Here is a 54762-nt window from a genome sequence, read left to right as displayed (position 1 = left end):
CTTTTGGGGTGCAGTTCAATACTGCAAGAGAAGCTCTTTTTTAAAGAATTACCTTTTCATAATATTATTGAATATTGAGTTTATTTTTAATGATAAAATGGGTTCCTAGGTAAAATAGTGCAGACGTAATTAGTTGTTCCACGATTGCATATCTTAAAAAGATAGTCATATTTGTTAGATCATTACCAGGAAAGTCTGTCATATCGGTATTTACGTATAAGTTGATAATATTGAGAAGGATAATGATGATAAAATAGGCAGCAAAGGCTTTGAGACCTCTATTATTTGAAAAAAGTTGACCAATAGAGATTGCAAAGTAGATGAGTAAAGTGCCGGAAATAGTCATGAAGACGACATAAGCAAGACCATGGGCATAAATTGATAGGTACTCCATTTTAAATATAGCTGTCATTGCCTTGTGTAAATGCTCGCTATCAATTCTTGGAAGAATGAGGATGGCAATACCAATCATTAAAATAATAATGTTAAAGAAGGTACATAGAACAGAAAAAAATAACTTAGATAAGATAATTTGATGTGACGTCACAGGGAGTGTCAACGTTAAATAGCCTTCACGGCCAAAAATATTTTTATTGAAACGATTGATGATAATAAATAGCGTTGCTACTAAAGAAGTTGATATTAAAACACCAAAAACTAATGACAGTGTTAGTGGCAATAATTCGTTGAAGAAAACACCTGTTAGGCTATTGTTGTCAGGGCTTTCAGATAAGATTGTGAGTGTGAATGATAATATGGCAGCTAAAACAATAACACCTACATTAAGGCCAAGGTACCATTTGCCAATTGACTTGAATTCGTATTTTAGTAATTTTCCAAACATGGTAATCTCCTACATCTTATAAGTATCTCTAAATAGAGAATCAATGGATTGTTGATAGGTTTGTCTCAGATCATCAGCATTACCAGAAAGAGATAATTTGCCGTTTTTTAAGAAAATAACTTCTTCAAGAATAGACTCAATATCAGCAATAAGGTGTGTCGATATGATCACAGACGCGTCTTCACAATAATTATTAATAATGGTTTTCAAGATGTATTCTCTTGCAGCGGGGTCCACCCCTCCAATAGGCTCATCCAGGATATAAAGTTTGGCTTTTCGGCTCATGACAAGAATGAGCTGTGCTTTTTCTTTGTTACCTTTTGATAGATCTTTGAAGTGTGTTTTGGGATCTAGGTCTAATTCTTTAAGCAATGTTTTGGCTTTATCAGAGTCAAAATCATCATAAAAATCACTAAAAAATGCCAATGCATCTTTGATTTTCATGTTATCGTTCAAATATGTGGTGTCTGGCAAATACGAAACGATTTTTTTAGTATTGACAGAAGGGTGATAACCATCAATAATGACTTCTCCCTTAGTTGGTTGCAACAGCCCATTGATGAGTTTGATTAAAGTTGTTTTTCCACTGCCGTTTGGCCCTAGCAATCCCACAATCTTTCCAGGGGGAATAGACAGGGTCAAGTCATCAAGAGCCAAAGTTTTTCCATAGGATTTTGAAACATGGTGTAATTGTAAGAGTTGTGTCATGGTTTTGAAGCCCCTTCTAAAAAGTTACTTAAAATAGGAATGATTTCGGAGTGAGTAAATCCCATTTTTATCATGTTGTCAATAAATGTTTTTATTTCACTAGTCGCCAAATCCTTTCTTTTATTATCAATTAATGTCTGATCATCCGTTACAAATCTCCCAGCAGTGCGCTGCGAGTAGACAATGCCTTGATTTTCTAATTCAGCAAAGGCTCTTTGCATGGTATTAGGGTTAACACCTGCAATCTCAGCATATTCTCGGACAGTTGGCAATTGTTCGCCGGTTTTTATTTCTTGGCTAATAATTTGCATGAGCACATGCTGAGCAATTTGAACATAAATAGGAGATTTTTCGTTAAATTTCCAGGACATATATTCTCCTCTCTCAAAAAAATAATTAGTATTCTCAACAATAGTTATTGTACTAATTAAATGATACAGCTAATCAACGAAATTGTCAACCCCTGTGTTTGGAAATTACGAAGGAAATCGTTAAGGAATGAAAAATGCAAGCAACAACAATGATTTCATAGTATAATAGTTATAATAAGGAAGGAGGAGACTATGTTTGCCCAATTAGATACTAAAACGGTATATTCCTTTATGGACAGTCTTATTGATTTAGAACATTATTTCGAGCAAGCTAAAGCTTTAGGATATAAGGCGATAGGAATGATGGATAGGGATAACCTCTATGCAGCCTATCATTTTATTGTTGGGTGTCACAAACATGGCCTTCAACCAATAGTTGGTCTTGAGCTCGTTCTTAGCGTCCAAGACAGCCAAGTAGCGCTAAAGATTATTGCTAAAAACAATAAAGGCTATCAAAATTTGCTGAAATTATCAACAGAGCAATTATCGGGACGCCTGACCCTGGAAACGTTTAGCGACTACTTAGAGGGATTGGCAGTCATTCTTGCACCTAATCAAGAGATTAACGATAATTGGTTGCCTTTTGATTACTTTATAGGTATTGATGCAACTAGTGATATTTCTAATCATTATCGTAAAGATAAGCTTATTCCTTTAAAAACCGTTCGCTATTTTTCAAACAGCGAGACTGAGACCTTGCAAGTGTTGCATGCCATTAGAGACAATACTAGCCTGTCTGAGACGCCTCTTGTTTTAAAGGATCAGTGTTTAGATTCTTGCCAAGACATAACTGATTGTTTTCAAAAAAAGTGTCCAGAATCCTTGATTAATTTGGCTAATTTGATTGATAGCATTTCTTACCAATTTGATACAGATTTAAAATTACCACGCTTCAATCCTGCCAAAGCAGCTCATCAAGAACTGCGAGAACGAACGCAAGAAGGTCTAAAAGATAAAAACCTGTGGACAGAACCTTATCAAACTAGATTAACACATGAATTAGATACCATCTCAGCCATGGGCTTTGATGATTATTTTTTAATTGTTTGGGACTTGTTGCGATTTGGTCGTAGTAGAGGCTACTACATGGGCATGGGACGAGGCTCTGCTGCAGGAAGCTTGGTGGCTTATGCTTTAGACATCACTGGAATTGATCCTGTCAAAGAAAACTTACTGTTTGAACGCTTTTTAAATACTGAGCGCTATAGCATGCCAGATATTGATATCGATTTGCCTGATATCTACCGTTCAGAGTTTCTTCGCTACGTGCGCAATCGTTACGGCAGTGAGCACTCAGCTCAAATTGTCACGTTTTCAACCTTTGGCCCCAAGCAGGCTATTAGAGACGTTTTCAAACGGTTTGGCGTTCCTGAATACGAATTGACAAACTTGACTAAGAAAATCGGTTTTAAGGATAGTTTAGATTCGGTTTATCACAATAATGTGTCATTTAGGCAATTAATCACTAGTCGCCTTGAGTTTCAAAAAGCTTTTGACATTGCTAAAAGAATCGAGGGAAATCCCAGACAGACATCGATACATGCTGCTGGTATTGTCCTCAGTGATGACGACCTCACGAATCATGTTCCTCTAAAAGCTGGTGAGGATATGATGATCACGCAGTATGACGCCAGTGCTGTAGAAGCTAATGGCCTTTTGAAAATGGATTTTCTAGGTCTTAGAAATCTGACATTTGTTCAAAAAATGCGGGAAAAACTTCTCAAAGAGCAGGGGATTGACGTTGATATTGCTCGTATTGATTTGGAAGATCCTAAAACTATCAAGCTATTTGCGCAAGGAAATACTAGAGGAATTTTCCAATTTGAGCAAAATGGAGCTATCGCTTTGTTGAAACGTATCCAGCCGACATGTTTTGAAGAAATCGTTGCGACTACTAGCTTAAATCGACCAGGTGCTAGTGATTACACTGAAAATTTCATTAAACGTCGAAATGGAAAAGAATCGATTGATTTGATTGACCCAGTCATTGCTCCGATTTTAGAGCCTACCTATGGTATTATGTTGTATCAAGAGCAGGTCATGCAAATTGCACAAGTGTATTCAGGATTTACCTTAGGCAGAGCCGATTTGCTGCGCCGAGCGATGTCTAAAAAGAACCTTGTTGACATGCAAAAAATGGAAAAAGAGTTTATTGATGGTGCAAAACGACTAGGTAGAAATCAAGAAATTGCTCAGAAACTTTTTAGCCGGATGGAAAAATTTGCAGGCTATGGTTTTAATAGAAGCCATGCCTTTGCTTACTCAGCCCTAGCCTTTCAATTAGCTTTTTTCAAGGCACATTATCCAGCTGTTTTTTTTGATGTGATGATGAATTATTCGAGCGGGGACTACATTACAGATGCTCTAGAATCTGATTTTAAAGTCGCTCAAATAACCATCAATACTATCCCGTTTACGGATAAAATTACTCAAGACAACATTTACCTTGGACTAAAAAACCTTAAAGGTTTCCCGAGAGAGTTTGCTTATTGGATTATTGAAAACAGGCCTTTTAACAGTATTGAGGATTTTCTAGCTAGAATACCTGAAAAATATCAAAAAACAGATTATCTTAGCCCATTAATTAAAATAGGGTTGTTTGATAGTTTTGAAAAAAATCGGAAAAAAATCCTTGATAACCTAGATGCTTTACTTGTTTTTACAAATGAATTAGGCACCTTATTTTCAGACTCTTCTTTCAGTTGGAGTGAGAGTGACGATTACACAGATTCAGAAAAATATTATTTTGAACAAGAGCTTATCGGTGTGGGCTTAGGGAAACATCCCCTACTAGAAGTTGCAGCACATAGCCAACTCCCCTTTACCTCTATTGCAAGCTTGGTGGCAGATAGCGAAGCAAGGATATTAATTCAACTAGATGCTATTCGAGTCATTCGAACAAAATCAACTGGTCAACAGATGGCTTTTTTGACGGTTAATGATACCCAAAAAAAGTTGGATGTCACCTTATTTCCTGAGCAGTACGCCAAATATCAAGAAAATCTTAGCGTTGGTCAAATGTACTATCTGACAGGTAAAGTAAAAGAGCGCAATGAACGATTACAGTTGATTTGCCATCAGGTACAAGCCGTTACCAGTCAAAAATACTGGTTGTTAGTGAAAAACCATGAGCATGATGTAGTGATTTCCAAACTCTTAACACAATTTCCAGGTGATGTTCCAGTCATGATTCATTACCAAGAAAGCAAGGAAACACTAGTCCTTAATAACATCTATATTAGAGTGGAAAAAGAGCTAGAAGAAAAGCTAAAACCCTATGTCTTGAAAACGGTTTTTCAATAAAAAAGACAATTTTCAAAGTAATTTTCAAAGTAATATGCTATAATAAGAACGTTAAATTAATTAAAGGAGTACCAAAAAATGAAACGTATTGCTGTTTTAACTAGTGGCGGTGACGCTCCTGGGATGAACGCTGCCATTCGCGCAGTTGTTCGTAAAGCAATTTCAGAAGGAATGGAAGTTTATGGCATTAACCGTGGCTATGCAGGCATGGTTGATGGTGATATTTTCCCAATTAGTTCTAAAAACGTTGGGGACAAAATTTCACGTGGGGGAACTTTCCTATATTCAGCTCGCTATCCTGAGTTTGCTCAACTTGAAGGCCAATTGGCAGGTATTGAACAACTTAAAAAACACGGCATCGAAGGTGTTGTCGTTATCGGTGGTGACGGTTCTTACCATGGAGCTATGCGCTTGACAGAGCATGGTTTCCCAGCAATCGGTATCCCAGGAACGATTGATAATGATATCGCTGGAACAGATTACACAATCGGTTTTGATACAGCTGTTAATACAGCTATTAGTGCGATTGACAAGCTACGCGATACTTCATCAAGTCATGGACGCACTTTTGTTGTTGAAGTGATGGGACGTAACGCTGGAGATATTGCGCTTTGGGCTGGAATTGCTAGTGGTGCTGATCAAATTATTGTTCCTGAAGAGGAATTTAATATTGATAAAGTCACTGCAACTATTAAACATGACTTCGAAAACAAGGGTAAAAATCACCACATCATCGTTCTTGCTGAAGGTGTTATGAGTGGAGAAATGTTTGCTCAAAAAATCAAAGAGGCTGGAGATCAAAGTGATCTTCGCGTAACCAATCTTGGTCACATCCTTCGCGGTGGTTCACCAACAGCACGTGATCGTGTGATTGCTTCTTGGATGGGAGCTCATGCAGTTGAGTTGCTAAAAGAAGGCAAGGGCGGACTTGCTATTGGTATCCATAACGAGGAACTAGTTGAAAGCCCAATCTTGGGAACAGCTGAAGAAGGAGCTTTATTTAGCCTTTCTGATGAAGGAAAAATCATTGTGAACAATCCACACAAAGCTCGTTTAGACTTCGCTGTTTTGAACCGCTCATTGTCACAATAAGCTAGACTAGAAATGTTAAATCGTCGATAATCGACAAAGAAATAAGGGAGTTTCACATTAAAATGAATAAACGCGTAAAAATCGTTGCAACACTTGGTCCTGCGGTAGAAATCCGTGGCGGTAAAAAATTCGGAGATGACGGTTACTGGGGCGAGCCACTTGACGTTGAAAGTTCAGCAAAAAAAATTGCTGAATTAATCGAAGCTGGCGCAAACGTCTTTCGCTTTAACTTCTCTCATGGAGATCATCAAGAGCAAGGTGACCGTATGGCGACTGTTCGCCGTGCTGAAGAAATTGCACGTCAAAAAGTTGGTTTCCTTTTAGATACTAAAGGACCTGAAATGCGTACTGAGCTGTTTGCTGACGGCGCTAAAGAATACAGCTACGAAACTGGCGAACGCATCCGTGTGGCTACTGTACAAGGTGCACAATCAACTCGTGATGTTATTGCTTTGAGCGTTGCAGGTTCACTTGACATTTATGATGAAGTTGAAGTTGGTAACACAATCTTAATCGATGACGGCAAACTTGGTTTGAAAGTTATTGAAAAAGATATTGCAACTCGTGAATTTATCGCTGAAGTTGAAAATGATGGCACTATTGCAAAACAAAAAGGTGTTAACATTCCAAATACGAAAATTCCTTTCCCTGCCCTTGCAGAACGTGATAATGCTGATATTCGCTTTGGTCTTGAACAAGGACTTAACTTTATCGCGATCTCATTTGTTCGTACAGCAAAAGACGTTGAAGAAGTTCGTGCTATCTGTCGTGAAACAGGCAATGACCACGTTCAATTGTTTGCTAAAATTGAAAACCAACAAGGTATTGATAACCTTGATGAAATCATCGAAGCAGCAGACGGTATCATGATTGCCCGTGGAGATATGGGTATTGAAGTGCCATTTGAAATGGTTCCTGTATTCCAAAAAATGATCATCACAAAAGTGAATGCAGCAGGTAAAGCAGTTATCACAGCAACAAACATGCTTGAAACAATGACTGAAAAACCACGTGCAACGCGTTCAGAAGTTTCAGACGTTTTCAATGCTGTTATTGATGGAACAGATGCTACAATGCTTTCTGGTGAATCAGCAAATGGTAAGTACCCAGTTGAATCTGTTCGTACAATGGCTACTATTGATAAAAATGCGCAAACACTCCTTAATGAGTATGGTCGTTTAGATTCATCAACATTCCCACGTACGAACAAAACAGATGTTATTGCTTCAGCTGTTAAGGATGCAACACACTCAATGGACATCAAACTTGTTGTTACAATTACTGAAACAGGTAATACTGCACGTGCGATTTCTAAATTCCGTCCAGACGCAGATATTTTGGCTATCACATTTGATGAAAAAGTACAACGCGCTTTGATGATGTATTGGGGAGTTATTCCAGTACTTGCAGGCAAACCATCATCAACAGATGACATGTTTGAAGTTGCAGAACGTGTAGCACTTGAAAACGGTTTGGTACAATCTGGCGACAACATTGTTATTGTTGCAGGTGTTCCAGTTGGTAAAGGTGGCACAAACACTATGCGTGTGCGTACTGTCAAATAATATAAAAGTTAAGGGAGAGAAACGAAGGTTTCTCTCTTTTGATTTCCCAATTTTCTGATGATAAGGGTGCTTGCTTTTTTTATTAGTCATATCATGATATAATATAACAATAGACTAGGAGTTAATATGGTAAAGCGAGATTTTATAAGAAATATATTATTGTTACTGATTGTGATAGTTGGTGCTGTGCTTCTTAGAACATTTGTTTTTTCAACTTTTCGAATAAAACCAGCAACAGCTAATAGCTACCTAAAAACGGGTGATCTCATTACTATCAAAAAAAATGTTGAGCCTAAATACAAAGATTTTGTTGTTTATACTGTCAATAAAAAAAATTATGTCAGCCGAGTGGTTGCAGCAGCAGGAGACAGTGTGACTTATATGGATGATATTTTTTATTTGAACGATATGGTTGAATCACAATCTTACATTGAAGCAATGAAAAAGAAGCACTTGTCACATGCGCCTCTAGGTACTCTCTACACAGAAGATTTCACAATCTCTACGATTTCTTCTGGGAAATATGATAAAATTCCACAACGAAAGTATCTTTTACTAAATGATAATCGTACCAACATGAACGATAGCCGTCGTTTTGGACTGATTGATGCGTCTCAAATCAAAGGAACCGTCACCTTTAGGGTGCTTCCTTTAAAAGAGTTTGGTTTTGTTGAGGTAGAGTAGTCTTAGGGCTACTCTTTTTACTTGTCAATCTGACTATACCAATAATATAATTGACAAGTATTTGACAAACCTATATACTGTAAACATAGTGTTTTTAAAGAATGAATTGAACTATACCAATTATTAATATTGAAAGAAAGTAGTAGGGAAACCTACTAAGGGAATAAGTTATATGTGTGGAATTGTTGGAGTTGTTGGAAATCGTAATGCAACGGATATCTTGATGCAAGGACTTGAAAAACTAGAATATCGAGGTTATGATTCAGCCGGGATTTTCGTATCTAATGGAAAAAAATCAAGTTTAATCAAATCTGTTGGTCGTATCGCTGATTTGCATGCTAAGCTTGGTATTGATATTGAAGGGACAGCAGGTATTGGACACACGCGCTGGGCCACCCATGGTCAAGCAACAGAAGACAACGCTCATCCTCATACTTCTGCTAGTGGCCGTTTTGTATTGGTCCATAATGGTGTGATTGAAAATTATCTACAGATGCAACAGGATTATCTCGCTGACCACAACTTTAAAGGACAAACAGATACAGAAATTGCAGTACATTTAATTGGAAAATTTGTGGATGATGATAAGCTTTCTGTTTTGGATGCATTTAAAAAAGCTCTTTCTATTATTGAAGGATCTTACGCATTTGCCCTTATGGATACAGAAAATCCTGAGACAATCTATGTCGCTAAAAATAAATCACCGTTATTAGTTGGTTTAGGCGAAGGATATCATATGGTGTGTTCAGATGCCATGGCTATGATTCGTGAGACTAGTGAATTTATGGAGATTCATGATAAAGAGCTAGTGGTTTTAACCAAGGATTCTGTGACAATAACTGACTATGAAGGGCAAGTCATTGAACGTAGCTCTTATACAGCTGAATTAGATTTATCTGATATCGGAAAAGGCACTTATCCATTTTACATGCTTAAAGAGATTGACGAGCAACCTACCGTTATGCGTCGTTTAATTTCGACTTATTCAAATGGTCAAGGAGAATTAACTGTTGATCCAGCGATTATCAAGGCTGTTCAAGAATCAGACCGTATTTATATTTTAGCTGCGGGAACATCTTACAATGCTGGTTTTGCGTCAAAATCGATGCTTGAAAAATTAACAGATACGCCAGTTGAGCTAGGAGTTGCCTCTGAGTGGGGCTACCACATGCCCCTTCTTAGCAAAAAACCAATGATTATTTTGCTAAGTCAATCAGGTGAAACAGCAGATAGCCGTCAGGTTTTGGTTAAGGCCAATGAAATGGGAATACCGAGCTTAACCGTAACAAATGTTCCAGGGTCAACACTTTCTCGTGAGGCGACCTTTACCATGTTGCTACATGCTGGACCAGAAATCGCAGTTGCTTCGACAAAAGCCTATACAGCTCAGATAGCAACGCTAGCTTTTCTTGCTAAGGCAGTTGGAGAGGCAAATCAAAACAAATTGGCACAAGACTTTGATTTGCTCCACGAATTGTCTATCGTTGCACAATCTATAGAAGCTACTTTGTCAGAAACAGATATCATTGCATCTAAAGTAGAAAGTTTATTAGCAACTACGCGTAACGCCTTTTACATTGGACGCGGCAATGATTATTATGTTGCGATGGAAGCTGCCTTGAAACTTAAAGAAATTTCTTATATTCAATGTGAAGGCTTTGCAGCAGGTGAGTTAAAACATGGAACCATTTCCCTTATTGAAGATGGGACACCTGTAATTGCTTTGATTTCTTCTCATGGCTTCGTCGCATCACACACGCGCGGAAACATTCAAGAAGTGGCTGCACGTGGTGCTAAAGTGTTAACCATTGTCGAAGAAGGTTTAGAGCGTGATAATGATGATATCATTGTCAATAAAGTCCATTCGTTCTTAGCACCAATTGCCATGGTGATTCCGACTCAGTTGATTGCTTATTACGCGTCATTGCAACGTGGGCTAGATGTTGACAAACCGCGTAATTTAGCAAAAGCGGTAACCGTTGAGTAGTTCACTTTTGTAGACAAGGTAATAACACGCTCTCCACCATACTTGCGGGTGTTGAAAAGCACTTGTAAGCAGTTGGTAGCGTGTTCATCTTGTCAAACCGCTGATTCTAAAGTAAAATATTACCATTAACAATGTTTAGGAGAATACAATGTCATTACCAAATTGTTTGCAATGCAATTCAGAATATGTTTATGAGGATGGATTGTTGCTAGTTTGTCCAATGTGTGCTTTTGAATGGACACCAGGACAAGAAGCCACTGAAGAAGAAGGACTAGTTGTTCTTGATAGCAATGGTGTCAAGTTGTCAGATGGTGACACCATCACAGTAATCAAGGATTTAAAAGTTAAAGGGGCACCAAAAGACCTCAAACAAGGAACTCGGGTAAAAAATATCCGTCTGGTTGAAGGCGATCATAACATCGATTGTAAAATTGATGGCTTTGGAGCTATGAAATTGAAATCAGAATTTGTCAAAAAAATATGATAATCATACGCAACCAGTTATCTGGTTGTATTTTTATAAAAGAAATAACTCCCAAAATAGCAGAAAATTTGATATAATATAGGAACGATTTATATCTAGGAGACGACATGACATATATTCTGCAAGTTTTACCCAGTTTATTAGATGGTGCCTTAGTCACATTACAAGTGTTTTTTATTGTGATTGCATTGTCCATTCCATTAGGTGCTACGCTGGCCTTTTTAATGAAAGTGAATTTTAAACCGTTGCAGTGGTTTTTGACACTTTACGTTTGGATCATGCGAGGGACACCATTACTATTACAATTAATCTTTTTTTATTACGTATTGCCTAGTGTAGGCATTACTTTTGATCGCATGCCAGCAGCTATCTTAGCATTTAGCTTAAATTATGCTGCTTATTTTGCAGAAATTTTCCGTGGAGGTATTGAAGCAATCCCTAGCGGTCAGTACGAAGCTTCAAAAGTTCTCAAATTAACCTCTTTGCAAACCATTCGTCACGTGATTCTGCCTCAAGTATTCAAGGTGGTATTGCCAAGCGTCTTTAACGAAGTGATTAATTTGGTTAAGGATTCTTCCTTGGTCTATGTTTTAGGTGTGGGTGATTTGCTATTGGCTAGTAAAACAGCTGCCAACAGAGACGCTAGTCTAGCTCCAATGTTTGTTGCAGGTGCTATTTACCTGTTGCTAATTGGTGTTGTTACGATTTTATCGAAACGAGTTGAAAAAAGATTTAATTACTACAGGTAAGGAGACCATATGTTAGAACTTAAAAATATCTCAAAACAATTTGGTCAAAAACAAATCTTTGATCGCTTTAACCTCACTGTTGAAGATGGTGAGATTTTATCTTTAGTTGGGCCGTCTGGTGGTGGAAAAACCACCTTGCTCAGAATGTTAGCAGGCTTAGAAGCTATTGATTCTGGTGATATCATTTACCATGGTGAGTCTGTTCCGATTGATCATTTGGAAAATCGAAATTTACTTGGTTTTGTCTTTCAAGATTTCCAATTGTTTCCACATTTGACTGTTCTTGATAATCTGACGCTATCTCCCACTATTACCATGGGCATGTCAAAAACGGCTGCCAATCAAAAAGCATTGGAATTATTGGAGCGCTTGGGGTTAAAAGAACATAGCCAAGCCTATCCGTTTTCATTGTCGGGCGGTCAAAAACAAAGGGTCGCTCTGGCGAGGGCGATGATGATAGATCCTCAAATTATTGGTTATGATGAGCCAACAAGTGCCTTGGACCCAGAATTGCGACAAGAAGTTGAAAAGTTGATTTTGCAAAATAGAGGTATGGGAATCACACAGATTATTGTGACCCATGACTTGCAGTTTGCAGAAACCATCTCTGATCGCATCATCAAAATTAATCCAAAATAGGAATTGAGGTGTTTACATATTATGAAAAAATTACAGATGCCTATTTTGTTATTGCTAGCTAGTATCTTTTTGGTGGCTTGCAGCGCTAACAACAAAGCAAATCAGTCAGATCAGTGGGAACAATATCAAAAATCAAAAACCATTATAGTGGGATTTGATAATACTTTTGTGCCAATGGGATACAAAAATGAGTCGGGTAAAAATACTGGTTTTGACATTGATTTGGCTAAGGCTGTTTTTAAACAATACGATATTGCTGTTAAGTTTCAACCCATCAACTGGGATTTAAAAGAAACAGAGCTTAATAATGGAAAAATTGATTTGATTTGGAATGGTTATTCCATGACCAAAGAACGACAAGAGAAGGTTTCCTTTTCAAAACCTTACATGAAAAATGAACAAGTCATTGTGGTGAAACAGTCCTCGAAAGTCAAGGCAGTTTCAGACATGGCAGGAAAAGTATTAGGAGCACAGTCTGGTTCATCTGGCTATGATGCCTTTTTAAAGCATCCTAAGCGTTTGAAAGAAGTCGTCAAGGATAAGGATGCTCGTCAATATGAGACCTTTACACAAGCTTTTATTGACTTAAAAAGCGACCGTATCGATGCTTTACTGATTGATAGGGTTTATGCTAACTACTATCTCAAACAAGAAGGCCAATTAGATCATTATCGTATCATTCCTGGTGCATTTAAAGGTGAAAACTTTGCAGTTGGAATGAGAAAATCAGATAAAATACTTGAGAAGAAAATTAATAAAGCTTTTTCAACCTTGTATCAAAATGGGACTTTCCAAACGATCTCTAATAAATGGTTCGGCGAAGACGTCGCTACTGATTTCATTAAATAAAAAAACAGGTTTCCATGTGGAGACCTGTTTTTTAGAAGGATTCTACGCTTTGCGATGAATCTGATAATGTTTTTTAAAGCGATAAGGGTTTTCTTTAGGTGTGATTTGATGGAAAACTAAATACCAAAGCTCATTTCGTCTCCAGATACTAGTGTGATGGCTACCACTCAAATCATAAGTGACCATTTTTGTTTGCTGACTGATGGAGTAAATCTTAAAATTGCTTAAATCACTTGGGTAGTAGCGTTGGTGGGTGACGATATCTTGGTAATGAGATACTTGTCCTAAACCATCAATCCAAGTGATTTCTTTGGAAAGGAGTCTCTCGAAATCAGGAATCTTACTTAGGATTATTTTCTCATTACGATAAAGTTTTTTAGCCACATTATCAAGAATTTCATCATCGGGTAACAAAGAGGGTTCAACGTGAATATCAATATCGTAAACGGCAAATTTCTCACTCAGTAGTTTTTCGACCCGCTCAGTAATGGCGTGGCTCTCGTAAACAGATAAATCAGGATTCATTTCTAAAACAATATCTAAATAGACGTTACTACCATAGGTACGTCCCCTTTGTGATTTGACAGCAGTTATTTTAGGAATTTCCAAGATGGCCTTTTTATATTTTTTCAGTTGGCGATTATCAAAACCATCCGATAAGCTAAAGGCGCTTTCCATAAAGATTCCAAAAGCTGTTTTAAGAATCAATAGGCCTATAATGATAGCAACAATTTTATCAATAATTGGCAGCTTTAATGCAGCAGTTATAATGGCTATTGACGTTGCGATAGAGGTTAGAGCATCAGATAGGTTGTCTTTTGATGCTGCGACTAGGGCGCTGGATTTAACTTTTTTAGATAGTCTTTTGTTAAAGAGATAAACCCCTAGCATAATCAAGGCTGAGATGGCCCCTACTAAAGCTCCTAGTGGGTCAATGCTAGCTTGCTGTCCAATAATAATGGCTTGAACCGTTTGAATAAGCACTTGAAAGCCAACCATAAACATGATAAATGATGTAATTAAACTCGACAGGTCTTCAAATTTCCAGTGTCCAAACCGATGATTAGCATCTGCAGGCTGACTAGCCATATGTAGACCAACTAATAAAGCGACATTTCCTACAATATCTGATAGATTGTTAAACCCATCAGCAATTAATGAGTTGGCATTTAAAAGGTATCCAGCTATCAATTTGCTAATGCTAAGCACCAAGTAAGCAACGATGCTTACAATAGGGCCTTTTTTGGCAAGTCTTAGATTATCTATTGGGTTTGTTGTCATAGGGGCTCCTTTAATGTCAATTCTATTATTATACCATAAACATCAAGAGAATTTAAAATCTCAGGAACTTTCAAGTTCCTGAGATTGTTTGGTTAGAATGTTCAGTCTTGCTTAAAATATTTTTTGGTTTCATAGACAACAACAGGAGATAGAGCTAACAGCGCAATCAGGTTAGGTATGGCCATCAAGCCATTAACAATATCTGCAATGATCCAAATCAGGTCTAATTTTAAAAAGCCTCCTAGACCAACCATGACAATAAAAACGAGACGGAAGTAATTGATATGCTTAATGCCAAATAAGAACTCAAAACACCGCTCTCCGTAATAGCTCCAGCCTAAAATTGTTGTAAAGGCAAATAAAACTAAAGAGAATGTCAGTCCATAGTGACCAAAATCACCAAACACAGAAGAAAATGCAGCCTGAGTTAAAGGTGCCCCTTGGAGCTTACCGGTCCATTGATTGGTTACTAAAATAGAAAGACCAGTTAGAGTACAGATAATCAGCGTGTCAATAAATGTACCAGTCATTGATATCAAACCTTGCTCGACCGGTTGGTTTGTTTTTGCGGCTGCCGCTGCGATGGGAGCAGAACCTAATCCTGACTCGTTTGAAAAAACACCACGCGCAACCCCTTTTTGAATGGCATCCTTGACCAAGCTACCTGTAAACCCTCCTATGGCAGCGGTGGGCGTGAAGGCTGATTTAAAGACTAACAAAATGGTAGGCCAAATGAGCTCATAATGCATTAAGATGATGATTAAGCTGGCTAAAATATAAAAGATAGCCATAAAAGGAACCACTCTTTCAGCCACTTTTGAAATGGATTTGATACCACCAAAAATAATTGTTGCAACAAAAATCGCTAAAAGAAGACTGATTGGTTTAGGTGAAAAGCCAAAACTATGATTCAATGAAGAAGTGATGGCATTAACCTGAGCAAATGTTCCAATCCCAAACAATGCAACCAATATTCCAGAAACTGCAAACAATATTGCTAGGGGTTTCCATTTTTGTCCCATACCATTAACAATGTAGTACATCGGACCGCCAGAAATATTGCCATTGGCATTCTTAGTGCGGTATTTGATGGCTAAGAGCCCTTCGGCGTATTTAGTTGCCATGCCAAAGAAAGCGGCAACCCACATCCAAAAAAGGGCACCAGGACCACCAGATTTAATAGCAGTAGCGACCCCGACGATGTTTCCTGTACCAACAGTAGCAGCTAGGGCAGTTGCTAGAGCTGCAAACGATGAAATATCTCCATTTCCAGTATCATCAGAAAAAATGAGCTTGAACGCTTTTGGTAATCGTAACAGTTGCAATAGGCCTAATCTGATTGTAAGGTAAATTCCCGTTCCGACTAATAAAACTAGTAGAGGTGGTCCCCAAACCAAATCGTCAATCATTTTTGCAATAGCTATCATATTCTCTCCTTTATCAATACCTGAACGATGTCAAAAAGAAAAAGCTATCTTTGTGAGATAACTTCTGAAGGTTCGATAAAATAGCATGCACAAAAAAGCTTTTTTGTGCAAAATATTATTTTATCTTCTGTCCTTTTGCCTGAGAGATTGAGCAGATTGCCTTGCCCCTTCGGCGCCTAATAAGGTCTCTCCAGAAGTCCGTCCATCAACCAGTCCTGTTCACAAGTGAACACCTGAGAGTATAACTCCTTCGGCGAAAATGAATTTCTTCTCCTGGATGACATCATTCGGTTTATTAAATTAGCTCTATCATACTTTAAAAACAAAATGATGTCAATGCTTTTTTTAAAAAGAATCGTTTTTGCAAAGCGAGTATCATCCCTCAAAGCATTCAAGCTTATCCTGCTTTTTTCTTTTTTGATTGAAACATGGTATAATCGTAACATTGACAAACAGATACTACTGTAAGATATTGAGGAGTAAAAATGAATCCTTTACTAAATGGAATGAATGCAAAGCAGGCCGAAGCCGTTCAAACAACGGAAGGGCCTTTATTGATTATGGCAGGTGCTGGATCGGGTAAAACCAGAGTACTAACGCACCGTATTGCTTATCTCATTGACGAGAAATGCATCAACCCTTGGAACATCCTAGCCATTACTTTTACGAATAAAGCTGCGCGAGAAATGCGAGATAGAGCGCAAGCTTTAAATCCTGCCACTCAGGACACTCTCATTGCAACGTTTCATTCGATGTGTGTCCGTATTTTACGACGCGAAGCTGACCATATTGGTTACAATAGGAATTTTACCATTGTAGACCCCGGAGAGCAGCGCACGTTAATGAAGCGTATTTTGAAAACATTAAACCTTGATCCTAAAAAATGGAATGAGCGCTCTATTCTGGGCAGCATCTCTAATGCTAAGAATGATTTGTTGGATGAAAAAGCCCATGAAGCTCAGGCTGCCGATATGTACAGTCAGATTGTGTCCCGTTGTTACAAAGCTTATCAAGAAGAGCTCAGACGTAGTGAGGCGCTTGATTTTGATGATCTCATTATGCAAACCTTGAAGCTTTTTGATCAACATCCCGATGTCTTAGCCTACTATCAACAGCGCTACCAATATATACACGTTGATGAGTACCAAGATACCAACCATGCTCAATATCAATTGGTGAAATTACTAGCATCTCGGTTTAAAAATATTTGTGTGGTTGGTGATGCGGACCAGTCAATTTATGGCTGGCGTGGCGCGGATATGCAAAATATTCTGGACTTTGAAAAAGATTATCCTCAAGCCAAGGTTGTTTTATTAGAAGAAAACTACCGCTCAACACAAAAAATTCTCCAGGCAGCTAATGATGTGATTACCAATAATCGCAACAGACGTCCCAAAAAGCTATGGACGCAAAATGCCGAAGGTGAGTTGCTAACTTATTACAGAGCTCATGACGAGCACGACGAGGCAGTTTTTGTCGCTTCATCTATCAGCAATATGTGCCTTGACTCAGAAAGAACCTTTAAAGATTTTGCGGTATTATACCGGACAAATGCGCAGTCTCGTACTATTGAAGAAGCTTTGCTAAAGTCAAACATTCCTTATACTATGGTGGGCGGAACAAAGTTCTACAGTCGAAAAGAAATTAGAGACCTTATTGCTTATTTAACCATTGTTGCTAATCCATCTGACAACATCTCATTTGAACGTATTGTGAATGAGCCTAAACGAGGTGTTGGACCAGGAACCTTAGATAAGTTACGTCAATTTGCTTATAGCAATAACATGTCACTTTTAGAAGCTTCAACTCAGTTGTTGCTATCTCCTCTAAAAGGAAAAGCAGCTCAAGCTATTACAGATTTAGCGGATTTTCTAACGACGATACGTCAAGACCTAGACCAGTTAACCATCACTGATTTGGCACAGCGGTTACTTGAAAAATCTGGATATTTAGAAGCTTTACGCATTCAAAATACCTTAGAGAGCCAAGCAAGAATCGAAAATATCGAAGAGTTTCTATCAGTTACTAAGAACTTTGATGAACAGCCAAACGATCAATCAGATGGTGAGCAAGGCATTGATAGATTAGGAAGGTTTTTAAATGATCTTGCCTTGATTGCTGATACTGATGATGGCAGCTCGAATGTTGCAGAAGTCACTTTGATGACCCTCCATGCAGCAAAGGGACTAGAGTTTCCGGTTGTTTTCCTCATTGGTATGGAAGAAGGTGTTTTTCCATTATCAAGAGCATCTGAAGATCCTGATGATTTGGAAGAAGAAAGACGTCTTGCATATGTTGGAATCACTAGGGCAGAAGAACAGTTATTCCTGACAAATGCCAATACACGGACCTTGTTTGGTAAAAGTAACTATAATCGCCCAACCCGATTTTTAAGAGAAATTTCAGAAGAACTCTTAAACTATCAAGGATTAGCAAGACCTGCCCACTCATCTTTTGGGGTTCGAGTGTCTTCGGACAATCAGACCAAATTTGGAAAAGGGATGAGCTTATCCCAAGCCATTCAGTCTCGCAAGTCCTCTGTACAGATCGCTCAACCCGTATCTGCATTTACCTTAGCCAAGGACAACGCAGACACCCACTGGGAGATTGGTGACATCGCCCAACATAAAAAATGGGGTGATGGCATTGTTTTAGAAGTCACAGGAACTGGTAAGACAATGGAGTTAAAAATTAAGTTTCCAGAAGTTGGTCTTAAGAAATTGCTAGCCAGCGTTGCACCGATTGTTAAAAAATAGAAATTTACCCACTTGCTAGTATCTTAGCAAGTGGTTTTTTGCTGTCTTAAAAGATGAATAGCAAAAAAGAAAAGATAAACGAGCAAAATTCTTGCAAAAAAAAAATAATGTTGTATAATAACATTATAAAATAAAAAATGAGTGGTCACTTTTAAAACACTTGTTTTAAAGGATTTATATAGGTTTTCAAATAAATTTTGAAACTTATCGCTGAACATGACAGCTCTTTGTTTGTTTTGGGTAGTCACTTTTAAAGTGATTATTTCTGGTAAGTATGAAAAATGAAAAAATTCATTTTTCAAAAATAAAAAAGATACAAACGTATCGAAATAGAAAGAGGAGAACTATTATGGGACTTATTTGGACATTGATTGTTGGAGCATTGATCGGTATGATTGCTGGAGCATTGACTAAAAAAGGTGGCTCTATGGGCTGGATTGCAAACATTGCAGCTGGTTTAGTTGGATCATATGTTGGTCACTCACTATTTGGATCATTTGGAATTTCATTGGCCGGTATGGCATTGATTCCATCAATTATTGGAGCGGTTATTGTCGTTCTCATCACTTCTTTTGTTCTTAGCAAAATGAAATAATCAACTTTTGTAAAGAACTACTAGGGAAGTAAAAAAGGGGGACGGTATGTCAAAGTTTTTAAAAATGACCTATAGTTTTATTGGGATAGTGCTATTATCCATCCTAGGATGGGTAATAGGAATTACGGCGCCATATGTTAGCTTGCCTGCTGCCTATAACTGGCTAGAGTGGGATATTGCTAACGTTCCTAGCCTGTTGGATCCGATTGTGTACCATTATTATTTCTGGGGAGCGATTATTCTTTTCGTGATAACCTTAGCCGTGATTTTAGTAATCATGTTTTACCCACGTCTATACACAGAAATAAAACTGGACAAGGGTAACGGAAGTTTACTTTTGAAAAAATCTGCTATCGAATCATACGTTGCAACAGCTGTTCAATCTGCTGGCTTAATGACAAATCCAAACGTTACAGCCAAACTTTATAAGCATCGCTTTCATATTGATGTTACAGGGCGTCTAGCGTCACGTGTCGGTGTAGAAGATCAAGTTAGCGGCCTTAAAAAAGGCATCGAAAAAGGCTTGTCTGAATTCTTTGGAATTGATAAACCGGTTCATTTTAAGGTTTTTGTCAAAGACATCACAGATGCTGAATACAAACGCGCAGCCAAACAACGTGTAGAATAGGAGATGACTATGACATTTTATGAAAAATTTAAATACCCTATTATTGGTGGGGTTGTAGGATTAGTATTTGCTATTATTTTAATGACTTTTGGGTTATTTAAAACCTTATTAGCTGTTATTTTTGTCCTACTTGGAGCTTATGGTGGCCTGTATGCCAAAAAAACAGGACTTATTGATCAATTCACTAAACGCAGATAAAGGAGATTACAATGACTGAAACTTATATCAAAAACACAAAACCAGAACTAGCACCTGTTATCCGTGGAGAGTTAACCTACGAAGATAAAGTAATTGAAAAAATTGTTGGCTTGGCATTAGAAAGCGTTGATGGCTTGCTTGGTGTTAGCGGAGGCTTCTTCTCAAACTTAAAAGACAAACTTGTTAACACGGATTCTGTTCGCGATGGCGTTAATGTAGAAGTTGGTAAAAAACAAGTTGCGATTGACTTAGACATTGTTGCAGAGTACCAAAAACACGTTCCTACTATCTATGATGCGATTAAAGCGGTTGTCGAAGAAGAAGTGAAAAAAATGACAGACTTAGACGTTATCGAAGTCAATGTTAAAGTGGTTGATATCAAAACAAGACAACAATTTGAAGCTGAAAAAGTTAGCCTACAAGACAAGATGACAGAAGTTGCCAAATCAACATCTGATTTTACAAGTCAGCAAGTAGATAACGTGAAGTCATCAGTTGGTGCTGGCGTTGAGAAAATCCAAGACCAACAAGCTGAGCCACGTGTTAAGTAACTAATAAGAGAATATTAAAGTTAGGGAGAGTATGATTATGTCAGAAGAAAAAGTAAATTCAAAACTAGAACAAGCTGGTGGGACGCTTAAAGAAGGTGTTGGTAAAGTTACTGGCGACAAATCACTTGAAACAGAAGGAAAAGTGGATAAAGTGGTTGGTAAAGTTAAAGAAGTCGCTGCTGATGCCAAAGACTCGCTCAAAGGTCTAGCAAAAGGTTTAGACAAGGATAAATAAAGGAGACAACATGGACACAAATAACATTAAAAGTACCCTTACATATGATGATAAAGTCATTGAAAAAATTGTTGGCCACGCACTTGAAAATGTAGGTGGATTACTGGCAGTAACAGGAGGATTTTTCTCAAATATTAAAAATAATTTAGTAAACTCTGATTCTGTTACAGATGGTGTGTCTGTCGAAGTTGGCTCCAAAGAAGTTGCTGTTGACTTGGCAATTATTGTTGAATATGGTAAAGATATTCCGGCGATCGCTGAATCAATCAAAGCCATCGTGTCACAAAACGTTGACACAATGACACATTTAAAGGTTGTTGAAGTAAATATCAATGTTGTTGATATTAGAACCAAGGAAGAGCACGAAGCGGCTAGTGTGACTGTGCAAGATAAGGTGACTAGTGCAGCCTCTTCAACCTCACAATTTGTATCAGAACAAGCTGGAAAGCTAAAAGAGACAGTCTCTGACGCAACAAGCAATGCTTAATCAACGCAATAATTAAAGACAACTCTAATCGGTGCTGATTAGACCAATGAGCTGGTGTATTACCGGCTCTTTTTGTCAGCATTTAGAGAATGATTCCTGTATTGTAATCTCTAGGAAAATGTGATTTAATAGGAATGTTATAGTCTTAAGTAAGGAGTGATATAAATGACTGGTAATAAGAGGGAAATTACGAACTCGAAATATCAAAAAATCGCCATTTCAGTGGCTGAAAGGATTGCAAATGGTGAATATGAGGTTGGTGATAAGCTAAAATCTCGAACGACTATTGCATCCACCTTTAATGTATCACCTGAAACAGCACGAAAAGGATTGAATATTCTGGCTGATTTAAAAATTTTGACATTAAAGCACGGCAGTGGGGCCATTGTTCTATCAAAGGAAAAAGCGATTGATTTCATCAATCAGTATGAGTCTACTCACTCAATCGCTGTTATCAAGGAAAACATCCGCGATAACATCCGTGAGCAACAGGCAGCTATGGAAGATTTAGCTGTTTTGGTTAATGACTTCTTGATGCAAAGCCAATCTATCAGCAAACAATATCCTTTGGCGCCTTATGAAATTATTTGTAGCCAGGATTCGGAACATTTCGGCAAGTCTATTGGTGCTTTGAACATCTGGCATCAAACAGGTGCGACGATTGTCGCCATTGAACACGACGGTAAATTTACAGTATCGCCTGGACCATACTCTGTTATTGAAAAGGGTGACCATATTTACTTTGTTGGGGATGATTCAGTTATCTCTAGGATGAAAACCTTTTTCAACCTAAGGCAAGGCCTATAAAAATAGGTTTTCTTAAATTTATAAAAAAAATCAGCTGACAAAATCTAGCTGGTTTTTTTCTTGAAAAAGCAGTTTTTTTGTGATAGTATCTTAATACTATATTGTAATAAAGGGATACTTTTATGAGTGACATGATTCAGCATTATTTAAATGACCATAGGAAAAAGGTAGCACTTGGAACAGTTGTTGATTGTTTCAAAGGAAAGGCTGTTCCTAAAAAAGTTGATGATGGTGAATTTGGATTGATAAATTTGTCCGACATGAGGGAACTAGGGATTGAGTATTCACAGGTTCGCACGTTTCAAATGGATCGTAGACAGCTATTGCGCTATCTTTTAGAGGATGGCGATGTCTTGATAGCGTCGAAAGGAACCCTTAAGAAGGTCTGTGTCTTTCATAAGCAAGATCGAGAAATGGTAGCTTCCTCTAATATTACAGTCTTAAGACCCTTAAAATTGTTAAGAGGCTATTATATTAAATTCTTCTTGGACTCTCCTGTCGGACAGGCACTGTTAGAAGCAGCAGACCACGGGAAAGATGTGATTAATTTATCGACCAAAGAATTACTAGAGATTCCAGTGCCACTGATACCTCTTGTCAAGCAAGATTATCTTATTAATAATTATTTGCGTGGTTTGAACGATTATCATCGAAAAGTGAAAAGGGCTGAGCAGGAGTGGCACTTTATTAAAAATGAAATTCAAAAAAGTTTAGATTAGGAGTATACTGTGGGCTTAGCCGAAAGAACCGTAAAAATGTTTTTAGCGACCGTTGTTGCAACACTACTGGCTTCGCAATTAAATTTGTCATATGCGATATCAGCTGGAGTTATAGCATTATTGAGCGTGCTAGATACTCGAAAATCAAGTTTAATCGTTGCGAGAAATCGCCTGCTATCGTTTTTTCTAGCTTTTGCGATTGCCGTGATGTTATTCAAGGTAATTGGTTTTAACCTGGTGGCTTTTTCTTTGTATTTAGTAGCTACCATTCCTGTGCTTTACCATTTTAAAATAGAGGCGGGTTTGGTTCCGATTACGGTGCTTGTCACCCATCTCATTACAGAGAAAAGTATCAGTCCCTCGGTTCTTTTAAATGAGTTTCTGATTTTTTTCATAGGAATAGGGATTGCCCTCTTATCCAACACCTACATGGGCTCACAAGCACAAAAACTACGCGACTATCACAAGCAAGTCGAGGATAGTTTGAAGTCTATTTTGTATTGCTTTGAGCAGTTTCTTTTAGAGGGAAAAGGCTCTAATGCGTCAGACATGATTGAGACCTTAGATGGAATCCTAGAAGATGCTTTACAATTAGTCTACCGAGAAAGGCATAATACCCTTTTTCAACAGACAAACTATCAAGTGCATTATTTTGAAATGCGTCGCAATCAAAATAGACTGCTCAACCAAATAGCGGTCAATGTGGAGAAAATTACTAGCCAGAGTCGAGAGAGTATTCTCTTGTCGCATTTATTTCATGCCACTGCTAGACAGTTGAGCGAAACCAATTCAGCTCTAATGCTGATTGATGATATTGAGCAGCTCCTTGACACCTTTAGGCAAAGAGAATTGCCCAAAACCAGAGAAGAATTTGAAAGAAGGGCTGTGTTATTTCAAATTCTCCAAGATTTAGAGCGCTTAATTTTGTTAAAAGTCTCCTTTTACCGTGATTACAAAGGAGATGATTCTGATAAATTGTAGCATGAACTGTTGCTAAAGCTTAGTCAATATTGAGCGGGACCACTAAGGACTCACTCAACACTGCTAAGCTTTTTTTGGTATAATAACGTCATGACCTATCAGAATGGAGAAACGATGAAAGAAATCAAATGCCCCAAATGCGAAACCGTGTTTACAATTAATGAATCTCAGTATACTCAGTTACTAGACCAAGTCAGAGGAAATGAATTTGATAAAGAAGTGCACCTGCGCTTGAAAAAAGAAATGGCACTCCACGATCAAAAAGCTCAAAACAAACTTCAAGAATTACTTGGACAAAAAGAACAAACCATTCAAGGGCTAACCAATCAGCTGGAGCAAGTCGAAAAAGAGCAGAGCTATTTAAGACAAGAAGAGCTATCTAAAAAAGATCAAGAACTCCTTTCTTTACAAGCAAAATTAGATAACCTAGCATCAGAAAAGGCTTTAGAGCTATCTACAAATATGGCTAAAAAAGATAAGGAATTAGCAGAACTCCAGAATCAGTTAGACAAAATAGAGCTAGAGCATCAAGCAAAATTACAACATGCGACTAGCACGATGGAAAAAGAAAGAGATGCTCTAAAAAATCAGCTCCTATTGCAAAAAAAAGAAGAAGAGCTATCTTTAGCATCGTTGAAACGTGATTTTGAAGCCCAACTAACAGCCGCTAATGAGCAAGTTGCTTTTTATAAAGACTTTAAAGCACAGCAATCAACCAAAGCTATTGGAGAAAGTCTAGAAGTCTATGCTGAGACAGAGTTTAATAAAGTTCGCAGCTATGCCTTTCCAAATGCAACGTTCATCAAGGACAATCAACTCTCTAGCCGTGGTTCTAAAGGAGATTTTATTTTCCGAGAAACAGATACTAATGGCGTAGAGCTCTTGTCCATCATGTTTGAGATGAAAAACGAAGCTGATACAACTAAAACCAAACATAAAAATAGCGACTTTTTCAAAGAGTTGGACAAAGATCGGCAGGAAAAAAACTGTGAATATGCCGTATTGGTGTCCATGTTAGAGGCTGACAACGATTACTACAATACTGGTATTGTGGATGTCAGTCATGAATATGACAAAATGTACGTGGTTCGTCCTCAACTATTTATTCAGCTCATCGGTATTTTGCGAAATGCTGCTCTCAACAGTTTGCACTATAAGCAAGAACTAGCCCTTGTCAAGGAGCAACATATTGATATTACCCATTTCGAAGAAGATTTGGAACAATTTAAAAATGCTTTTTCTAAAAATTACCACTCGGCTAGTAATAATTTCAAAAAAGCTATTGATGAAATTGACAAATCGATAAAACGGATGGAAGAAGTGAAACGCTTTTTAACAACTAGTGAAAACCAGCTGCGCTTAGCGAATAACAAATTAGATGACGTGTCGGTTAAGAAATTGACCCGAAACAATCCTACCATGCGTGATAAATTCCAAGATTTGAGTGATCAATAAGACTAAGGAGAAAATACCTGATGGCAAACGACCTAAAGATATTTTGTAAACCCTATGAGCCAAGCGACACCTTGGCACTTTTACCACTTTATCAAGAGCTTGGTTATCCGACAACCCTAGAGGCTTTGCAAAAACGATTGACCAAGCTCCTTTCTAATAAGGATTATCAGCTATTGCTTGCTCTTAGTGATGGACATATTTGTGGGTTTGTGGCGTTTGCCAAGCTCCATTTTTTTGAGAAAGATGGTTCTTATCTTAGAATTTTGGGTTTGGTTGTTGGTAGTCGTTTTAGACGCCAAGGAGTTGGAAAAGCTCTGTTGGACGAAGTGAAAAGAGTAGCTAAAACAGAGTCTTGCAAAGCCATTGCACTAAATAGCGGTAATAAAGCATCACGACAAGCTGCTCACCATTTTTACCAAGCAAATGGGTTTTTAGCTAGCAGTACAGGTTTTACGTTTGAGATGTCGTTTTAAAACACTCTATCCAAGTACTATTTCTTGTCAAAGGCCTTTGCAAATGGGTATAATAATGACAGAACACTTACAAATAAATGATGAAAGATAACAGATGATAAACGGAATAATTAACTTAAAAAAAGAAGCGGGCATGACGTCTCATGATGCAGTCTTTAAGCTGAGGAAAATACTACACGAAAAAAAAATTGGACATGGTGGTACGCTTGATCCAGATGTGGTAGGCGTTTTGCCAATTGCAGTAGGTAAGGCTACTCGTGTGATTGAGTATATGACAGAATCAGGAAAACAGTATGAGGGTGAAATCACTCTGGGTTATTCTACCACTACCGAAGATGCCAGTGGTGAGGTGGTTGAAATCAGTCGTATACCAGCTGACCTAACAGAAGATAGCGTTGATCAAGCGATGGCCACTTTTCTTGGAACAATAACTCAAATCCCCCCGATGTTTTCAGCGGTAAAAGTGAACGGCCGAAAACTTTATGAGTACGCTCGTGCTAACGAAACTGTCGAGAGACCGCAGAGACAAGTCAGCATTGCACAGTTTCAGCGCACTAGCCCATTAACTTTCACAGACACTACCTGTCGCTTTCGTTTTAAAGTGACTTGTAGCAAGGGGACTTATGTCAGAACTTTAGCAGTTGACCTTGGAAAATCTCTAGGGCTAGCTAGTCACATGTCGAGTTTGGTACGAACAGCTTCTGCAGGGCTTACTCTAGAAAAAGCTTACCGTTTATCAGATATCGCTGAGATGGTGTCAGAAGAAGACATGAGTTTTTTGCTGCCGATAAAATACGGGGTAGCCGATTTACCACAGGTCAAGCTCACCATGGAGGATAAAACGGAAATCTCTTTTGGGCGAAAAATCACATTACCTACACAAGACCTCTTAGTGGCAGCTTTTTATGAGGATGACCTTGTTGCTATTTTGGAAGCTCGAGGCGATAGCTACAAGCCTAGAAAAGTTCTTATTGATAAGTAGATTGGAAACAGATGGAAATAAAACATATTCAAGACTATCAAGAGATTTTTGAGTCGCAGGAAACAGTTTTGGTTTTAGGCTATTTTGATGCGCTACATAGGGGCCATCAGGCCTTATTTGAGCACGCGCGAAGCATTGCAAAAATAGAACAGTTAAAGATTGTCTCTTTGACCTTTAAAGAATCTCCAAAATTAGCGTTCTCACGATTCACACCTGACTTACTAAAGCACATCACCTATCCTGAACAACGTTATCGCAAGTTTGCTGAATTTGGCGTGGATAGCTTGTATTTAGTTGACTTTACGTCGGCATTTGCCCAAGTATCATCGGATGATTTTATCACGCATTATATTAGTCGGTTAAAAGCCAAGCACATTGTTGTGGGATTTGACTATAAGTTTGGTCACAATCGCACAAATAGTGATTACCTAGCTAGAAATTATAGTGGACAGGTTCATGTTATCGATGAGGTTACCGAAGATAGCGAAAAAATCTCTTCTACACGAATCAGAAACCTTATTAAAAAAGGTGATGTGGCTAAGGTGAATCAACTATTGGGTTACGAGCTATCAACTAGAGGAATTGTTGTCCACGGCGATGCGCGTGGGCGTACCATCGGATTTCCGACTGCCAACCTGGCACCAACGGATAGGACCTTTCTTCCTGCCAACGGCGTGTACATTACTGATGTGATTGTTAGAGGAAATAGATACCGCTCTATGACTAGCGTTGGGAAAAATTCTACTTTTGGTGGAAAAGAGCTCCGCTTAGAGGTCAACATTTTTGATTTCGAAGGAGACATATACGGTGAGACGATTGAAATTATTTGGTTGGATAGGATCAGAGAAATGACCAAATTTGGTGGAATCGAAGATTTGGTAGAGCGCTTAGCAATTGACAAAGAAACTGCATTAAATTGGAAAAAAGATAGCCAACTCTATTAAATTTTTGTATAATAAGGTAAGTATAAATGATAGAGGAAAAGTATGGTTACCTTATTTTTATCGCCGAGTTGTACCAGTTGCCGTAAGGCAAGGGCATGGCTCATGAAGCACGAAGTCGCATTTCAAGAACACAATATCATAACAAGTCCGCTTAGCCGTGAGGAATTAATGTCTATTTTATCTTTTACAGAAAATGGGACAGAAGACATTATCTCAACGCGCTCAAAGGTTTTCCAAAAACTAGATATCGATGTCGAAGAACTATCTATTTTAGATCTGATTGATTTAATAGCTAAAAATCCGAGTCTTCTTCGCCGTCCTATTATTATGGATAAAAAACGGATGCAAATTGGTTTCAACGAAGATGAGATTCGAGCTTTTCTACCAAGAGACTATCGCAAGCAAGAATTACGGCAAGCGACTATAAAAGCAGAGATTGAGGGATAAGATGGCAGATAATTATCATTATCCACTTGACTTAAGTTGGAGCACTGAAGAAATTTCCTCAGTGCTTCATTTTTTGAATCAAGTGGAATTAGCATATGAATCGAAAGTAAAAGCAGAAGACTTGCTCAGTAGCTACGTTACCTATAAGCAAATTGTTAAAAGCAAAGCCCAAGAAAAGCAAATTGATCGGGATTTCCAAAAAGCAAGTGGATATTCGACCTATCAAGCTCTTAAAACAGCAAAAGAAAAAGAGAAAGGATTCTTTTCCCTTGGAAGATAAATATTCATTCGCGCAAAAAATAATCAAGGACGTTGGTACTTTTATCAAGGAGAGGATGCGGGAACATCTGGCGATACAGGTCAAAACGCAATTTGATGATTTAGTGACCAATGTCGATCAAGAGGCTCAAGATTTCTTAATTAGTCAGATCAAAACATCCTATCCTACAGACTATATTATTGCAGAAGAAGATAATGTCCGACACCCCATATCTGATGGTAATGTATGGGTTTTAGATCCTATTGATGGCACGGTTAATTTTATTGTGCAAGGGGCTAATTTTGCGGTGATGATAGCTTATTACGAAGAAGGAATTGGGAAATTTGGTCTTATTTATGACGTTATGGAGGACCAATTATTTGCTGGTGGTGGTCCCTTTGAGGTGACTATGAATGGTCAAGCACTAGAAGCCTACCAAGAAACCCCTCTAGAGCGAAGCCTTATCGGATGTAATGCAGGCATGTTTGCTAGCAATGACTACAATGTGCGTGAGTTGATTCATCACACCTTAGGTGTTAGGGTATATGGTGGCGCAGGCATTTGCATGACTAAGGTTATGAATCGGCAACTGTTAGCTTATTTTTCACATATTCAGCCTTGGGACTACGCGGCAGCTAGCATTATGGGAGAAAAACTAGGTTATGTTTTGTTGACTATGGACGGCAAGCAACCTGATTTTCAATCACGACAAAAAATTATGTTTGTGCCCAAGGCGAAGCTTTCCTTGATTCAAACAGTACTGACGAAAGGTTTCTCATAAAGATAATTAATTAACAATGATACAATTACCAGATGATTTTATAGATAAATACCAAGCCCTTCTGGGAGATGACGCAGACGCTTTTTTTGCCAGTTTCACAGAAGAGGCAGTTTCTGCTTACAGGGTCAACCCTCTCAAAAAGCAGCCTCCAGTCGGTGATAATCCCATTCCAAATACGCCGTGGGGCTACTACGGCAAAATATCAGGCAAGCACTCAGATCATGTGTCAGGATTGGTTTACTCACAAGAGCCAGCAGCTCAAATGGTAGCCCAAGTGGCCGCACCTGCTAAAGGTAGTAAGGTTTTAGATCTGGCGGCAGCACCTGGCGGAAAAACGACCCACTTGCTATCTTATTTGGGGAATACAGGACTTTTGGTGAGTAATGAGATCTCGAAAAAGCGCAGCAAAATTCTTGTTGAAAACAGTGAGCGCTTTGGTGCAAGGAATACTTTAATAACTAACGAAACGGCTGAAAAATTAGCTGCTGTTTTTCCAGAATACTTTGATCTGATTGTCTTTGATGGCCCGTGTTCTGGTGAGGGCATGTTTCGAAAAGACCCCGATGCGATAAAATACTGGCATAAAGATTATCCCAGTCAATGTGCCTTGCTGCAAAAAGCGGTTTTAGAGGATGCGATGACCATGCTTAGACCAGGTGGGGAGTTGGTTTATTCGACATGCACCTGGTCCCCTGAAGAAAATGAAGGCGTTGTGTCCTGGCTACTAGAGACTTATAGTTATCTCGAATTAGTAGATATTCCCAAAATAAACGGCATGTCAGAAGGTATTAATATGCCTCAAGCCGCTCGCATGTATCCTCATCGCTTTAAAGGAGAAGGTCAGTTTGTAGCAAAATTAAAAGACACTCGAGTAGGTAAAAGGTGTCACTTCAAAAAAACAGCCAAACCGACAGTAACAAAAGAACAACTGCAACTATGGAAAGCCTTTGAAAAAGAACATTTAACAATTTCCTTATCAGGGGATTTACAGACCTTTGGCAATTACCTGTACTTGTTACCAGAATCGTTACCGTCGCTCCACAACCTAAAAATTGCCAGGAATGGTTTGCAACTTGGTGTCTTTAAAAAGAATCGGTTTGAGCCTTCATATGCTTTGGGGGTCGCGTTATCTGCCGATGAGGTTAAAACTTCTATTAGTTTAACTGATCAAGAGTTTGCACGATATGTTTCTGGAAACACCATTCAGTTACCGACCCCTTACCCTAATGGGTGGTATCAGATTTTGGTAAATGGCAATGGCCTTGGCTTTGCCAAAATTGTTGGTAATACAGTAAAAAATCATTTTCCAAAAGGCTTACGTTTTCAATAATATTTTGACCATGCTTTTTATGACTTTAAAGAACAATTTCTTTTAAAGCCTTACTAGATATGTTACTATAAGGAATATACGTAGGGTAATTATTCTACTATAAACCTTTATTTTTATGATAGGAAATACGACAATGAAACTAAAAAAGAAATTCTTTTTGTTAAGTCTTTTAGCCTTATCCTCACTCTGTTTATCTGCTTGTTCGAGTTGGATTGAAAAAGGGGAATCGATAACGGCAGTTGGCTCTACAGCCCTACAACCACTTGTAGAAGCTGCCGCAGATGAGTTTGCTAGCAACAATCTAGGAAAATCAGTCAATGTTCAAGGTGGTGGATCCGGAACAGGTCTTTCACAAGTACAATCAGGAGCTGTCCAAATCGGCAACAGTGACCTTTTTGCAGAAGAAAAAAATGGTATTGATGCCAGTAAACTGGTCGATCATCAAGTGGCGGTTGCAGGATTGGCTGTGATTGTCAATCCTAAGGTCAAGGTATCAAACTTGACGAGCGAGCAACTCCAAAAAATATTTTCAGGTGAGTATCAAAACTGGAAACAAGTTGGTGGGCAAAATCTCAAGATTTCAGTGATTAATCGTGCAGCAAGCTCAGGATCACGTGCTACTTTTGACAACGTGATTATGAAAGGCGTTAACGCCAAACAAAGCCAAGAACAAGATTCTAATGGTATGGTCAAATCAATTGTTTCTCAAACGCCAGGAGCTATTTCTTACTTATCTTTTGCCTATGTTGACTCATCGGTTAAATCACTCAATTTAAATGGATTTGAAGCTAATGCTAAAAACGTCTCAACCAATAACTGGCCAATTTGGTCGTATGAACACATGTATACCAAAGGCAAACCTGATAAACTGACGCAAGAATTTTTGGATTACATGTTGTCAGACGAAGTACAAAAGAATATTGTGACACGCATGGGATATATTTCTACAACTGATATGACAGTTGTTAAATCTTATGACGGAAGCGTTACAGATAAATAATGGGGGAATTATGAAAAATCAGGAATTGGCTAAAACTTTAGCATCACCGTCCAAAAATTCACGGCTTGAAAAATTTGGTCGCACGATTACTTTTCTTTGCCTCGCTTTAATCGTCTTCATTGTCGCAATGATTTTGCTATTTGTAGCGCAAAAAGGATTATCGACATTTTTTGTTAACAAAGTAAATGTTTTTGATTTCTTATTTGGCACTCAGTGGCAACCAAGTGTCAAAAATGCAGCAGGCATTCCCTATTTGGGAGCACTGCCTATGATTACAGGATCTTTCTTGGTCACTATTTTATCTGCCTTAGTCGCGACTCCTTTTGCCATTGGCGCAGCAGTGTTTATGACAGAAGTGTCACCCAAATATGGTGCTAAACTATTGCAACCAGCAGTTGAGTTGCTAGTGGGGATCCCATCAGTTGTTTATGGCTTTATCGGCTTGCAAGTGATTGTTCCCTTTATGCGTTCGATCTTTGGTGGAACAGGTTTTGGTATTTTATCAGGTGTCTGTGTCTTGTTTGTCATGATTTTGCCAACAGTTACTTTCATGACCACAGATAGTCTACGAGCCGTTCCAAGGCATTACCGCGAAGCCTCTATGGCAATGGGAGCAACGCGCTGGCAAACCATCTGGCGTGTTGTCTTAAATGCCGCTAGACCAGGAATTTTTACTGCTGTTATCTTTGGCATGGCTAGAGCGTTTGGTGAAGCTTTAGCGATTCAAATGGTTGTCGGAAACTCAGCTGTTATGCCAACCTCATTAACAACACCAGCGGCTACCTTAACCTCTGTCTTAACCATGGGGATTGGTAATACTGTTATGGGAACGGTCCAAAACAATGTGCTTTGGTCATTGGCTCTTGTTTTATTAGTGATGAGCCTTGCCTTTAACACCCTTGTAAAACTCATCACCAAGGAAAGAAGGAGAAATTATGAACGCTAAAAAAGTTGATAAAATCGCCACTGGCATCCTATATGCCATTGCAGGAATTATTGTAGCTATTTTAGCTTCGCTGATTCTTTTTATTCTGGTTAGAGGGGTTCCTCATATTAGTTGGTCATTTTTGACAGGAAAATCCTCTTCTTATGAAGCAGGAGGAGGAATTGGTATCCAGTTGTATAACTCCTTTTTCTTGCTCATTATCACGTTATTGATTTCAGTACCACTGTCTACTGGAGCTGGCATTTACCTAGCTGAATACGCTAAAAAAGGTCCAGTGACAAATTTCATTAGAACCTGTATTGAAATCTTGTCTTCTCTACCATCTGTTGTTGTAGGGCTCTTTGGTTATCTGATTTTTGTGGTTCAGTTTGAATACGGCTTTTCCATTATTTCAGGTGCCTTAGCCTTGACTGTGTTTAACCTGCCACAGATGACACGCAATGTCGAAGATAGTTTGTTGCATGTCCATCATACTCAAAGAGAAGCAGGACTAGCTCTAGGCTTATCACGTTGGGAGACTGTTTTTCATGTGGTTATTCCGGAGGCTTTGCCAGGAATTGTCACTGGAATAGTGCTTGCTTCAGGACGTATTTTTGGTGAAGCAGCAGCGTTGATTTACACGGCTGGCCAGTCAGCCCCAGCCCTTGATTGGTCAAATTGGAACCCATTAAGTGTCACTAGCCCTATTTCTATCTTCCGTCAATCCGAGACCCTAGCCGTTCATATTTGGAAGGTTAATAGTGAAGGAACAATTCCTGATGCCACACTGGTTTCGGCAGGTAGTGCGGCTGTATTATTACTCTTTATCCTCATTTTTAACTTATCAGCCCGCTTTATCGGTAAAAGCCTTCACTCAAGACTGACTGCGGCAAAATAAGACATTGGAGAAATCATGACAGAATATAATTGGAATGAACGCCATATCATCACCTTCCCTGAAGATATCGTTGCCTTAGAAACAAAAGATTTGCATGTTTATTATGGCAACAAAGAAGCCATCAAGGGAATTGATATGCAATTTGAAAAAAATAAAATTACAGCCCTGATAGGACCTTCCGGATGTGGGAAATCAACTTACTTAAGAAGCCTTAATCGCATGAATGATACCATTGATTTAGCAAAAGTAACTGGACAAATTCTCTATCAAGGTATCGACGTCAATCGTCAAGACATGAACGTCTATGAAATTCGCAAGCATCTAGGCATGGTTTTTCAACGCCCTAATCCATTTGCTAAATCAATCTATAACAACATTACTTTTGCTCACGAACGAGCAGGCATCAAAGATAAAAAGGTTTTGGATGAGATTGTTGAAACTTCACTAAAGCAAGCAGCCCTCTGGGACCAAGTCAAAGATGACTTGCATAAATCAGCCTTTACTCTATCTGGAGGTCAACAACAACGCTTGTGCATAGCAAGAGCCATCTCTGTAAAACCAGATATTTTATTAATGGATGAGCCTGCCTCTGCTTTAGATCCGATTGCGACCATGCAGCTTGAAGAGACAATGTTTGAATTGAAAAAAGATTACACCATCATTATTGTCACCCATAACATGCAACAAGCCGCAAGAGCCAGTGACTACACCGCCTTTTTCTATTTAGGAAATGTTATTGAGTACGACAAAACACGCAAAATTTTCCAAAATGCTAAATGCCAGTCGACCAATGACTATGTCTCAGGACATTTTGGTTAGAAAGGGATATTATGACCCAACCTATTTTAAAAATAAGAGACCTTTCTGTTTACTATAACAAAAAGAAAACCTTGAAAAATGTCTCGTTAGAGTTTTATCCAAATGAAATAACTGCCTTAATCGGCCCATCTGGCTCTGGGAAATCTACTCTATTACGCTCAATCAATCGGATGAATGATTTAAATCCAGAAGTCACGACAACAGGATCAATTGTATATAATGGTCACAATATTTATAGCCCAAGAACAGACACTGTCGATTTGAGAAAAGAAATCGGAATGGTCTTTCAGCAGCCTAACCCATTTCCAATGTCCATTTACGAAAATGTGGTCTACGGGTTGCGACTAAAAGGAATTAAGGATAAGAAGATTTTAGACGAGGCTGTCGAAAGTTCTCTTAAAGGGGCCTCGATCTGGGAAGAAGTCAAAGACAGGCTACATGATTCAGCTCTTGGATTATCCGGCGGTCAACAGCAGCGTATTTGTGTTGCCAGAGTTTTGGCAACAAGTCCTAAGATTATACTTTTGGATGAACCAACCTCTGCTTTAGATCCTATTTCAGCTGGTAAAATCGAAGAAACCTTATTTGCTCTTAAAAAAGATTACACAATGGTTATTGTCACTAGATCAATGCAGCAGGCTTCACGATTGTCAGATCGCACAGGCTTCTTCTTAGCAGGCGACCTCCTTGAGTTTGGACACACAAAGACTATGTTTATGAATCCTAAACGACAAGAAACAGAAGACTATATTTCAGGAAAATTTGGATAAGCACAAAAGACATGGCTGATTGTTAGCTTAGATATCGTTGTTCAAAAGATAATAAAAATAGAGAAGGAAAAAATGATGTTAAGAACTAAATTCGAAGAAGAGTTAGATAAATTGCATAATCAGTTTTACTCGATGGGAACAGAAGTATTGGCTCAAATTAATAAAACTGTTCGTGCTTTTGTGAGTCATGACCGTGAGCTAGCAAAAGAAATCATCGAAGAAGATGATACCATCAACGGTTTTGAAACTAAGCTTGAAAAAAAATCGCTTGAAATCATTGCCTTGCAGCAGCCTGTCTCAAATGATTTGAGAAGGGTTATTACGGTATTGAAGGCTTCCAGTGATATTGAACGTATGGGGGACCATGCTGTATCGATTGCGAAAGCAACAATTCGCATGAAGGGTGAAGAGCGTATCCCCGTGGTTGAAGAACAAATCAATGTGATGGGAAAAGCTGTTAAACACATGGTTGAAGAAGCCCTAAATGCCTATATTAATGCAGATGACGCCAAAGCTTATGAAATTGCAGCATCAGATGAAATCATCGATAACTACTTTAGAGAAATTCAATCTCTAGCTGTCGAAGAAATCAGAAAAACTCCAGATGCAGTATTTGCTGGGAAAGAATATTTCCAAGTGTTGATGTATTTGGAACGCATTGGTGACTACGCCCGTAACATTTGTGAGTGGATTGTCTACCTCAAAACTGGTAAAATTATTGAATTATAAGAAAATATGATATAATAGTGATTGGAATTTTCTAATCACTATTTTTATTACATATTAAGGAGTCGTATGAAGACAGTAGAACATCTTATCGAAAAATTTGTTCCCGAAAATTATAATATCTTCTTAGATATTAACCGTACAACAAAAACCTTTTCAGGAAATGTAGCCATTAATGGTGAAGCGTTAGATAATAATATTTCATTTCATCAAAAAGATTTGACCATCAGCTCAATCTTACTTGATAACGAAGCGGTAAACTATCAAGTAGATGATAGTCAAGAAGCAGTGCATGTTGAATTGCCTGAGACAGGAATGATGACCTTGGTCATTGAGTTTTCTGGAAATATCACAGATAACATGACTGGTATTTACCCTTCTTATTACACGATTAACGGGCAGAAAAAAGAAATTATTTCAACACAGTTTGAAAGTCATTTTGCCCGCGAAGCTTTTCCTTGTATTGATGAGCCAGAAGCCAAGGCAACTTTTGACCTAAGTCTCAAGTTCGATCAAGAAGCAGGAGAGATCGCCTTATCTAACATGCCGGAAATCAATGTTGAACTGCGTCAGGAGACTGGTCTTTGGACATTTGACACAACTCCTAGAATGTCATCGTATTTGCTTGCATTTGCTTTTGGGCATTTACACGGTAAAACTGCCAAGAGTAAGAACGGGACAACTGTCGGTGCATTTTCGACAATAGCGCATCCATTGAGTTCTTTAGATTTCTCACTTGATATTGCTCTTCGTGTTATCAATTTTTATGAGGAGTACTTTGGGGTTCCATACCCGATTCCACAATCGCTAAACGTTGCTCTGCCAGACTTTTCATCTGGCGCTATGGAGAACTGGGGATTGATTACCTATCGCGAGATTTACCTCTTAGTAGATGACAATTCGACAGTTGCTAGCAGGCAGCAAGTTGCACTTGTGATTGCTCACGAAATTGCCCACCAATGGTTTGGTAATCTAGTGACCATGACTTGGTGGGACGACTTATGGCTAAACGAAAGTTTTGCAAACATGATGGAATACGTCGCAATTGATGCTATTGAACCATCTTGGAACATTTTTGAAGAGTTCCAAACATCAGGCGTGCCATTAGCTCTCAAGCGTGATGCTACTGATGGTGTGCAATCTGTTCATGTGGCTGTCAACCATCCTGATGAGATTAACACCCTCTTTGACCCAGCTATTGTTTACGCTAAAGGAAGTCGCTTGATGCACATGTTGCGTCGCTGGATTGGTGATAGCGATTTTGCTAAGGGACTAGGCGCTTACTTTGAAAAGCATCAGTATCGCAATACTGTTGGCCGTGATTTGTGGGATGCTTTATCAGAAAGCTCTGGAAAAGATGTCGCTACCTTTATGGACGCTTGGCTAGAGCAACCTGGTTATCCTGTTTTATCAGCTAAAGTTGAAAATGACCAGCTAATCCTTAGCCAAAAACAATTCTTTATTGGACAAGCGACAGATCAGCAAAGGGTTTGGCCAATTCCTCTAAATGCTAATTGGAAAGGACTACCTGAGACACTGACAGAAGCAGTTATGGTGATTCCAAACTTCAGTCAGTTGGCCTTAGAAAACCAAGGGGCTCTTCGTTTCAATACCGAAAACACAGCTCACTACATTACAAACTATCAAGGGCAATTGCTAGAGGCTGTGGTGAATGATTTGAGCGAACTTGACAATACCTCTGCGCTTCAGATCATTCAAGAGCGTCGCTTGCTTGCAGATAGTGGCATGATTTCTTATGCTGAATTAGTTGATTTGCTTGCACAGTTAGATGATCGCAAATCTTATATGGTTGCATCTGCAGTACAGCAGCTTATTTCAGGCTTGCACCGCTTTATTGACAAAGACACATTGCCAGAAAAATCATTCAAGCGTTTGATTGCTACTCTCTTCCAAGAAGACTACTGCCAATTGGGATTCGAAAAGAGAAGTGACGAGTCTGACGAAGATGAAATGGTACGTCAAATCACTCTATCAGAACTACTCTACACAGGACATTTAGAAGTGGTCAATCAGGCTAAAGCCATTTTTGAGGCACATGCAACTGACATTTCAAAAATCCCAGCAGCCATTCGTCGTTCAGTGTTGACAAACCAAATAAAACGGTTTGAGAGTGATGAGTTAGTCAATGCTTACTTTGATACTTATGTTTCTACGACGGACAATAACTTGCGTCAAGATTTGACGGTTGCCTTATCAAGAACAACCAACCCATCTACCTTGAGAAGGATTCAGTATAGCCTTAAAGATAAAGATATCATCAAACCGCAAGACCTTGCTTTTTGGTACAATAATCTCTTATCACAAGAAGCTACTCAAGAGAGCATTTGGACTTGGGCACGTGAAGATTGGGATTGGATTACCTCAACCCTTGGTGGAGATATGAGTTTTGATAAATTTGTGATTTATCCTGCAGCTCATTTCAAAACTCAAGAACGATTAGACGAGTATAAAGCTTTCTTTGAACCAAAACTTGATGATATGGCAATTAGCCGTAACATCAAGATGGGAATTAATGAAATTTCAGCTCGCCTAGCTCTACTGGAACAAGAAAAATCAGCGGTTCATGCGGCTTTAAGCCAATATTAATCTGCTATAGGACAAAAGAGTTGGGACAAAGTCCCAGCTTTTTTGCCAATTATTTAGCGAATCTTAAGCTTTCTATGATATAGTCAAACTATAGATGAGTTAAGCAAAGAAATGAGGATACCCAGAGTGATAAAATTATTACTAGTAGAAGATGATTTAAGCCTATCCAATTCCATTTTTGATTTTTTAGATGATTTTGCAGATGTGGTACAAGTTTTTGATGGTGAAGAAGGTCTCTATGAGGCAGAAAGTGGCATTTATGACCTTGTTTTATTGGATTTGATGCTACCTGAAAAAAATGGCTTCCAGGTCTTAAAAGAGCTCCGAGAAAAAAACATCAAGATACCAGTGCTTATCATGACTGCTAAAGAGAGCTTAGATGACAAGGGACATGGTTTTGAATTAGGTGCAGATGATTATTTGACCAAACCTTTTTATCTGGAAGAGCTAAAAATGCGCATCCAAGCCTTATTGAAACGAACAGGAAAGCTTGCTGATAATAATTTAAGCTTTGGCAATTTGGTTGTGGATCTCGGGCGCAAAGAAGTTAAGATTGATAACCAAAGCATTGAGTTATTAGGAAAAGAGTTTGATTTGCTAGTCTATATCCTTCAAAACCAAAATGTGATTTTGCCCAAGGCCCAAATTTTTGACCGCATTTGGGGGTTTGATAGCGATACGACCATATCTGTTGTTGAAGTCTATGTTTCTAAAATTAGAAAAAAGCTCAAAGGAACAGATTTTGTAGAGAACTTGCAAACACTAAGAAGTGTTGGCTATATTTTAAAAACCAATGACTAAATTTAATAAAGAGCTGTTATCAGAACAGTACACTCATTTTTGCCATTTTTTTGCTGTCTTTACAGGAATATTTGTGGTCATGACGACTATTATTTTGCAAATCATGCGATTTGGCGTGTACTCGTCTGTTGATAGCAGCCTCATTGCGATTGGAAATAATGCCACTAGCTATGTTGATCGAACCATGGCGAGGCTATCATCCTTTTACTTTGATGTTGAAAATAATGTCATTAAAGCCATCCCTGAATCAGAGAATTCAAAACTAATCCATTCACCAGCAGCTAACACAGATATTATTTTATTTAGTGCTAATGGCGCCATATTAAATTCTTTGGATGCTTTTTCAAATTATCGGCAGTTTTATTTAGATAAAAGCAAACTGAATAAAATCGCAACAACTAGCTTGATCAATTTCTACGGACAAGAAGAAAAATACCATACCATTACCGTTAAGGTCCATAGCAAGAACTATCCTGCAATTGCTTATATGATGGCTGTTGTCAATGTTCAACAGTTAGACAGTGCTAATGAACGCTATGAGCAGATTGTCATTATGGTCATGATTATTTTTTGGCTGATTTCGATTTTAGCCAGCATTTATTTGGCGGATTGGACCAGAAAACCCATTTTAGAAAGTTATGAAAAACAAACCATGTTTGTTGAAAATGCGAGTCATGAATTACGAACACCTTTAGCAGTGTTACAAAATCGGCTAGAAACCCTATTTAGAAAACCAAATGAGACCATTTTAGAAAATAGCGAACACATCGCGTCAAGTTTAGACGAAGTGCGAAACATGAGGATATTAACAACCAATTTGTTGAATCTAGCCAGACGAGATGATGGTTTAAAACCACAACTGGTTTCGATTGACGCAACATTTTTTGACATGGTTTTTGAAAATTACCTCCTAGTTGCTAAAGAGTATGGCAAAGAATTTAGTGCAACTAACCAAGTGACGCATCCAGTAAAGGGAGATAAATCGTTGCTGAAGCAACTCATGACAATTTTATTTGACAATGCCTTGAAATATACAGATGCTGATGGTGTGATTTTATTTACCGTTAAAACAACGGAAAAACACTTGCTGATTTCGGTTATGGATAACGGTCCTGGCATCAAAGATCAGGACAAGAAAAAAATATTTGACCGTTTTTACCGTGTCGACAAGGCCAGAACACGTCAAAATGGAGGTTTTGGACTTGGGCTAGCTCTAGCACAACAAATCGTGACCTCATTAAAAGGAACGATTAGTGTCAAAGACAACACCCCTAAAGGCACTATTTTTGAAGTGAAGCTATAAGCCTATCGAGCAAAAATACTTTTTCTTGAGTACACGAACAAAAAAAGGAGTCTCTGATTGAGAACTCCTTTTTTCATGACTACTGTTGGAAAAAACAAAAAAACTCCTTTTGGAGTTTTCATTGGATATAATTAGCCAAGTTTTGTAGCAAGACGTGCTTTATCGCGACTAGCTTTGTTTTTATGAATCAAACCTTTTGATTCGGCTCTATCGATGCTAGAAGAAGCAACGCGGAAAAGCTCTTCAGTTGGGTTAGCTTCAAATGCTTTGATAGCAGTACGCATAGCTGATTTTTGTGCTGAATTTTTTTCGTTACTCTTAACGTTAAGTTCAGCACGCTTAATAGCTGATTTAATATTTGCCAATGTTTTCACCTCCATATTAATCTAACTACACTATTATATAGAAAATATAAGTGTTTGGCAAGCTTTAATCACTTTTTGAGATAAATTTCATCAATTTTATGATCCTTAGCCTTGTGAAGAATTAATTCGGCGCGGTTTCTAGTCGGTTCGATGAATTTTTCCAGGTTAACCAGATTGACTGTTTTCCAGACATTTCTAGCAAAATCAATGGCTTGACTTTGTGATAGGTCACTATATCTAGCATAGTAATTTTTAGAATCTTTCTTAGCTAACTCAATGATGCTTAAAAAGCGTTCCAGGTACCAATTCTCAATGTGTTGACTATCTGCATCAATATAAATGGAAAAATCAAAGTAATCACTCATGTACAGCCGATTATTTTGTTGATTTTGAAAAACATTAATGCCTTCGATAATTAAAAAATCGGGACTGTCGAAAGTTTGTTTTTGCCCTGGCACGATATCATAAATATCATGAGAATAAACTGGTATAGAGGCAGCTTGCCCATTTTTAACCGTGTCTAAGAAATTGAGCAACAATTCCATGTTATAAGATTCTGGGAAGCCTTTTTTATTAAGGATACCGTTAGCAATTAATGTTTGGTTGGGGTACAAAAAGCCATCTGTGGTTACTAGCTCAACACGGCTAGTTTGATAAGTCCGAGATAACAAGAGCTGCAAGAGTCGACTGGTCGTCGATTTTCCAACGGCCACAGAACCTGAGACGCCAATGATAAAGGGTCTGTGGTGGGTGTTTTTTTTGAGAAAGAGGCTTTTTGAAAACAGCAAGTTTTCTTGAGCGATTTTATAAATTTGGATTAGGTTAATCAGCGGAAGATAGATATCAATAACATCGGTAATGTTGATATCATCATTCAAACTGGTAATGTTTTCTAATTCAGTCTGAGTTAACAGTGGTTTATTTTTTTGATTTAATATTTTCCAAGATTCACGAGAAATCTTTTCGAAATTGATCAATTCGTTTGACATATAGACTCCTAATCATTTTGGCAGTGCTTACATTATAACATGACATTGGTAAAATGGAAAATTTTTCTAAATGACATGCTAGGTGATAAGACGCAAAAATCGAACAAAAGAAGAGAAATTGTCAAAATATTATCAGAAAAAATAAAGGTTCGTTTTTAATCGTGATTTTAAGTGAAAATGATAGGAAACAAGCGTCTTGTAAACCATTTCAAAGTGTGATAGAATGAAAAAACATCTTAAAAAGATAGGAAAAATTATGGCAAATATGTATTACGATGAGAATCCTGATAGTGCTCATGACATTCATGAATTAAAGGTCACTTTACTAGATAAGCCATTTGTGTTTTTGACAGATTCGGGTGTCTTTTCGAAAAAAATGATTGACTTCGGGAGTCAAGTCTTATTAAAATCGTTGCATTTTAAAGAAGGTGATAGCTTATTAGACCTTGGGTGTGGCTATGGGCCTTTAGGAATTAGTCTAGCCAAGGTCCAACAAGTGGAAGCAACTTTGGTTGATATTAATAACAGAGCTGTTGATTTAGCGCTCAAAAATGCAGCTAAAAACCAGGTTGAGGTTAATGTGTTTCAATCTAACATCTACGAAAATGTTAGCGGTTATTTTGATCACGTCATCAGTAACCCGCCTATTCGAGCAGGAAAAAAGGTTGTTCACGAAATTATTGAAAAAAGCATTGAATTTCTGCATCCTAAAGGTGACTTGACTATTGTGATTCAAAAGAAACAAGGGGCACCAAGTGCCATAGAAAAAATGAATGCCATTTTTGGAAATGTCGATATTATCGCAAAAGACAAAGGTTATTATATTCTAAGGAGTGTTAAAGATGAGAACAGTTGATTTAATTCAAAAAAAGCGAGATGGTAAGGAACTTTCTACTGAGGAAATTAACTGGTTAGTGACAGGCTACGCTAACGGAAGTGTTCCGGATTATCAGATGTCTGCATTTGCCATGGCTGTTTATTTCAAAGGCATGACAACGCGTGAAACCCGTGATTTGACAATGGCGATGGTGGAAACAGGAGAGCAGATTGATTTATCAGCTATTGCAGGAATCAAAACTGATAAACACTCTACTGGTGGTGTGGGAGATAAAGTAACCCTCATACTAGCACCTCTTGTGGCAAGTTTTGGCGTACCAGTTGCAAAAATGAGTGGAAGAGGGTTAGGCCATACTGGAGGCACCTTGGATAAGCTAGAGTCTATCAAAGGGTTCCAAATAGACCGTACCCAGGAAGAATTTATCAACCAAGTACAAGAAATAGGGCTTTCTGTTATTGGGCAATCAGATAAACTCGTTAAAGCCGATAAACTTCTCTATGCCCTTCGTGATGTAACAGCTACAGTCGATATCATCCCACTCATTGCAAGTTCAGTTATGAGTAAAAAAATAGCTGCTGGAGCAGATAGTATTTTGCTGGATGTGACAGTGGGTGATGGCGCCTTTATGAAAACGATTGAGGATGCTGAAAAGCTATCGAGATTGATGGTTGATCTGGGCAAAGAAGTCGGGCGTAAAACAGTCGCTGTGATTACCAACATGAGCCAACCATTAGGGCGTGCTATCGGTAATCGTCTAGAAGTGTTGGAAGCCATCGACATCATGCAAGGTAAAGGACGAGAAGACATCACGCACTTTATCTGTGAATTGGCACAGCTGATGCTCGATTTAGCTGGTGTTAAACAATCACTTGAAGACATTTACGAACAATTGACTAAAGGTCCAGCCTTAGCAAAATTCGAAGAAATGATTGCATACCAAGGCGGCGATATCAGTGATCTTTATCGTGAATCACAAGCTTTAGTGAAAACAGAAATTATTGCATCTGAAGATGGTTACATCACAGAATTACCAGCCTTGGATTTTGGCTTATTTGCTATGAGATTAGGTGCAGGTCGAGCGGTCAAAACAGATCCTTTGGACTACGAAACAGGTATTGTGTTTGATAAAAAAGTTGGAGACCCTGTTGCTAAGGGAGACCGCATTGCGATAATATTTTCACAAGAAGTTTTAGAGGAAAAACTGCTTACAGAATTTGAAAAAAATGTTAAAATAGGTGTAACACAATTTGTACCTAAAGAGATTATCAAAGTTGTTTCCTAAGGAGGAATATTGAGAATGACCATTAATAAATATATTGACCACACCTTGCTGAAGGCAGACAGTGTTAAATCACAGTTTGACCAATTGCTTGACGAAGCAAAAACATATGACTTTGCGAGCGTTTGTGTGAATCCTAGCTGGGTAGCGTATGCTGCAGAAGCTTTGAAAGATTCAGATGTCAAAGTTTGTACCGTTGTAGGCTTCCCACTTGGTGCAACCACATCAGCGACAAAAGCTTTTGAAACAAAAGACGCTATTGAAAAAGGTGCCGATGAAATTGATATGGTTATCAATATTGGTCTTTTAAAACAAGGTGATTATCAAGCTGTTGAAGACGATGTTCGTGCTGTTGTCGAAGCTAGTGGCGATCATTTAGTCAAAGTGATTATCGAAACAGCTTTGTTGACAGATGACGAAAAAGTCAAAGCGTGTCAGTTAGCTGTTAAAGCAGGTGCTGACTTTGTGAAAACATCTACTGGCTTCTCAACTGGAGGTGCGACGGTATCAGATGTTAAATTGATGCGCCAGACAGTTGGACCTGATGTCGGTGTCAAAGCTGCAGGAGGAGCACGTTCGTTAGAAGATGCACTAGCCTTTATTGAAGCAGGTGCTACTCGTATTGGAACGTCTGCAGGAGTAACCATCATGAAAGGTGAAACAGCAAATGGTGGCTACTGATTTAATTTCTTTGGCAATTGCTGCAAGTAAAAATGCTTACGTCCCTTATTCTCATTTTCCGGTAGGTGCAGCACTAAAAACAAAAGATGGTCATATTTACACGGGATGCAATGTTGAAAATGCCAGCTTTGGATTAAGCAATTGTGCGGAAAGAACGGCTATTTTTAAGGCAGTTTCGGAAGGCCATCAACAGTTTTCTGAAATTGCCATCTATGGTGAAACCCAGTCGCCGATTTCGCCTTGTGGAGCTTGTCGTCAAGTGATGTCAGAGTTTTGTGATGCAACAACTCCGGTAACCTTGATTGCTAAGGATGGTCGCACTGAAACACGAACTGTGGGTGACTTACTGCCTTATTCCTTTACAGATTTGTCATAATCTGACTTTATTTCGTTATCTAGCCATAAGGCTTTATATATTCTTTCAGCAGTTTACTTGCTAGAAACATTTTTAGGAGGGTTCATATTCATGAACAAGAAATTTATTGGTATTGGTTTGGCTTCTGTCGCTTTATTAAGTTTGGCAGCTTGTGGTAATCGTGGTGCTTCAAAAGATGCGCACAAAGGCAAAACTGATTTGAAAATTGCTATGGTTACTGATACTGGCGGTGTTGATGATAAATCATTTAACCAATCAGCTTGGGAAGGATTACAAGCTTGGGGTAAAGAAAACGGTCTTAAAAAAGGTGCTGGTTTTGATTACTTCCAATCAACAAGTGAATCTGAGTATGCAACAAATCTTGATACTGCCGTTTCAAGTGGTTACAAAGCCATTTATGGTATTGGATTTGCCTTGAAAGATGCTATCAGTAAAGCAGCTTCTGATAATAGCGATGTAAACTTTATTATTATTGACGAAGTCATTGATAACAAAGATAACGTTGCGAGCGTGACGTTTGCTGATCATGAAGCAGCTTATCTAGCAGGTGTCGCTGCAGCTAAAACTACTAAAACTAAAACCGTTGGTTTTGTTGGTGGTATGGAAGGCACAGTTATCACACGTTTTGAAAAAGGATTTGAAGCAGGGGTTAAATCTGTAGACAAATCAATCAATATTAAAGTTGACTATGCTGGCTCATTTGGCGATGCGGCTAAAGGGAAAACAATTGCTGCCGCACAATATGCAGCAGGTGCAGACGTTGTTTATCAAGCAGCAGGCGGAACTGGAGCAGGTGTTTTCAACGAAGCAAAAGCTATTAACGAAAAACGCGATGAAGACAACAAAGTTTGGGTAATCGGTGTTGACCGTGACCAAAAAGGTGAAGGAAATTACACTTCTAAAGATGGTAAGTCTTCAAACTTTGTCCTAGTATCTTCTATCAAAAAGGTTGGTAAATCAGTTCAGTTGATTAATGCTCAAATCGCAAAAGGGAAATTCCCAGGTGGTAAAACAACAATCTACGGTCTAAAAGACGGTGGAGTTGATATTGCAACAACAAACCTTTCTAAAGAAGGCATCAAAGCTGTTAAAGAAGCTAAAGACAAAATCAAATCTGGTGACATTAAAGTTCCTGAGAAATAATTACAAGAAAAGGGCGACCTTTGTCGGTCGCTTTTTTTGAACTGAGATAACTTTTATCTCAGTAAAGCTTGTGACACATGACAAGCTTTACTGAAGTAAAAGATTGATATTGAAAGGAAAATTACCTTATGACACAGCATGTCATTGAAATGAAAGAAATCACGAAAAAATTTGGTGATTTTATTGCAAATGACCATATTAATTTAAATGTCAAAAAAGGCGAAATCCATGCACTATTGGGAGAAAATGGTGCTGGTAAGTCGACGTTGATGAACATGCTAGCGGGTCTTTTAGAGCCGACTAGTGGGGAAATTGTTATTAATGGGAAATCTGTTGCGATTGATTCTCCGTCAAAATCTGCACGATTAGGTATTGGGATGGTTCACCAACATTTTATGTTGGTTGAAGCATTTACTGTTGCCGAAAATATTATTTTGGGAAATGAAGTCGTTAAAAATGGTTGCCTTGACTTAAAACAAGCAAGTCAAGATATTAAAGAGCTTTCTGAAAAATATGGCTTGTTTGTAGACCCTTCTGCAAAAGTAGCTGATATTTCAGTTGGAGCACAACAGCGGGTTGAAATCTTAAAGACCCTTTATCGTGGTGCGGATATCCTGATTTTTGATGAGCCAACAGCAGTGTTGACACCGTCAGAAATTCAAGAGTTAATGAATATTATGCGCAACCTTGTCAAAGAAGGTAAATCGATCATTTTAATCACTCACAAACTGGATGAAATCAGAGCAGTAGCTGATAGAGTGACCGTTATCCGTCGCGGTAAGAGCATCGAAACTGTTGATGTTGCAGGAGCAAGCTCGCAAGACTTGGCTGAAATGATGGTGGGACGTTCAGTATCCTTTACCACTGCTAAAAAAGCGGCTGAGCCAAAAGAAGTTGTTCTCTCTATAAAAGATTTAGAAGTAGCAGAGAATCGTGGTGTCTTAGCCGTTAAAAACTTATCTCTTGATGTTAGAGCTGGTGAAATTGTCGGCATCGCTGGTATTGATGGTAATGGGCAATCAGAACTGATCCAAGCCATTACTGGTTTGCGTAAAGTCAAATCAGGTTCCATTAATATCAAAGGCAAGGAAGTGACCCCTCTAACCTCTCGTAAAATCACAGAATTATCTGTTGGACACGTGCCTGAGGATAGACACAGGGATGGTTTAGTTCTCGATTTGTCCTTAGCAGAGAACATTGCGCTACAAACCTATTATAAAGAACCACTGAGCAAAAATGGGATTTTAAACTATAGCAATATCAATGACTATGCTCGTCAACTGATGACGGAATTTGATGTGCGTGGCGCAAATGAACTGGTTCCCGCTCGAGGTTTTTCAGGTGGTAACCAGCAAAAAGCAATTATTGCTCGAGAAGTTGATCGTAACCCAGACCTACTGATTGTTAGCCAACCGACTCGTGGATTGGATGTTGGTGCTATCGAGTACATCCATAGACGCTTGATTGAAGAACGTGACAAAGGCAAGGCAATTCTTGTTGTGAGCTTTGAGCTTGATGAAATCTTGAATTTATCTGATCGTATAGCAGTTATCCATGATGGTAAGATTCAAGGAATCGTTTTACCAGAAAATACCAATAAGCAAGAATTGGGTATTTTGATGGCAGGTGGCTCAGTGGACAAGGAGGAAAGTCATGTCTAAAAAAGCACAAAAAATTGCAGTGCCAGTAATTTCGGTTCTACTAGGATTTTTACTAGGCGCTCTTATCATGTTTATCTTTGGTTATGACCCAATTTGGGGATACGAAGGTTTATTCCAAATTGCTTTTGGAAGCATCAAAAATATTGGTGAAATTTTTAGAGCCATGGGACCACTTATTCTAATTGCCCTTGGCTTTACAGTTGCCAGTCGAGCAGGTTTCTTTAACATCGGATTATCTGGTCAAGCGTTAGCGGGTTGGATTGCTGCAGGTTGGTTTGCACTTATCAACCCTGATATGCCTCGTCCAATGATGATTATTATGACTATTTTGATTGGTATGATCGCAGGCGGTATCGTGGGAGCTGTTCCGGGAATCCTTAGAGCTTATCTAGGGACAAGTGAAGTTATTGTCACCATCATGATGAACTATATCATCTTATACATTGGTAATGCCATTATTCAAAAAGGCTATCCTGATCATGTGAAACAAAGTATTGACTCAACAATACAAGTTGGTGATAATGCGACTTATCAGAGTCAATGGTTATCTGATCTGACGAATAATTCACGTTTAAATATCGGCATTTTCTTTGCCATTATTGCCATTGCAGCTATCTGGTTCTTATTAAACAAAACAACATTAGGTTTTGAGATTCGATCAGTAGGTTTGAACCCTCATGCTTCAGAATATGCGGGGATGTCATCTAAACGTACCATTATTTTATCAATGATTATTTCAGGAGCTTTAGCAGGTCTTGGAGGTGTGGTTGAAGGACTCGGGACATTTGAAAATGTCTTTGTACAGGGAAGTTCACTAGCTGTTGGTTTTGATGGGATGGCTGTTAGTTTATTAGCTGCTAATTCACCTATCGGCATTTTCTTTTCATCATTCCTATTTGGAGTCTTAAACATTGGTGCTCCAGGAATGAATATTGCTGGTATTCCACCTGAGTTGGTTAAAGTCGTGACTGCTTCTATTATTTTCTTTGTAGGTTCTCATTACCTTATTGAACGTTACATGATTAAACCTAAAAAGCTTACGAAAGGTGGTAAATAAGATGAGTTTAGTAACTATTTTTGGATTATTGGTTTCTTCAATGCTTATTTATGCCACTCCATTGATCTTCACAAGTATTGGTGGTACCTTTTCTGAACGTTCAGGAGTTGTTAACGTTGGTCTAGAAGGTATTATGGTAATGGGAGCTTTTTCAGGGATTGTCTTTAACTTGGAATTTGCAGAAACCTTTGGAAAAGCAACTCCTTGGATTGCTGTTCTAGTCGGTGGGATTGTTGGTTTACTCTTTTCTTTGATTCATGCTGTAGCGACAATCAATTTTAGAGCTGACCATATTGTTAGTGGAACGGTTCTTAACCTTTTGGCTCCATCTTTAGCTGTGTTCTTAGTTAAAGTTATCTATGCTAAAGGTCAGACAGACAATATCCAACAGTCTTTTGGTAAATTTGATTTTCCGATTTTGTCAAAAATTCCAATTATTGGAGACATCTTCTTTAGAAATACCACATTAATTGGATACTTAGCTGTGGCTTTCTCTTTCTTAGCTTGGTTCATTCTATATAAGACAAGATTTGGCTTGCGTTTGCGCTCTGTCGGCGAACACCCACAAGCAGCAGATACGCTTGGTATTAATGTTTACTTGATGAAATATTATGGGGTTATGATTTCAGGTCTCCTAGGTGGGATTGGTGGTGCCATTTATGCACAATCAATTTCTGTTAACTTTGCCGTTACCACTATATTAGGACCAGGATTCATCGCCTTGGCAGCAATGATTTTCGGAAAATGGAATCCAGTTGGTGCGATGCTATCAAGCTTATTCTTTGGCTTGTCACAAAGTTTAGCAGTTATTGGCGGTCAGCTACCGTTATTGGAAAAAATTCCTACTGTTTATTTGCAGATTGCACCATATCTGTTTACTATTATGATTTTAGCAGCCTTCTTTGGAAAAGCCGTTGCTCCTAAGGCTGATGGTATTAATTACATCAAATCAAAATAAGACACATTAACAAAGCAGCGAATCTACTCTCCAAAAAGGAGAGAGGTGAATATTTTTATTTCGCCTGTCTATGGAAGATACAAAAATTAGATAGTTTAAAGTAAACGAGAACATTTTGATATGTGTTCTCGTTTTTTATTTTCAGAAGGTCATTATGCAAAGAGAAGGACAATTAGAGAGAGGTGTAGAGCCATTTAAACAGGAAAAAAACTAAATGATAGTATGAACTAGAATAATTTAACAAAAAAATCTATAGTATTTTTTCTTTTTTGAGTTTTTATATAATATTAGAAAATTCCCCAAATATTTGGTGTATAAATGCTTGACGTGTGCTTATTATAATATTATAATTTGTTTAAAAATGAGGTTTTAATTATTGTTGATTTTTCGAACAGTTTTAAATAAAGTTCTACTTATTTCAAGTTCTCAAACAAATGTTAAATATTATAAATAGGTATTTTTTATATAAGAAAAGAAATATCCGATGTTAAAAATTAAAATAATAATTGGAACAACTCTTGCTATCTTAGTATTTTCTATAGCGCTTCCTGTCTTAGCTGTATCTCATCGTGGCGCTGAGTGGACTTATGGCGGTCACCATGATCCAAATAATTGGGTAACAATTTCAAATTATTACCACCGTTCAAAAAATCATTGGTCTTATGTCGGAAGTACAACACGAAACAGACAACAAACTGCTTTTACTGTCGCAGCCAGAACATCTTATGCTTTTATTAATACAGCTTTAGGTGAAAATGTTGTATTTGATGCAGGATGATAAAACCCTAGTAAGTTATCGTAGTACTATTAAATAAAGAAAAGTATATAAAAAGTGGGCGGGCTTGGTCCCGCCCGCTTTCAGAATGAGAGGACTTTATGAAAAGAGTTTTTATCCTTTTATCTAATTTACTTGTTAGTCTCTTTTTAGTGTGGGTCATTACCATCTGGTCGGATACTTATGTTTCTTATTATTATCCTAGTGTTGCGGTAATGGATGCTTCATCTGATGTTACTTTTGATGAGGTTGCTGAACGTTTAGAAAGACTGGCACAAGAAACAGATAGTCTTATTGCTATTCAGCATCAAGAAACTGGACCAGACGGAAAAGCAGTCTTTTCTTATACAAAATTTGGGACTGGAAAATTACCAAGAGGGCTTACTGAAAAATCACTGGGAGATTCTAAAAATAGTAGTACTTTGACTAACTATTTTATCTTTAATGGTCATTTGGACTTGGATTTGTTAAGAACAGAATTAAATGATGTAGGATTGACGAGAATTTATTTGACTAATCCCTCTTTTTTCACTCGGTTAGCTTCTACACTAGGTAATGGTTTTCAACTAATCGGATTATTGATTTTCTTCTTAACCTTTGGAGCACTTAGTTTAATTAGTCAAATTCGTGCGTTAAGGACAGCTGGTATTCGTTTGATTTCTGGTGAAAGATGCTGGCGAATTTTTGTGAGACCATTTGGTCAAGACCTGATTAATGCCTTGATAGGTCTAGTAGCTAGTTTTATTTTAGTCATTAGCCTAAAAATAGTGGTTTCAATTCCTTTGATTGTCTTTTATAGTATTGGCGCTAGTCTAGTTCTCTATAATCTGCTATTGCTGGCTATTTCCTTGTTTTTCACCAGTTTATTTGCTGTCGGGATTAAAAAAGTCCACTTGATGCAGGTTATCAAGGGACAAATTCCGGTCAGAGGGATTATAAGCCTGATTTTAATCGGTCAACTTTTAGCGGTCATCATTGTTTCTATTGGTGTTAGTCGAACACTGATTTATTCACAAGCTTTTCAACAACAAGATAAAGGACATGAGATTTGGCAAAAAGAAAATCAGTTAGTCGCCTTGAGTTTTGGGCGTCAGGCAGCTTCGATAAGCTATGACGAAGAAACGGTTGAAAAAAAGAAAACTTGGTTCCAAGTGATTGATCAAGCAGTTGAAGAACAAAGCGCCATTCTTTCCAGACACTATCTCGTTGAACAAGGAATGCAAAGTAGTCACGCCGTTTCATCCTTTCATGAGAATTATGAACCTGAAGGCAATGTCGTGATTGTTACTCCCAACTATTTAAAACGGCAAGATATCCCAGTGGCGCCTGAAATTGAAAAGAAAATCAATCAATTAGATGTTGGTGAGTTTGTCCTTTTATTACCTGATAAGCTTCGTCCAGATGAAACTCATTATAAAACAGTCTTTGAAGACCAAATCACTAATTTGATGGCTAGTGAGGATAGTCGTCAAGAAATGCAAGCAACAGTTTCTTATGTGGAAAGTGGACATCAGCGATTCGTCTATAACACAACTCCTCTATCGTACCAACAGTTTCTTAGTGATCCGATTATCATTGTTTTAACACCTCATTCAACCGGTCAACAATCTTACTCTTTCTGGGAGGAATCACTACAGTCCTATTTCTTTTTTGATAATTTAGGAGACACTAAATCTTTGATTGCAGAACATGGACTTAAAAACTGGATTTCTGAACTTCAGACAGGTTATCATATCCATCAAACCTTATTAGATAATATGCAAAGAGAGGTTTGGTTAATGACTGCTGGAGCAATATTAGGCATTTTAACATCTATTTTGCTCTTTCATACAATGAATCAACTGTATTTTGAAGAATTTAGACGAGATATCTTGATTAAACGTATAGCAGGCCTTCGTTTCTTAGAAATTCATAAAAACTATCTATTAGCACAAATAGTTGTTTTCTTGCTTGGTTTTCTTGGAAGTGTTTTTCTAGCAACGAATATCATGATTGCTTTCTTGGTACTGTTATTGTTTGTTGGCATTTCTGTGATACAACTCTCTCTACAAATGAAGAAGGAAAATCAAATGTCAATGCTTATTTTGAAAGGAGCCTAAGATGATTCGATTAGAAAAGGTTGGCAAACAGTTTGGTGAACGTGTCTTATTTTCAAATCTTTCCATGACTTTTGAAACTGGTAAGGTCTATGCCTTGATAGGTTCAAGTGGTAGTGGCAAAACAACGCTTATGAACATGATGGGTAAACTTGAAAGTTATGATGGCACTATCTTTTTTCGTGATAAGGATTTGAGCAAATATAAACCTGGTGACTTTTTCCGTCATGAGTTGGGTTATTTGTTTCAAAATTTTGGTCTGATGGAAAGTCAGACCATAGAAGAAAATCTAAAGCTAGGTCTCATTGGTCACAAACTAAGTAAGGCTGAACAGCACAAGAAAGAGAAAGAAGCCCTAGAGCGTGTTGGCTTGTCTTATCTCAGTCTGAACAAGAAAATTTTTGAGTTATCTGGAGGTGAATCACAGCGTGTTGCCTTGGCTAAGGTTATTCTCAAGGATCCTTCGTTTATCTTAGCAGATGAACCGACAGCATCAATTGACCCTGAGACTGCTAAAGTTATTATGGACATTCTTCTCTCATTGAGAAATGAAAATAGACTCATTATTATTGCCACTCATAATCCATCCATTTGGGTAATGGCAGATGAGATTATTACCATGGATAACTTGTGAATGGCAGTAGATACTATTACATGTTTAACAATAAGAATATGATTATTGTTGCATTAGTGAAAGGATTTTAAAAGGTTTCAACCGTTCATGAATTATCGTGGTCAGTTTTTAGCTTTTTAGGTTCATTGTCAATTGTAGTGGGTAATAATGTTACAATAAAAACAGATAAAGAAACATAAAAATTTAATTTTTATGAGTTGTTAAAACTCAGATCGTTTTATACTGTCTAAAATTCACTTTAGTTGATAAAAAAATAGTAAGAACATGATAACCATTCATAGAATTGAACAAAGGAAATTTCAAGGAAATAGCTATATTGTTGATGATTAGAAAAGGAATAGAAAACATGAGTCTAAAAACTGATATCTTGGAATCTTGGATTATGGTAGAACATATTTCAGAAGGTAATATAAATATAAATGATAAAAAAATAATATCCTTTACAGAACTTGAGAATGACAACTATTATAAATTATTAAATAATGAAATAAAAAAATGTGGTCATTGTGTTAAAAATAATGAGAATAAAAAGAAGGAAAAAGAAGGAATTGTTATTTATTTTGACATTTTTAATTTTAACGAGATCCTTGATTTATTTAGAAAAAAACATCGATTACAAAAAGCAGACCAGAATATAGTGGTAAGCAATAAATTTTCCTTTGCCCTATACTTCGATAAGAATCTTCAACTAATTAGCGATAAAACATTCTTATCAGCAAGCTATTATATTAGACATTTTGAAAAAATTCCAAGGGAATTAGACTTTCATCAATTTGAAGAAGAATTTAAAAAGAGTGTAGATGAGTTATTTCGATTTCCTGAGAGTGATGAAACTGATATTATCACTCAATTTAATGAAGCCATGTCAAAGTTTTTGATAAGAAATGATATTAGTATAGACAAATGTTACATGAAAGTATTGGAAAATTTGGAAACGGATGCTACTAATTTACATTCTTTTTTTATTAATGATTTAGAAACAGCTAAAAAAATAGAAACCGAAAATTTAAATCATTATATCTTGGGGGCATCACGAAATCGTATTGATTTGAACAGTAGAAAAGAATCAAGTGAATTTAATCCGAAAGTATTTGATGCAATCTTGCAACCTCGTAATTATCCCTCTGGTAGGTATCCCAGTAAAACAAAATATAATCTTTCATTAATGCAACAAGTAGCGGTGAATTTGGCAAATGGATATGACGATCAACAAATGAGAAGCGTCAATGGACCACCTGGAACAGGAAAAACAACCTTATTACGCGATATTTTTGCTCAATTGATTGTAGAACAGGCACTTGATATCTCTGTTTTGCCAAATAAGTATCTCCAAGGAACACATAAAACAAAATATTGGGATAATGCTTCAATTGGGATAATGCCTGACGCGATAGCAAAAAATGGAATAGTAATTACTAGTTCAAATAATGGAGCAATTCAAAATATTGTG

Annotated in this window: 55 protein-coding genes and 1 riboswitch (1 of these 56 cut by a window edge); of the genes, 48 read left to right on the top strand and 7 right to left on the bottom strand. The window is 37.9% G+C overall.

Annotation, left to right across the window (positions count from 1 at the left end; all coding sequences use genetic code 11):
• Window positions 1–64: 64 nt before the first annotated feature.
• From AKK44_RS01125 to AKK44_RS01115, 3 genes are read right to left on the bottom strand one after another with little or no spacing between them, the layout of a single operon-like run.
• Window positions 65–844: a hypothetical protein gene (locus tag AKK44_RS01125; protein WP_054278147.1), complete on the bottom strand. Its 780-nt coding sequence runs from the start codon at window positions 842–844 to the stop codon at window positions 65–67.
• A gap of 9 nt (window positions 845–853) precedes the next feature.
• On the bottom strand, window positions 854–1552 hold the full coding sequence (locus AKK44_RS01120; RefSeq protein WP_054278146.1) for an ABC transporter ATP-binding protein: 699 nt from the start codon (window positions 1550–1552) through the stop codon (window positions 854–856).
• On the bottom strand, window positions 1549–1923 hold the full coding sequence (locus AKK44_RS01115) for a GntR family transcriptional regulator (RefSeq protein ID WP_054278145.1): 375 nt from the start codon (window positions 1921–1923) through the stop codon (window positions 1549–1551). The genes AKK44_RS01120 and AKK44_RS01115 overlap by 4 nt, the downstream gene beginning before the upstream one ends.
• 192 nt (window positions 1924–2115) lie before the next feature.
• On the opposite strand from AKK44_RS01115, the gene AKK44_RS01110 reads away from it, so the two are divergent.
• The 9 genes from AKK44_RS01110 to AKK44_RS01070 all read left to right on the top strand — a co-directional run bounded on the left by AKK44_RS01110 (window position 2116) and on the right by AKK44_RS01070 (window position 13275).
• On the top strand, window positions 2116–5226 hold the full coding sequence (locus AKK44_RS01110; protein ID WP_054278144.1) for a DNA polymerase III subunit alpha: 3111 nt from the start codon (window positions 2116–2118) through the stop codon (window positions 5224–5226).
• Window positions 5227–5304: 78 nt separating this feature from the next.
• Entirely contained in the window at window positions 5305–6318 is a 1014-nt protein-coding gene (gene pfkA / locus AKK44_RS01105; protein ID WP_037596554.1) for a 6-phosphofructokinase, read from the top strand.
• A gap of 62 nt (window positions 6319–6380) precedes the next feature.
• Complete coding sequence (pyk, locus tag AKK44_RS01100; RefSeq protein WP_054278143.1) at window positions 6381–7883, top strand: pyruvate kinase; 1503 nt, start codon at window positions 6381–6383, stop codon at window positions 7881–7883.
• 126 nt (window positions 7884–8009) lie between these two features.
• Entirely contained in the window at window positions 8010–8567 is a 558-nt protein-coding gene (gene lepB, locus AKK44_RS01095; protein ID WP_054278142.1) for a signal peptidase I, read from the top strand.
• A 172-nt stretch (window positions 8568–8739) separates the two neighbouring features.
• Window positions 8740–10554: a glutamine--fructose-6-phosphate transaminase (isomerizing) gene (gene glmS, locus AKK44_RS01090; protein ID WP_054278141.1), complete on the top strand. Its 1815-nt coding sequence runs from the start codon at window positions 8740–8742 to the stop codon at window positions 10552–10554.
• Window positions 10555–10702: 148 nt separating this feature from the next.
• Window positions 10703–11038, top strand: a complete 336-nt coding sequence (locus tag AKK44_RS01085) for a zinc ribbon domain-containing protein YjdM (RefSeq protein WP_037596540.1) — start codon at window positions 10703–10705, stop codon at window positions 11036–11038.
• A gap of 107 nt (window positions 11039–11145) precedes the next feature.
• Window positions 11146–11787, top strand: coding sequence for an amino acid ABC transporter permease (locus tag AKK44_RS01080; RefSeq protein WP_054278140.1), 642 nt, complete (start codon window positions 11146–11148; stop codon window positions 11785–11787).
• A 9-nt stretch (window positions 11788–11796) separates the two neighbouring features.
• Entirely contained in the window at window positions 11797–12426 is a 630-nt protein-coding gene (locus AKK44_RS01075) for an amino acid ABC transporter ATP-binding protein (protein WP_054278139.1), read from the top strand.
• A gap of 21 nt (window positions 12427–12447) precedes the next feature.
• Complete coding sequence (locus AKK44_RS01070) at window positions 12448–13275, top strand: amino acid ABC transporter substrate-binding protein (RefSeq protein WP_054278138.1); 828 nt, start codon at window positions 12448–12450, stop codon at window positions 13273–13275.
• Between the two features lie 42 nt (window positions 13276–13317).
• Here AKK44_RS01070 and AKK44_RS01065 read toward each other — a convergent pair whose 3' ends face one another.
• Window positions 13318–14556 carry a cation diffusion facilitator family transporter gene (locus AKK44_RS01065; RefSeq protein ID WP_054278137.1) on the bottom strand — a complete coding sequence of 413 codons (1239 nt, stop codon included), beginning with the start codon at window positions 14554–14556 and terminating at the stop codon, window positions 13318–13320.
• 101 nt (window positions 14557–14657) lie between these two features.
• A complete protein-coding gene (locus AKK44_RS01060) occupies window positions 14658–15983 on the bottom strand; it encodes an alanine/glycine:cation symporter family protein (RefSeq protein ID WP_054278136.1) in 1326 nt (441 codons plus the stop codon).
• Window positions 15984–16100: 117 nt separating this feature from the next.
• A riboswitch (glycine riboswitch) is annotated at window positions 16101–16187 on the bottom strand.
• Between the two features lie 281 nt (window positions 16188–16468).
• Here AKK44_RS01060 and pcrA point away from each other — a divergent pair.
• From pcrA to AKK44_RS00920, 27 genes are all read left to right on the top strand, one after another.
• Window positions 16469–18739 carry a DNA helicase PcrA gene (gene pcrA, locus AKK44_RS01055; protein WP_054278135.1) on the top strand — a complete coding sequence of 757 codons (2271 nt, stop codon included), beginning with the start codon at window positions 16469–16471 and terminating at the stop codon, window positions 18737–18739.
• A 349-nt stretch (window positions 18740–19088) separates the two neighbouring features.
• Complete coding sequence (locus AKK44_RS01045) at window positions 19089–19334, top strand: GlsB/YeaQ/YmgE family stress response membrane protein (protein WP_037594912.1); 246 nt, start codon at window positions 19089–19091, stop codon at window positions 19332–19334.
• 46 nt (window positions 19335–19380) lie between these two features.
• Window positions 19381–19962, top strand: coding sequence for an alkaline shock response membrane anchor protein AmaP (gene amaP, locus AKK44_RS01040; protein WP_054278133.1), 582 nt, complete (start codon window positions 19381–19383; stop codon window positions 19960–19962).
• Window positions 19963–19971: 9 nt separating this feature from the next.
• Window positions 19972–20160, top strand: a complete 189-nt coding sequence (locus AKK44_RS01035; RefSeq protein ID WP_037594914.1) for a DUF2273 domain-containing protein — start codon at window positions 19972–19974, stop codon at window positions 20158–20160.
• 11 nt (window positions 20161–20171) lie between these two features.
• Window positions 20172–20711, top strand: a complete 540-nt coding sequence (locus AKK44_RS01030; RefSeq protein WP_037594916.1) for an Asp23/Gls24 family envelope stress response protein — start codon at window positions 20172–20174, stop codon at window positions 20709–20711.
• Window positions 20712–20748: 37 nt separating this feature from the next.
• Entirely contained in the window at window positions 20749–20946 is a 198-nt protein-coding gene (locus tag AKK44_RS01025) for a CsbD family protein (protein WP_037594918.1), read from the top strand.
• A 10-nt stretch (window positions 20947–20956) separates the two neighbouring features.
• The gene (locus tag AKK44_RS01020) at window positions 20957–21433 is read left to right on the top strand and encodes an Asp23/Gls24 family envelope stress response protein (RefSeq protein ID WP_037594920.1); all 477 of its coding nucleotides are present in this window, start codon (window positions 20957–20959) and stop codon (window positions 21431–21433) included.
• Window positions 21434–21598: 165 nt separating this feature from the next.
• Complete coding sequence (locus tag AKK44_RS01015; protein WP_037594922.1) at window positions 21599–22240, top strand: TrkA C-terminal domain-containing protein; 642 nt, start codon at window positions 21599–21601, stop codon at window positions 22238–22240.
• A 122-nt stretch (window positions 22241–22362) separates the two neighbouring features.
• Window positions 22363–22959 carry a restriction endonuclease subunit S domain-containing protein gene (locus tag AKK44_RS01010; protein WP_054278132.1) on the top strand — a complete coding sequence of 199 codons (597 nt, stop codon included), beginning with the start codon at window positions 22363–22365 and terminating at the stop codon, window positions 22957–22959.
• Between the two features lie 9 nt (window positions 22960–22968).
• The gene (locus tag AKK44_RS01005) at window positions 22969–23940 is read left to right on the top strand and encodes an aromatic acid exporter family protein (protein ID WP_054278131.1); all 972 of its coding nucleotides are present in this window, start codon (window positions 22969–22971) and stop codon (window positions 23938–23940) included.
• A 114-nt stretch (window positions 23941–24054) separates the two neighbouring features.
• Window positions 24055–25395 carry a DUF2130 domain-containing protein gene (locus tag AKK44_RS01000; protein WP_054278130.1) on the top strand — a complete coding sequence of 447 codons (1341 nt, stop codon included), beginning with the start codon at window positions 24055–24057 and terminating at the stop codon, window positions 25393–25395.
• A 20-nt stretch (window positions 25396–25415) separates the two neighbouring features.
• Complete coding sequence (locus AKK44_RS00995; protein WP_054278129.1) at window positions 25416–25868, top strand: GNAT family N-acetyltransferase; 453 nt, start codon at window positions 25416–25418, stop codon at window positions 25866–25868.
• Window positions 25869–25962: 94 nt separating this feature from the next.
• Complete coding sequence (gene truB / locus AKK44_RS00990) at window positions 25963–26850, top strand: tRNA pseudouridine(55) synthase TruB (protein ID WP_054278128.1); 888 nt, start codon at window positions 25963–25965, stop codon at window positions 26848–26850.
• 11 nt (window positions 26851–26861) lie between these two features.
• Window positions 26862–27794: a bifunctional riboflavin kinase/FAD synthetase gene (locus AKK44_RS00985; protein ID WP_054278127.1), complete on the top strand. Its 933-nt coding sequence runs from the start codon at window positions 26862–26864 to the stop codon at window positions 27792–27794.
• Between the two features lie 42 nt (window positions 27795–27836).
• Window positions 27837–28241, top strand: a complete 405-nt coding sequence (locus AKK44_RS00980) for a Spx/MgsR family RNA polymerase-binding regulatory protein (RefSeq protein WP_037594931.1) — start codon at window positions 27837–27839, stop codon at window positions 28239–28241.
• Between the two features lies 1 nt (window position 28242).
• On the top strand, window positions 28243–28521 hold the full coding sequence (locus tag AKK44_RS00975) for a UPF0223 family protein (protein WP_037594932.1): 279 nt from the start codon (window positions 28243–28245) through the stop codon (window positions 28519–28521).
• On the top strand, window positions 28511–29281 hold the full coding sequence (locus AKK44_RS00970) for an inositol monophosphatase family protein (RefSeq protein WP_054278126.1): 771 nt from the start codon (window positions 28511–28513) through the stop codon (window positions 29279–29281). Before AKK44_RS00975 ends, AKK44_RS00970 begins: the two co-directional genes overlap by 11 nt.
• A gap of 19 nt (window positions 29282–29300) precedes the next feature.
• On the top strand, window positions 29301–30611 hold the full coding sequence (locus AKK44_RS00965; RefSeq protein WP_330218222.1) for an RsmF rRNA methyltransferase first C-terminal domain-containing protein: 1311 nt from the start codon (window positions 29301–29303) through the stop codon (window positions 30609–30611).
• Window positions 30612–30744: 133 nt separating this feature from the next.
• On the top strand, window positions 30745–31611 hold the full coding sequence (locus tag AKK44_RS00960; protein WP_054278124.1) for a phosphate ABC transporter substrate-binding protein PstS family protein: 867 nt from the start codon (window positions 30745–30747) through the stop codon (window positions 31609–31611).
• A 10-nt stretch (window positions 31612–31621) separates the two neighbouring features.
• Complete coding sequence (gene pstC, locus AKK44_RS00955; RefSeq protein ID WP_037596601.1) at window positions 31622–32557, top strand: phosphate ABC transporter permease subunit PstC; 936 nt, start codon at window positions 31622–31624, stop codon at window positions 32555–32557.
• Window positions 32547–33434, top strand: coding sequence for a phosphate ABC transporter permease PstA (gene pstA / locus AKK44_RS00950; protein ID WP_037596604.1), 888 nt, complete (start codon window positions 32547–32549; stop codon window positions 33432–33434). The genes pstC and pstA overlap by 11 nt, the downstream gene beginning before the upstream one ends.
• Window positions 33435–33449: 15 nt before the next feature.
• Window positions 33450–34253, top strand: coding sequence for a phosphate ABC transporter ATP-binding protein PstB (pstB, locus tag AKK44_RS00945; RefSeq protein ID WP_054278123.1), 804 nt, complete (start codon window positions 33450–33452; stop codon window positions 34251–34253).
• Between the two features lie 11 nt (window positions 34254–34264).
• On the top strand, window positions 34265–35023 hold the full coding sequence (pstB, locus tag AKK44_RS00940; protein WP_037596608.1) for a phosphate ABC transporter ATP-binding protein PstB: 759 nt from the start codon (window positions 34265–34267) through the stop codon (window positions 35021–35023).
• Between the two features lie 75 nt (window positions 35024–35098).
• Window positions 35099–35752 carry a phosphate signaling complex protein PhoU gene (gene phoU, locus AKK44_RS00935; protein ID WP_037596610.1) on the top strand — a complete coding sequence of 218 codons (654 nt, stop codon included), beginning with the start codon at window positions 35099–35101 and terminating at the stop codon, window positions 35750–35752.
• 66 nt (window positions 35753–35818) lie between these two features.
• Window positions 35819–38356 carry a M1 family metallopeptidase gene (locus AKK44_RS00930; RefSeq protein ID WP_054278122.1) on the top strand — a complete coding sequence of 846 codons (2538 nt, stop codon included), beginning with the start codon at window positions 35819–35821 and terminating at the stop codon, window positions 38354–38356.
• Window positions 38357–38482: 126 nt separating this feature from the next.
• A complete protein-coding gene (locus AKK44_RS00925) occupies window positions 38483–39157 on the top strand; it encodes a response regulator transcription factor (RefSeq protein ID WP_054278121.1) in 675 nt (224 codons plus the stop codon).
• Window positions 39150–40460, top strand: coding sequence for a sensor histidine kinase (locus tag AKK44_RS00920; RefSeq protein ID WP_054278120.1), 1311 nt, complete (start codon window positions 39150–39152; stop codon window positions 40458–40460). The genes AKK44_RS00925 and AKK44_RS00920 overlap by 8 nt, the downstream gene beginning before the upstream one ends.
• A 131-nt stretch (window positions 40461–40591) precedes the next feature.
• On the opposite strand, the gene rpsT is transcribed toward AKK44_RS00920, so the two are convergent.
• A complete protein-coding gene (rpsT, locus tag AKK44_RS00915; protein WP_082385489.1) occupies window positions 40592–40840 on the bottom strand; it encodes a 30S ribosomal protein S20 in 249 nt (82 codons plus the stop codon).
• Between the two features lie 53 nt (window positions 40841–40893).
• Entirely contained in the window at window positions 40894–41814 is a 921-nt protein-coding gene (gene coaA, locus AKK44_RS00910; protein ID WP_054278118.1) for a type I pantothenate kinase, read from the bottom strand.
• A gap of 256 nt (window positions 41815–42070) precedes the next feature.
• Between coaA and AKK44_RS00905 the strand changes: the two genes are divergently transcribed.
• From AKK44_RS00905 to AKK44_RS08570, 12 genes are all read left to right on the top strand, one after another.
• The gene (locus tag AKK44_RS00905; protein ID WP_054278153.1) at window positions 42071–42670 is read left to right on the top strand and encodes a class I SAM-dependent methyltransferase; all 600 of its coding nucleotides are present in this window, start codon (window positions 42071–42073) and stop codon (window positions 42668–42670) included.
• Window positions 42657–43934, top strand: coding sequence for a pyrimidine-nucleoside phosphorylase (locus AKK44_RS00900; protein ID WP_054278117.1), 1278 nt, complete (start codon window positions 42657–42659; stop codon window positions 43932–43934). The genes AKK44_RS00905 and AKK44_RS00900 overlap by 14 nt, the downstream gene beginning before the upstream one ends.
• A 15-nt stretch (window positions 43935–43949) precedes the next feature.
• A complete protein-coding gene (deoC, locus tag AKK44_RS00895) occupies window positions 43950–44612 on the top strand; it encodes a deoxyribose-phosphate aldolase (RefSeq protein ID WP_054278116.1) in 663 nt (220 codons plus the stop codon).
• On the top strand, window positions 44599–44988 hold the full coding sequence (locus AKK44_RS00890) for a cytidine deaminase (protein ID WP_054278115.1): 390 nt from the start codon (window positions 44599–44601) through the stop codon (window positions 44986–44988). Before deoC ends, AKK44_RS00890 begins: the two co-directional genes overlap by 14 nt.
• A gap of 90 nt (window positions 44989–45078) precedes the next feature.
• A complete protein-coding gene (locus AKK44_RS00885) occupies window positions 45079–46131 on the top strand; it encodes a BMP family lipoprotein (RefSeq protein WP_037595022.1) in 1053 nt (350 codons plus the stop codon).
• A gap of 128 nt (window positions 46132–46259) precedes the next feature.
• Window positions 46260–47792 carry an ABC transporter ATP-binding protein gene (locus AKK44_RS00880; protein ID WP_054278114.1) on the top strand — a complete coding sequence of 511 codons (1533 nt, stop codon included), beginning with the start codon at window positions 46260–46262 and terminating at the stop codon, window positions 47790–47792.
• The gene (locus AKK44_RS00875; RefSeq protein ID WP_054278113.1) at window positions 47785–48849 is read left to right on the top strand and encodes an ABC transporter permease; all 1065 of its coding nucleotides are present in this window, start codon (window positions 47785–47787) and stop codon (window positions 48847–48849) included. Before AKK44_RS00880 ends, AKK44_RS00875 begins: the two co-directional genes overlap by 8 nt.
• 1 nt (window position 48850) lies before the next feature.
• Window positions 48851–49807 carry an ABC transporter permease gene (locus tag AKK44_RS00870; RefSeq protein ID WP_037595019.1) on the top strand — a complete coding sequence of 319 codons (957 nt, stop codon included), beginning with the start codon at window positions 48851–48853 and terminating at the stop codon, window positions 49805–49807.
• Between the two features lie 484 nt (window positions 49808–50291).
• On the top strand, window positions 50292–50585 hold the full coding sequence (locus tag AKK44_RS00865; protein ID WP_054278112.1) for a lactococcin 972 family bacteriocin: 294 nt from the start codon (window positions 50292–50294) through the stop codon (window positions 50583–50585).
• A gap of 98 nt (window positions 50586–50683) precedes the next feature.
• On the top strand, window positions 50684–52681 hold the full coding sequence (locus AKK44_RS00860) for a DUF1430 domain-containing protein (protein ID WP_054278111.1): 1998 nt from the start codon (window positions 50684–50686) through the stop codon (window positions 52679–52681).
• Between the two features lies 1 nt (window position 52682).
• Window positions 52683–53312: a putative bacteriocin export ABC transporter gene (locus tag AKK44_RS00855; protein ID WP_054278110.1), complete on the top strand. Its 630-nt coding sequence runs from the start codon at window positions 52683–52685 to the stop codon at window positions 53310–53312.
• 322 nt (window positions 53313–53634) lie between these two features.
• A protein-coding gene (locus AKK44_RS08570; protein WP_082385487.1) for an AAA domain-containing protein crosses the window boundary here: on the top strand, window positions 53635–54762 show its 5' portion. The gene runs 495 nt beyond the window's last position; the window shows 1128 of its 1623 coding nt (coding positions 1–1128); its start codon is at window positions 53635–53637; its stop codon lies off the right edge, out of view.

It is taken from the genome of Streptococcus phocae (assembly GCF_001302265.1).
Classification (GTDB): Bacteria; Bacillota; Bacilli; order Lactobacillales; family Streptococcaceae; genus Streptococcus; species Streptococcus phocae.
This window is presented reverse-complemented; position numbering and strand designations above follow the sequence as displayed.

What these genes read in the sequence shown, in the direction of transcription:
- AKK44_RS00920 (WP_054278120.1), top strand. Translation starts at nt 39,150, where the DNA reads ATGACTAAATTTAATAAAGAGCTGTTATCAGAACAGTACACTCATTTT.
- AKK44_RS01015 (WP_037594922.1), top strand. Translation starts at nt 21,599, where the DNA reads ATGACTGGTAATAAGAGGGAAATTACGAACTCGAAATATCAAAAAATC.
- deoC (WP_054278116.1), top strand. Translation starts at nt 43,950, where the DNA reads ATGACCATTAATAAATATATTGACCACACCTTGCTGAAGGCAGACAGT.
- AKK44_RS01115 (WP_054278145.1), bottom strand. Translation starts at nt 1,923, where the DNA reads ATGTCCTGGAAATTTAACGAAAAATCTCCTATTTATGTTCAAATTGCT.
- AKK44_RS00860 (WP_054278111.1), top strand. Translation starts at nt 50,684, where the DNA reads ATGAAAAGAGTTTTTATCCTTTTATCTAATTTACTTGTTAGTCTCTTT.
- pstB (WP_054278123.1), top strand. Translation starts at nt 33,450, where the DNA reads ATGACAGAATATAATTGGAATGAACGCCATATCATCACCTTCCCTGAA.
- AKK44_RS01035 (WP_037594914.1), top strand. Translation starts at nt 19,972, where the DNA reads ATGACATTTTATGAAAAATTTAAATACCCTATTATTGGTGGGGTTGTA.
- truB (WP_054278128.1), top strand. Translation starts at nt 25,963, where the DNA reads ATGATAAACGGAATAATTAACTTAAAAAAAGAAGCGGGCATGACGTCT.
- AKK44_RS00890 (WP_054278115.1), top strand. Translation starts at nt 44,599, where the DNA reads ATGGTGGCTACTGATTTAATTTCTTTGGCAATTGCTGCAAGTAAAAAT.
- AKK44_RS00930 (WP_054278122.1), top strand. Translation starts at nt 35,819, where the DNA reads ATGAAGACAGTAGAACATCTTATCGAAAAATTTGTTCCCGAAAATTAT.
- AKK44_RS00985 (WP_054278127.1), top strand. Translation starts at nt 26,862, where the DNA reads ATGGAAATAAAACATATTCAAGACTATCAAGAGATTTTTGAGTCGCAG.
- pstA (WP_037596604.1), top strand. Translation starts at nt 32,547, where the DNA reads ATGAACGCTAAAAAAGTTGATAAAATCGCCACTGGCATCCTATATGCC.
- AKK44_RS01125 (WP_054278147.1), bottom strand. Translation starts at nt 844, where the DNA reads ATGTTTGGAAAATTACTAAAATACGAATTCAAGTCAATTGGCAAATGG.
- AKK44_RS00905 (WP_054278153.1), top strand. Translation starts at nt 42,071, where the DNA reads ATGGCAAATATGTATTACGATGAGAATCCTGATAGTGCTCATGACATT.
- AKK44_RS00880 (WP_054278114.1), top strand. Translation starts at nt 46,260, where the DNA reads ATGACACAGCATGTCATTGAAATGAAAGAAATCACGAAAAAATTTGGT.
- AKK44_RS01085 (WP_037596540.1), top strand. Translation starts at nt 10,703, where the DNA reads ATGTCATTACCAAATTGTTTGCAATGCAATTCAGAATATGTTTATGAG.
- AKK44_RS01065 (WP_054278137.1), bottom strand. Translation starts at nt 14,556, where the DNA reads ATGACAACAAACCCAATAGATAATCTAAGACTTGCCAAAAAAGGCCCT.
- AKK44_RS00870 (WP_037595019.1), top strand. Translation starts at nt 48,851, where the DNA reads ATGAGTTTAGTAACTATTTTTGGATTATTGGTTTCTTCAATGCTTATT.
- AKK44_RS00855 (WP_054278110.1), top strand. Translation starts at nt 52,683, where the DNA reads ATGATTCGATTAGAAAAGGTTGGCAAACAGTTTGGTGAACGTGTCTTA.
- AKK44_RS01080 (WP_054278140.1), top strand. Translation starts at nt 11,146, where the DNA reads ATGACATATATTCTGCAAGTTTTACCCAGTTTATTAGATGGTGCCTTA.
- AKK44_RS00875 (WP_054278113.1), top strand. Translation starts at nt 47,785, where the DNA reads ATGTCTAAAAAAGCACAAAAAATTGCAGTGCCAGTAATTTCGGTTCTA.
- AKK44_RS00995 (WP_054278129.1), top strand. Translation starts at nt 25,416, where the DNA reads ATGGCAAACGACCTAAAGATATTTTGTAAACCCTATGAGCCAAGCGAC.
- amaP (WP_054278133.1), top strand. Translation starts at nt 19,381, where the DNA reads ATGTCAAAGTTTTTAAAAATGACCTATAGTTTTATTGGGATAGTGCTA.
- AKK44_RS01030 (WP_037594916.1), top strand. Translation starts at nt 20,172, where the DNA reads ATGACTGAAACTTATATCAAAAACACAAAACCAGAACTAGCACCTGTT.
- AKK44_RS01025 (WP_037594918.1), top strand. Translation starts at nt 20,749, where the DNA reads ATGTCAGAAGAAAAAGTAAATTCAAAACTAGAACAAGCTGGTGGGACG.
- AKK44_RS00865 (WP_054278112.1), top strand. Translation starts at nt 50,292, where the DNA reads ATGTTAAAAATTAAAATAATAATTGGAACAACTCTTGCTATCTTAGTA.
- AKK44_RS00975 (WP_037594932.1), top strand. Translation starts at nt 28,243, where the DNA reads ATGGCAGATAATTATCATTATCCACTTGACTTAAGTTGGAGCACTGAA.
- AKK44_RS00885 (WP_037595022.1), top strand. Translation starts at nt 45,079, where the DNA reads ATGAACAAGAAATTTATTGGTATTGGTTTGGCTTCTGTCGCTTTATTA.
- AKK44_RS01000 (WP_054278130.1), top strand. Translation starts at nt 24,055, where the DNA reads ATGAAAGAAATCAAATGCCCCAAATGCGAAACCGTGTTTACAATTAAT.
- pfkA (WP_037596554.1), top strand. Translation starts at nt 5,305, where the DNA reads ATGAAACGTATTGCTGTTTTAACTAGTGGCGGTGACGCTCCTGGGATG.
- AKK44_RS01060 (WP_054278136.1), bottom strand. Translation starts at nt 15,983, where the DNA reads ATGATAGCTATTGCAAAAATGATTGACGATTTGGTTTGGGGACCACCT.
- AKK44_RS01020 (WP_037594920.1), top strand. Translation starts at nt 20,957, where the DNA reads ATGGACACAAATAACATTAAAAGTACCCTTACATATGATGATAAAGTC.
- AKK44_RS01010 (WP_054278132.1), top strand. Translation starts at nt 22,363, where the DNA reads ATGAGTGACATGATTCAGCATTATTTAAATGACCATAGGAAAAAGGTA.
- AKK44_RS00980 (WP_037594931.1), top strand. Translation starts at nt 27,837, where the DNA reads ATGGTTACCTTATTTTTATCGCCGAGTTGTACCAGTTGCCGTAAGGCA.
- AKK44_RS01070 (WP_054278138.1), top strand. Translation starts at nt 12,448, where the DNA reads ATGAAAAAATTACAGATGCCTATTTTGTTATTGCTAGCTAGTATCTTT.
- lepB (WP_054278142.1), top strand. Translation starts at nt 8,010, where the DNA reads ATGGTAAAGCGAGATTTTATAAGAAATATATTATTGTTACTGATTGTG.
- AKK44_RS01110 (WP_054278144.1), top strand. Translation starts at nt 2,116, where the DNA reads ATGTTTGCCCAATTAGATACTAAAACGGTATATTCCTTTATGGACAGT.
- pstB (WP_037596608.1), top strand. Translation starts at nt 34,265, where the DNA reads ATGACCCAACCTATTTTAAAAATAAGAGACCTTTCTGTTTACTATAAC.
- AKK44_RS01075 (WP_054278139.1), top strand. Translation starts at nt 11,797, where the DNA reads ATGTTAGAACTTAAAAATATCTCAAAACAATTTGGTCAAAAACAAATC.
- AKK44_RS00960 (WP_054278124.1), top strand. Translation starts at nt 30,745, where the DNA reads ATGAAACTAAAAAAGAAATTCTTTTTGTTAAGTCTTTTAGCCTTATCC.
- rpsT (WP_082385489.1), bottom strand. Translation starts at nt 40,840, where the DNA reads ATGGAGGTGAAAACATTGGCAAATATTAAATCAGCTATTAAGCGTGCT.
- pstC (WP_037596601.1), top strand. Translation starts at nt 31,622, where the DNA reads ATGAAAAATCAGGAATTGGCTAAAACTTTAGCATCACCGTCCAAAAAT.
- phoU (WP_037596610.1), top strand. Translation starts at nt 35,099, where the DNA reads ATGTTAAGAACTAAATTCGAAGAAGAGTTAGATAAATTGCATAATCAG.
- coaA (WP_054278118.1), bottom strand. Translation starts at nt 41,814, where the DNA reads ATGTCAAACGAATTGATCAATTTCGAAAAGATTTCTCGTGAATCTTGG.
- pyk (WP_054278143.1), top strand. Translation starts at nt 6,381, where the DNA reads ATGAATAAACGCGTAAAAATCGTTGCAACACTTGGTCCTGCGGTAGAA.
- AKK44_RS01045 (WP_037594912.1), top strand. Translation starts at nt 19,089, where the DNA reads ATGGGACTTATTTGGACATTGATTGTTGGAGCATTGATCGGTATGATT.
- pcrA (WP_054278135.1), top strand. Translation starts at nt 16,469, where the DNA reads ATGAATCCTTTACTAAATGGAATGAATGCAAAGCAGGCCGAAGCCGTT.
- AKK44_RS01120 (WP_054278146.1), bottom strand. Translation starts at nt 1,552, where the DNA reads ATGACACAACTCTTACAATTACACCATGTTTCAAAATCCTATGGAAAA.
- glmS (WP_054278141.1), top strand. Translation starts at nt 8,740, where the DNA reads ATGTGTGGAATTGTTGGAGTTGTTGGAAATCGTAATGCAACGGATATC.
- AKK44_RS00900 (WP_054278117.1), top strand. Translation starts at nt 42,657, where the DNA reads ATGAGAACAGTTGATTTAATTCAAAAAAAGCGAGATGGTAAGGAACTT.